The sequence below is a fragment of the Deinococcus sp. Leaf326 genome, from assembly GCF_001424185.1.
Taxonomy (GTDB): domain Bacteria; phylum Deinococcota; class Deinococci; order Deinococcales; family Deinococcaceae; genus Deinococcus.
This window is the reverse complement of record NZ_LMOM01000021.1, coordinates 166,827-221,597: the sequence shown is the minus strand read 5'-3', so window position 1 is coordinate 221,597 and position 54,771 is coordinate 166,827. Positions and strand designations below refer to the sequence as shown.

The window sequence follows — 54,771 nt, the reverse complement described above, 5'->3', positions numbered from 1 at the left end:
CCGATGGCCGCAGCGGCCAGCCGCGCCGCGACCGCCGCGCCGCTGCCCGACGAACTGCCTCCCGTGTCGTGCGCCGGCCCACCGGGCTCATTCCAGGGATTGACCGTCTGACCGCCGTGCGAGGAGTACCCGTTGGGCATCCCCAGCGTCATGAAGTTGGCCCACTCGGTCAGGTTGGCCTTGCCCAGGATGACGGCCCCCGCCGCGCGCAGCCGGGCGACCAGCGGCGCGTCCTGGGCCGGCACGTGGGCGCGCAGCAGCGCGCTGCCGGCCGTGGTCGGCAGCCCCGCCACGTCGATGTTGTCCTTGATGAGCATGGGCACGCCGTGCAGCGCGCCGCGCTGTTCGGCCGCCAGGGCGTCGAGCGCCCCGGCATCGGCAGCAGCCTGTGGGTTGACTGCTAGGGCGGCGCGCAGCCGGGGATTGATGGCCTCCAGGCGGGCGAGGTAGGTCAGCGTCACCTCCAGGCAGGTCAGGTCTCCCCGGCGGGTGGCCGCCGAGAGCGCGCAGGCGTCGAGGTCCAGAATCGGGTCGGGCACGGGCAACGGCATGGGCCCACTCTAGAGCCCTCTTCCCGCAGGGGCGCGGCCCCGGCATTGGGGCAAGGTCCATGCTTGTCCCCGCTTCCCAGCCGGCGCGGCGCCCTGGCCCCTGCCCAGCGCACGTCTACCTCGGGGCCGCCCCGGCGCGCGGCCCGTGCGCTAGCCTGCGCCGCATGAGCGTTCCGGCCACGACCCCGCAGGCCATCCCCGACCCCGACTCGGCCGGGCAGGCCGCCCGCACACCAGCCGGCCCCACCGTGGCCTTTCAGGGCAACCCCGGCAGCTACGGCGAGATCGCCGCCCTGAACGCCCTGCCGGGCGTAGGCCAGACGCGCGGCTACCCCACCTTCCACGAGGTCGCCCGCGCGGTCGAGTCCGGCGAGGCCGACTACGGGGTGCTGCCGGTCGAGAACAGCCTGATGGGCGCGATTCTCCAGGCCATCGACCTCCTGAGCGACACCGAGCTGCACGTCACCGGCGAGGTGGTCGTGCGCGTCTCGCACTGCCTGATGGCGCTGCCGGGCGTGGAACTCGGCGACCTGCGCCGGGTCTACAGCCAGCAGCCCGCGCTCGACCAGTGCACGGGCCTCATCCGTAGGCACGGTTGGCAGGCGGTTGCCGCGCACGACACTGCCGGGAGTGCGCGCGACCTCGCCGAGCGGGGCGCCCGCGACGAGGCCGCCATCGCCAGCCGCCGCGCCGCCGAGCTGTACGGCCTGAACGTCTTGCAGAGCGAGGTCGAGGACGAGCCCTTCAACTTCACCCGGTTCATGACCCTGGCCCGCCACGAGCCCGCGCCGTCGGACGCGCCGCACAAGACCAGCCTGGTTTTCGCGGTGCGGCACACGCCGGGCTTTTTGCTTGAGGCCCTGAACGAACTGCGCGGCCTCAACCTCTCGCGCATCGAGAGCCGGCCCCGGCGCGACCGCGCGTGGAGCTACCTCATCTATGTGGACATTGAGGGCCGCGCCGACGATCCCCAGGTGGCCCTGGCCCTGGCCGGCGTGCTGCGCAAGGCCAGCTACGCCAAAATTCTGGGTAGCTACCCAGCGGCGATGGGAACGGTAGGCTGAGGCGCGGAGCCTCGCCCGCGCCCCTTCTTCAGCGCCGCACCTGCGCCTTCATCCAGGCGGCCATGTCGTTCATGGGCTGGGCGGCCATCGGCGCGAACACGTCGCGGGTGAGGTCGGCGGCCGGGCCGAGCGAGTGCCCCAGGCCCGGGTAGAGCTTCAGGGTCGGGGACACGTGGCCGGCCGCCCGCAGCGCCGAATCCAGCTGCCGGGCGTACTGCGCACTGACGTTGCCGTCGTTCTCTCCCTGGAGGATCAGGACCGGCATCCGCAGTTCGGGGGCCAGTCGGCCCAGCGTCGGCAGTGAGGTGGCCGGAGCGTAGAGCGGCGACGCCGCGGTCAGGAGTTCGTAGAACCCCTGGATTCTGGGTTCGACCTCGGCCCGCAGGTCGAGCTGCCCGTCGCCGTCGGTGTCCAGAATGGTCGCGAGTTTGGGCTGCTGCGGCGTGCTCTCGCGGTCGAGCAGCAGCGCGGCCTGCGACTTCGCCAGGGGGCTGCCCGGTCCCCCCAGGGCCGAGAGCACGCCCTCCAGGCCGATCTTGCCGCCCTGGGCATAGGGCGTGAGGTAGGCCAGCCCGGTGGTGGCGAACTGCCGGGCAAAGGTCTCGGCGAAGCCGGCCACGACCGGCCCCTGCACGATCAGCCCGCGCGCGCCGGCTTCCTGGGCCAGCGAGGCGGCCACGACGCTGCCCTCGCTCCAGCCGTACACGAAGACCTGCCGCGCCTCCACTCCGGGCTGGCGGCGAGCCGTGTCCAGGGCCGTGCGGGCGTCGGCCAGGAGGTCGCGCATCGTCAGGGCGGCGTAGCCCGTCTGGGCCGCCTGGGCGGTGGCCGGCACGAAGGTCTGGGCGGCGTAGCGCTTGTCGTAGCGCATAACCGCGAAGCCCTGCGCGGCGAGGCGGCGGGCCAGGGCGCCCAGCGACCCCTGTACCACGCCGCCGGGCACCGCGTAGCTGCCGTCGCGGTCCTCGGGGCCGGTGCCCTGGATGAGCAGCACGAGGGGCGCCGGCGCCGCGCCGCCCGGCAGCAGCAGCTCGGCGCGGCTGGGCACCCCACCCAGGTTCAGGGTCAGGGTGCGTGAATGCACGCCGGCCGCGCCTCCTTCGGCGCCGCCAGCCTGCGCGGCGCCGAGCGTCAACGAGAGCATCAGGGAAACGAGTCGCTTCATGCTCAGACCCTAGACCGTACCCTGCTTCCCATGAAAGGCCCCGAGGGAAGCAGCTTTCCGCCCGGCACGCTCACGGTCGTGGACCCGGCCCAGGCCGCCGTGGTGACCGACCGGACCGAGTTGCGCCGCCTGGCCCCGTTCATGCGCGGCGAGTGCACCGTGACCGAGGCGGCCACCGCGCTGGGTCTGGGCCTGACTCCGGCCTACAAACTGGTGCAGCGGTATCTGCGCCTGGGCCTGCTGAGCGAGAGCCGCCGCGAGGCGCGCGCCGGGCGGGCTCTGCGGCACTACCGCGCGCCGGGCGCCTTCTATGTGCCCTTCCACGTGCGGCCCTTCGAGCAGATGGGCGAAGCCAACCGGGGTGCGGGCCTACAGGCGTTCGAGCGCAATCTGGAACAGGCGATGCACACCCGCACCTGGGAAGGCTGGGGCAGCCTGAGCTGTTTTACGCCGGCCGGGGACGTGTACTACGAATTCGTCTCCGAGGCGGGTGAGGTCTGGGAGCCGCTGGCGCGCGGCGCGCCGCTCATCCTGGCCGGCTGGAACCGCGTCACCCTGAGCCCTGAGGAGGCCCGCACCTTGCAGCGCCAGCTGGCCGGCCTGCTCATTCCCTACCTGAACCGCCAGGGCACGGGTGAGCCGTACCAGGTGGGCATGTTTCTCGCCCCGGACAGGCCGTAGGCTGAGGCCATGCGCCACTTTCTGCTGCTGTACCGCTTCCGCTACGCCGACCACGCCGAGCGCCGGGTCCCGTACCGCGGAGCGCACCTCGCCCACGCCCAGGCCGCTGCCGAACGCGGCGAACTGCTCCTGGGCGGCGCGCTGGAAGACCCGATGGACGGCGCCGTACTGCTGTTCCGCGCCGAGGGGCCGGAAGGGGCGCGGGCTTTTGCCGAGGCCGATCCCTACGTGCAGGCCGGGCTGGTCGAGTCGTGGGAGGTGCGCGGGTGGACGACGGTCGTGGGCGAGGGGGCAGCCCAGCGGGTCTAGGGGTGGCCCCACAGCCAGCGCGCCCCCTGCTCGTCCTCGACCTGGACGAGACGCTGTGGCACGGGGACGACACCGCGCAGGGGCTGTCATTCGCCCTGCGCCCGTTTCTCGGCGAGTTCCTGCGGCAGGTAGCCGAGCACTACGACCTCGCCGTGTGGACCTCGGCCAGCGGGGAGTGGATGCAGGCCGGGCTGGCTGCCGTACAGGCCGAGACCGGATTTGACCTCGCCGGGCAGGCCTTCTTTCTCTGGGACCGCTCGCGCTGCTCGCTCCGGCGGCTGGAGGACGGCGAGTACGGCTGGCACAAACCTGCTCGCAAGTTCCGCGCGGGCTGGATCCGGGCGCGTTACCCCAGAGAACGCATCCTCGCGCTGGATGACGTGGCCGAAAATTACACCACCGGGTACGGGCATCTGGTCAGGATCAGCGTCTGGACAGGCCAGCCGGACGACCGGGCCCTAGAAGACGCGGCACGCTATCTGGTGTCCATCGCCGATGAACCCGACCTGCGCGCCCTCGAAAAGCGGGGATGGTCCGGCCGGACCCGGCCAGAGGGCTAAACCACCCCCACTTTTCCCCCACATCACCCGCGCTATCCTGGCCCCATCGCGCCCCCAAAGCGCGGTCATCCAGAGGCGTCCGAGGGAATTTTCTGGCCCGCCGACGACGCGGCAACCGGCCTTCATCTCGGCAGCGGTGCCCCCAGAAAAGTTCCCGTGTGGGTGCGCCGACGATGGCGCGAGCGGCAACGATGGCCCAGCCCGATGACGCCGCCGAGGTGCTCATACAGACGCGCAAGACGCTTCCAGGCCGCCCAGCGCGGCTGTTTTTATAGGGGTAGACGTGACGACGCAGACCATCCGCCCGGATATCCGGACCGAGGCGCACAAACGAATCCTGATCCTCGACGGGGCCTGGGGCACGCAGCTTCAGCGCGCGGGCCTCACCGAAGCCGACTTCCGCTGGCCGGAGGCCGACCCCCTGCGGATGTACCGGGGCAACTTCGACCTGCTGCAACTGACCCGGCCCGACGTGATCCGCCAGGTGCACCGCGACTACTTTGCGGCGGGCGCCGACATCGCCAGCACGAACACCTTCAACTCGACGACCATCTCACAGGCCGACTACGGCACCGAAGCCCTGGCCTACGCCATGAACGAGGCCGGCGCACGGCTGGCGCGCGAGGTGGCCGACGAGTTCACGGCCCAGGACGGCAAACCGCGCTGGGTGGCGGGCAGCGTGGGCCCGACCAACCGCACCGCAACCCTCTCGCCGGATGTCGAGCGTCCCGAGTTCCGCAACGTGACCTACGACGGACTGGTCGAGGCCTATACCGACGCCGTGCGCGGCCTGATGGCGGGCGGGGCGGACCTCATCCTGCTGGAGACGGTGTTCGACACGTTGAATGCCAAGGCGGCCCTGTTCGCCTGCGACGAAGCCTTCGCCGCCGAGGGCCGCCGCCTGCCGGTCATGCTCTCGGGGACCATCACCGACGCCTCCGGGCGCACGCTGAGTGGGCAGACGCCCGAGGCCTTCGCGGTGAGCACCGAGCACGCCCGCCTGTTCTCGCTCGGCCTGAACTGCGCTCTGGGGGCTGACCTGCTGCGTCCCCACCTGCGCGCCATCGCGGCGAACACGGGCGCGCTGGTGTCGGTCCACCCCAACGCGGGGTTACCCAATGCGTTCGGCGAGTACGACGAGACGCCCGAGCACACGGCCTCGGTGCTGGCCGACTTCGCGCGCGAGGGGCTGGTGAACATCGTGGGGGGCTGCTGCGGCACCACGCCCGAGCACATCCGCGCGATCGCCGACGCCATGAGCGCCCTGCCGCCGCGCACCGCCCCCGAGCGCACGCCGTACCTGCGCCTCAGCGGCCTGGAAGCCTTTACCCTCACGCCCGAGACCAACTTTGTGAACGTGGGCGAGCGCACCAACGTGACCGGCAGCCCCAAATTCGCGCAGGCGATCTTGGCCGGGGACTACGACGCGGGTCTCAAGATCGCGCGCCAGCAGGTCACGAACGGCGCGCAGGTCGTGGACATCAACTTCGACGAGGGAATGCTCGACGGCGAGGCCGCCATGGTCAAGTTCCTGAACCTCCTGGCCGGAGAGCCGGACATCAGCCGCGTGCCGCTGATGCTCGACTCCTCGAAGTGGGAGATTCTGGAAGCGGGCCTCAAGCGCGTGCAGGGCAAGGCCATCGTCAACTCGATCAGTCTCAAGGACGGCGAGGAGACGTTCCTGGCGCGCGCGCGGCTGCTGCGGCGCTATGGAGCGGCCGCCGTGGTCATGGCCTTCGACGAACGTGGGCAGGCCGACAACCTGCAGAGGCGCCAAGAGATCACGGCGCGGGCGTACAAGTTGCTGACCGAACAGGCCGGCTTTCCGCCGCAGGACATCATCTTCGATCCCAACGTGCTGACGGTGGCGACGGGCATCGAGGAACACGACCGCTACGCCCTGGACTTCATCGAGGCGACGCGCTGGATCAAGGCGAACCTGCCGGGCGCGCTCGTGTCGGGCGGGATCTCCAATGTGTCCTTCAGCTTCCGGGGCAACAACCACGTGCGCGAGGCGATGCACGCCGTGTTCCTGTACCATGCCATCCGCGCGGGGCTGGACATGGGCATCGTAAACGCGGGAATGCTGGCCGTGTACGCCGACATCGAACCCGAGCTGCGCGACGCCGTGGAGGACGTGATTCTGGCCCGCAGGCCCAGTACGGGTGAACACAGCGCGACCGAGCGGCTGCTGACGCTGGCCGACCGCTACAAGGGCGTGAAGCGCGAGGCCGCCGCCCAGAGCGCGTGGCGCGAACAGCCGGTCGCCCAGCGGCTGACACACGCGCTCGTGCAGGGCATCACCGACCATGTCGAGGCCGACGCCGAGGAGGCGTACCGCGAACTCGGCTCGCCCCTGAAGGTCATCGAGGGGCCGCTGATGGACGGCATGAACGTGGTCGGTGACCTGTTCGGCGCGGGGCAGATGTTCCTGCCGCAGGTCGTCAAGTCGGCGCGCGTAATGAAGCGGGCGGTGGCGTATCTCACGCCCTACATGGAGGCCGACCAGCAGGAGAGCGGCGGCAAGGGCAAGGTGCTGCTGGCGACCGTCAAGGGCGACGTGCACGACATCGGCAAGAACATCGTGGGCGTGGTGCTGGCCTGCAACGGCTATCAGGTGACAGACCTGGGCGTGATGGTCCCGACCGAGAAGGTGCTCGACGAGGCCACGCGCATTGGCGCGGACGTGATCGGTCTCTCGGGCCTTATCACCCCCAGCCTCGACGAGATGGTGGGCGTGGCCCGCGAGATGACGCGCCGGGGCATGAAGCAGCCCCTGCTGATCGGCGGCGCGACCACCAGCCGCGCCCACACGGCCGTCAAGATCGACCCGGCCTACGAGGGCACGGTGGTGCACGTGCTCGACGCCAGCCGCGCCGTGACGACCACCTCCGACCTGCTGGCCGACGAACTGGGTTACCGCGAGCGCATCCGGGGCGAGTACGACGCCCTGCGCGAGCGCCACGGCGGGCGGCAGGTGCGCCTGATCTCTATTGGGCAGGCGCGCGAACGTGCGCCGAAACTGGCGGCCCCCACGCCGCCTGCGCCGCGCCAGCCAGGCCGCCAGATCATCGAGCAGCCGATTTCGGGGCTGCTGGACTTCATCGACTGGACGCCGTTTTTCATCGCCTGGGAGATGAAGGGTATCTACCCCAACATCCTGACCGACCCCCTGCGCGGCGAGGAGGCCCGCAAGCTGTTCGCGGACGCCCAGGCGCTGCTGCGGCGCGTGGTGGACGAGGGACTGCTCCAGGCACGCGGCGTGATCGGGCTGTGGCCCGCGCACCGGGAAGGCGACGACATCGTCCTCGAACCTCTGGAGCACGAGGGGACGCTGGACCACCGCACCCATGAGGCCGCCGCCGGGCGCGGGAGCCTGCCCGACCGCCCACGCCTGCATACCCTCCGCCAGCAGCGCGAGCAGAGCACGCCGAACGTGGCGCTGGCCGACTATGTGGCCGGGGGAGCCGACCACATCGGCGCGTTTGCCGTCGCCATCCACGGGGCAGAGGAACTCGCCCGAGCGTTCGAGGCTGCGCACGACGACTACAACTCCATTCTGGTCAAGGCGGTGGCCGACCGACTGGCGGAAGCTTTCGCCGAGAAGCTGCACCGCGACGTGCGCCGGGAGCACTGGGGTTACGCGCCGGACGAGCAGCTGGGCAACACCGACCTCATCCGCGAGCGCTACAACGGCATCCGCCCCGCGCCGGGCTACCCCGCGCAGCCCGACCACACCGAAAAGCGTACCCTGTTCGCGCTGCTGGGCGCGGAGGAGGTCGGCCTGAGTCTCACCGACTCGTGCGCCATGTTGCCGGCCGCCGCCGTGTCGGGGCTGTACTTCGCGCACCCCGAGGCCCGCTACTTCGCCGTGGGGCGAATCGGCAGGGATCAGGTCGAGGACTACGCCGCGCGCAAGGGCTGGCCGCTGGAGGAAGCCGAGCGCTGGCTGGGGCCGCTGCTGGCCTACGACCCGGCCGCCGCGCCGCTGCCTGCCGAGGTGGCGGCTTCGGGGTCGGCCCTCGGCGCCGGGGGAACGGCGTGACCCGCATCTCCCTGGAACTCGTGCCGCGCAGCCGCTCGGGCCTGCGCGCCGAGCTCGCCACCGTGCGCGAGCATTTTCCGGGCGTGGACACGGTCAACGTGCCCGACCTGACGCGCTTTTCCACCCGTTCGTGGGAGGGGTGCGCCTTCGCGCGGCCGCACCTGCGCGCCATTCCGCACATCCGTGCCATCGACCTCAACCCCAAGGAGCCGCTGCCCATGTCGGGCCTGCTGCTCGCGCACGAGATCGACGAGGTGCTGATCGTCACTGGCGACGCCCCCAGCGACATGACGCGGCGGGTCTACAACGTGGACGCCGAGGCCGCCATCCGCCGGTTCCGGCGCGAACTGCCGCACGTGCGGGTGTACGCGGGTCTGGACCCGTACCGCCAGTCCTTCGCCCGCGAGCGCGACTACCTGGAGCGCAAGCTCGAGGCGGGCGCGGTGGGCTTCTTCTCACAGCCCTTTTTCGACCTGCGGCTGATGGACACCTACGCCGACCTGCTGCCCGACGGCGCCGAGATGTGGTGGGGCGTCACCAACGTGACCACCGAGGGCTCGGCCAACTACTGGAGCTCGCGCAACAACGCGGTGTTCCCCCGTTCCTTCGACCTGTCGCTGGAGTGGAACCGTACACTCGCCGCCGCCGCCCTGCAATTTGCCCGCGACCGGGGCCAGCACGTGTATTTCCAGCCGATCCGGACGGATTTGCGGGAGTACCTGGAAGGGATCTTGTAGCAGAAAACCCCTCTCCCCAGCTGGGAGAGGGTCTCGCGCAGCGAGGGGCCTCAGCTGTTGTCGACCACGACCGTGAAGCTCTTGCTGACCTTGCCCTTTGCGGGCACGTCTACCTTGAGGGTCGCGGTGCCCTGGTTCTGCGTGGGCGCAGCGTTGTCGATGATGATGCGGCGCCCACCCACGCGCTCGGTCACCTCGGCGCGCACGGCGCGGGTCTTGCTGCTCTCGAAGGCGTAGGTGACCTTGTAGGTCGTCTTGGTCACGCTGCCCTTGGCGTCCTTGACCTGGGTGACGGTCTGGACCGTGCGGGTGTACTCGACGTCGGGGTCGTTGCCCAGGGCGAACTCGACCTGTCCACCCTGACGCGTCTCACCAATGTTCGTCTGCCCGACGATGCGGCCGTCCTCGCGCACCGTCATCTGACCGCCGGGCAGGCGCTGGTCGGCCTTGAAGCGGTAGAAGCGGTTGAGGGTGCCTTCCTGGGTGCCGGTGCCGAAGTAGGTGTTCAGGCCCACGAAGCGCTCGAAGGTGCTGAGCTTGGGGGTCAGGAAGGGCAGCGTGATGACGCTGTTGGCCGGCAGCGTGAAGGGCGTGGTCAGGGCGTAGCGGTACAGCCCGCGCAGGTCGCCCTGGCTCTCGATCTTGGGCGCGGCCATCGGCGCGGCGACCGCCCGGCTGAGGGCGCCGTCGAACATGGCTTCCTGCGCCAGCGGCGTACCCTGCACCTCCACGTCCCCGGCGTACAGCTCGGTGGCCTTCACGTCGTAGGGCTGCTCGGTCGTGTTGCGGATGTCGGCCAGGGCCGACAGGGCCGCGCCGCCGTCGCCGGCCTGCAAGGTGTAGCGCGGCGCCCAGCTCACGGCGCGGGTCAGGTAGCTCAGGGTGCCGCTGCCCGCCGCCGGCAGACTGAACACCAGGGTCTGGGTGGGGGCCTGGGCATTGACGGGCGGCGCCTCGGTGAACTGGAGCTGCTCGAAACGCACCGTAAAGAACCGGCCCGCCGCGTCCCTGACCAGCAGGTCGCGGGCCCGAACGAGCGTCACGGCCTCGGGCGCCTGGCCCTCGCGCACGAGGTACACCGTCTTGCCTTCCAGACCCGCGAGCCAGTTGGCCTGCTGGCTCTGCACCGCCTGCGTGAAGGGCAGGCCCTCCAGCGACAGGCTGCCCGACAGGATGCTGCCCCAGGTGTCCTGCGGCAACGTGACGGTCAGGGCCGTCCCCGTACTCTGCACCGGCTGACGAACTTCGGTGAAGCTGGGGTAGATGCGGAGGTCGGCAGCCTGGGCCATGCCCGCGCCCAACACCAGGGCGCTCATCACGATTCGGTTCATGCCCTCATGCTGAGGGGCGGGGGTTTATGAGACGTGAGAGCGTGCGTCAGACGGCGAACAGCTCTGACCCGTCCGTCAGAAATGCACCGTATCTCCTGGTCAGGTCAGGCCGTCCCCACAAAACAGAAGGGGCCCCGACACCTGCCTAGGCCCCTCTGACGCAAGGAAAGATTACTTCCTGGCTGCCTCGATCAGTGCGGGCACGATCTGGTTGATGTCGCCCACGATGCCGTAGTCGGCCACCTTGAAGATGGGCGCCTCGGCGTCCTTGTTGATCGCCACGATGTACTTGCTCTTGCCCATGCCCGAGAGGTGCTGCACCGCGCCCGACACGCCCAGGGCAATGTAGGCGCCGGGCTGCACGGTCTTGCCGGTCTGGCCCACCTGCTCGGCGTAGGGGCGCCAGCCCGCGTCCACGACCGCGCGGGTCGCGCCCACGCCCGCCCCGATGCGGTCGGCGAGGCCCTCGACATAGGCCGCGAAGTTCTCGGGGCTGCCCACGCCGCGCCCGCCGGTCACGATCACGTCGGCTTCCGAAAGGGCTACGCGGCTCGTCTTCTCGACGTTGCGGCCGGTGACCTCCACACGGGAGGCCGGCAGGTCGAGTTCCACATCGTACTGCTCGCCCGCGCTCGCGGCGGCCGGCGCCGGGGCGAACGACCCGGGCTTGGCCGTCACGACGACCACGCTGTCCTCGGCCTCGACCGTCTCGGTCACGCGGGCGAGGTAGGTGTAGCGCTGGGCCTGCACCGCCGCGCCGTTCATGCCGAGCCGGGTCGCGTCTTCGAGGTACGGCGCGTCAAGCTTCACGGCGACGCGCGGGGCGTACTCGCGGCCCGAACGGCTGCCACCGATGATGACCAGATTCGCCTCACCCTCCTGCGCGATCTGCGCGGCAGCGGCAGCCCAGAGTTCGGGGTTGTAGGCAGCCAGTCCCGGCAGGTCGGCCACGAGGACCTGCTCGGCATAGCCTGCGGCCTCGGTGGCGACGCCCGCCACGTTCTGCCCCAGCACGAGCAGGGTGACCGGGCCTTCGCGGCCCGCAGCAGCCACGTCGCGCGCGGCGGTGACCATTTCCAGGGTGGACTTGGCGAGCTTGCCACCCGCGTGTTCAGCGACGATCAGAATCATGTCCTCTTCTCCTTTACGCCAGAACCTTGGCTTCGCTGCGCAGCAGTTCGAGCAGCTGCTCGGCGGCGGCCTGGGGATCCTTGCCGTCGATGATGCGGTTGAGGCGCGCGCGGGTCTGGATCTCGGCGTTCACCGTGCGCACGCGCGGCTGCACGCCGTAGGTGTCCAGCGTATCCTTGCGCAGTTCCTTCTTCTTGGCCTTCATGATGTTGGGCAACGTGGGGTAGCGCGGCTCGTTCAGGCCCTGCTGCGTGGTCACGACCGCGGGCAGCGGCGCGCGGAAGCTCTCGTTGCCCTCGTCCACGTCGTGACGGCCGGTGATCGTCTCACCGTCGATCTTCAGTTCGTTGGTCCAGGTGAGCTGCGGCCAGCCCAGGCGTTCGGCGGTCGCCGCGCCCAGCGCCTGCGAATCCCAGTCGGCTTCCTGTCCGCCGACGAGAATCAGCGTGGCGTTCTCGGCCTGCGCGACCTGCGCCACCACGCGGCTCAGGCTCACGGCGTCTACCTTCTCGGTCGTCTCGACGTGAATGGCGCGGTCCACGCCCATCGCCAGGGCGGTACGCAGGGCGTCCTCGCTGCGCTGGGGGCCCACGGCCAGTGCGATGATCTGTTCGATGCCCGCGCCGCCTTCACGCAGGCGCAGGGCTTCTTCGACGCCGTATTCGTCCATGCCGTCGATGACCAGAGTGGTGCCGTCGAGATCGACGGCCTGCCCGGCCACCTTGACGCGCGCTTCGGCGTCCGGAACCTGCCGGACGAGGGTCAGAATGTTCATTCATCCTCCATGCGGCTGCCGGAGCAGCCAGGGTGTACCGTATTGGACTCGGTGCAATTTAGCGCCCCGTCCCCTCTTTTTCCAGTCGCCTCAGCATAGGGCGTGCTCCACCCGCCGACTGTCTGATGCGGGGCTGTCGGCTTTCTCAAGGGGTCATGTGGACCTTCATGAGCCGTTCTCATGTGTAGGGCCGAGGGTAGAAGACATGAAGAAGGCCCTGATCGCCGCCGCCATCGCCGCCGCCAGCTGTTCCGCCGGCGCACAGTTCGTTTCCGGATCGTCCCTCAACGGCGTCGAGCTCGGCCTGAGCGCCGGGTACGCCTCGGGCCTGTCGTTCGGCAGCTTCGTGCATGTTCCCAACGTGGCCGGTCCGGTCGGCGTGCGGGCCAGCGTGGACTATGTCCGCCCCTCCGACGCCCTGCGCGACGATGTGGACGTGGGGGCCGGCACCGGCCTGACGCTGGGGACCTTCGGCAGCTACAAGAGCGGTGGCGTAGCGACCGAGAGCGGCAGCCAGACCCTGCTGGGTCTGGACGGCACCTACAGCCTGGGCGAAATCGCGCCGGGTGTGGACGCCACCGCCTACGCTGGGGGCCGCTACGGCCGTTTCAGTGCGACCGAGACCTACGCGGACAGCAAACGCAACAGCCAGACCACCACGACCAACGCCTTCGGGATCGGCGCGGGCGCGATGGTGAGCTACGCGCTGGCGGGCAATATCAGTCTGTTCGGTGACGTGGGCCTCGACCACTACTTCCCCTCGACCTTGAGCAACGGCACCGACGCGGGCACCTACGCCCCCGGCGAGCCCGGGTACAACGACCTACGCAGCCGATTCGCCTTCCCCGGTACGGTGGTCAAGGCCAAGATCGGCGTGAAGCTGAGCTACTGAGCTCCGCCCTCCCCAGCCCCCTGCCCTTCCGGGTGGGGGGCCTTCTCTTTACCCTCCAGCAGGCCGCGCAACTGCTCGAAAGCCCCCACCACACGCGGAAACCCCAGATAAGGCACGCACAGCAGCAAGGTCTCCCGGACCTCCTGCTCGGTTGCGCCAGCCCGCAGCGCCCCGCGCAGGTGGGTCCGCAGTTCGGGGGGGCTGCCCAGTGAGGTCAGCAGCGCGCAGGCGACCAGCTCCTTGGTCTTCAGGTCGAGCCCGGGGCGCTCGTACACCGTGTCGTAGGCGAAGTCGCGCACATAGGTCATGAGTCCGGGGTCCAGCGCCGCGAGCCGCGCCAGGATGCGCTCCTCCTGCGCGCCGAAAATGGTCTGGCGCGCGCTGGGCTCGGGCGACCCGGAAACCGGTGCAGGGGTCGGATCGGGAGAATCGTTCACGGGGCCAAGGCTAGAGCAGCGCCGGGGCGGCCGCGCGCCATTGCCCGGAAACCCGGCCCGGAAACAGGCATACTCGGAACCGACCCACAACCCACACTTCACCCCACCGGGGACCCACAGCACAGGGAGGACGGATGACGAACGGTTCAGCGCGCGAATCCATGTTCACGATAGAGGCCACGCCCGTGAAGTTCGGAGCGGGCGCGGCACACGACGCCGGCTGGGAGATGCGGCGGCTGGGCGGCCAGCGCGTGTTCGTGGTGGTGGACCCGGAGGTGCTCGCGCGGGGCGTGGCCCAGCCGGTCCTCGACTCGCTGACGGCGGCGGGGCTAGACCTCGTGCTCTACAGCGAGGTCGAAACTGAGCCCTCGCTCGCGGCGCTGGAGCGGGCTGTAGCGGCGGCGCGGGCGGCGCGTCCCGACTCGTTCGTCGCCGTGGGGGGCGGCAGCGCCATAGACACGGCGAAGGTGGCGAACCTGCTGTGTACCCACGGCGGCGAGATCATGGACTATGTCAATCCGCCGGTCGGCCTGGGGCGCCGGCCCCCCTCGGCGCTGCGGCCACTGCTGGCGGTGCCCACCACGGCCGGCAGCGGGTCGGAGGCGACCACCGTGGCCATCCTCGACCTGCCGGAACTGAAGATCAAGACCGGCATCAGCCACCGTTCCCTGCGTCCCGCGCAGGCGCTCGTGGACCCGGAACTGTCGCGCACCGCCCCCAGTGCGGTCATCGCCGCCGCCGGGCTGGACGTGGTGTGCCACGCTGCCGAGAGCTTCCTGAGCCGCCCCTATACGACCCGTCCCCTGCCGGCCACGCCCGACGAGCGCCCCCCGTATCAGGGCAGCAACCCGGTCGCGGACCTGTGGTCGGCGCAGGCCCTGCGCTACGGCGGCCAGTACCTGCGCCGCGCGGTGGCCAGCGGCGACGACACGGAGGCGCGCGGGTTCATGATGCTCAGCGCGACGATGGCGGGCGTGGGCTTCGGGTCGGCGGGGGTGCACATTCCCCACGCCTGCGCCTACCCCCTCGCGGGCCTGCGGCACGAGTACCGCGACCCCGGTTATCCGGGCGACAAGATGTTCGTGCCCCACGGCTTCAGCGTCATCGTGACCGCGCCGGCCGCCTTCCGGTTCACCTTCGCGGCCGACCCGGCCCGGCACCTTCAGGCCGCGACCTGCCTGACCGGCCAGAGCTACGCCCCGGACGACCGCGACGCGCTGCCGCGGGCCCTGATCGCCCTGATGCGTGATGTCGGCGCGCCCAGCGGCGTGTCGGCCCTGGGCTACGACGAGTCGGACATTCCGGCCCTGATAGACGGCGCCCTCAAGCAGCAGCGGCTGCTGGCGGTGGCCCCCGAGATGCCTACCCGCGACGACCTGGAGCGCATCTTCCGCGAATCGCTGCACAACTGGTAAGAACTGACAAGAAGCCGGGCCCCCGGACTCGGCGTCCTGGGAGCCCGGCGGGGCATCCGTTACGTTATTTCTTGAGCGCCTTCATGACGGCCGGAGTGAGGTCGGTGGCCGAGCTGTTGGCATACACCACGAGCTTGCTGCGGGCGGCGACCTGCTGGTCGAACACCACGCCGAAGCCGCTGCTCTTGGCGACGCTGGCGATGGTGCCGTCGAGCTTGCTGCTCAGCGGCTTGAAGGCGGCCGAGAGCCGCGAGGCGTAGCCCTTCTGCACCGAAGCGAAATCCTGCTGCGCCTTTTGCAGTGCGGCGCGGTCGGCGGCCGTCCGGCTGCGGGTGGCCTTGGCGGCCAGTGTCTGAATGTTCTGCTCGCGTTTGCCCAGGTCGGCGTCCACGTTCTTGCGCAGCGCGAGGTAGGCGCTGCTGCCGGACATGCCCGACACGAGCTGCTGCACATTGACGAAGCCCACGCGGCTGCGCGACTGCTGGGCGTGCGGGACGGTCAACAGCAGGGCCAGGGGAAGAAGGGTCAGAAAGCGTTTCATGGATGGTCCTTTCGCGCCCCGGCGGCATGAACAGGCCCCCGTGAGGACACCGGGGGCCGGGGGGCGGCGGCCGCGCTTACTTGACGTTTTTCTTGACGGCTTCGGTCACGTCGGTGACGGTGTCGGCGTAGACCACCAGACCGCTCTGCTGGGCGATCGAGCGGTCCATGATCACGCTGTAGCCGTTGGACTTGGCGTAGCTCGACAGGGCGGCGTCGACCGAGGTCTCGATGGGGCCGGCCTTGGCCTTCATCTGGTCGTCGTAGCTCTTGAGCTGCGCGTTGTAGGTGGTCACGAGCTGCGCGCGCTTGTCCTTGTCGGCGGCGGTGGCGGCCGTTCCCTTGGCGTCAATGTCCTTGATCTGCTTGTCGAGGCCAGCGAGGTCGCCCTGGAACTTGGTCTGGATCGCCTTGACGTCCTTGTCGTTGGGGTGCGCGGCGAACAGTTGGTCCACGTTCACGAACCCGACCTTCTGGGGGGTGGTCTGCGCGTGGGGGGCCAGGGTGCCCAGGCCAAACGCGGCAGCGATGGCGAGCGGGGCGAGCGCCTTGGGGGTCATCTTCATGGCAGGCACCGTAGCACACGCTTTTCTGAGCCGAATGAAGGCTTTTTCGCGCCGTTCACATCTCCCATCATCTCCCGATCAGACCGGCGGTGGGTGATGTGCTGGGAGCCCCGAAGCGCCGGCGGGACAGAGGAACAGGGCCGCAGGCCCTAGACTGACGCCATGCTCGTAAGCGACTGGATGACCCCCGAGCCGGTCAACATTACCCCGGATACACCCGTCATGGACGCCCTGAAGATCATCAAGGAACACCACTTCCGGCGGCTGCCGGTGGTCGAGGGGGGCGAACTCGTCGGCATCACGACGCGCAAGGACCTCAAGGACGCCATGCCCAGCCGCGCCACCACCCTGAGCGTCTGGGAACTGAACTATCTGCTGAGCAAACTGACCGTCTCCGAGGTGATGGCCCGGCCGGTGATCACCGCGCAGGAAGACGAGTACATGGAAGACGCCGCGCTGCGGATGCAGGACCACCACATCGGCGGACTGCCGGTGCTGGACGCCTCGGGGCGCCTGAGCGGCATCATCACGACGATGGACATCCTGCGGGCCTTCACGGGCATCCTGGGCATGAAGGAGGGCGGCCACCGCCTGACCCTGGACATGCCCGACGTGCCCGGCAGCCTGGAGCGCGCCACCCGGGCCGTGCTGCCCAGCAACATCATCAGTGTGGCGAGCTACGACCCCGGCGAACCCAACGGCAACCGCCGCTTCGTGCTGCGCGTAAACGGCGCCGGCGTGCGCGACGTACGGCGCCGGGTGCGCGACTCGGGAATCACGGTGCTGGACTGACCGACAGGGCGGCAGTGGTGGGTAGGAAGTAGAGAGAGGGAAGCCGGCGCCTCCCCCCTCTCCACTGGCTCTGGCCCCGCCCCGCTGCGAGTCACAGGTCCAGCCCCCCACTCTCCCCTACTTCAGTGCCTGCCAGGCCGCCTGCACCGCGACGCCCCGCTCGACGCGGTGGCCCAGGGCCGCGAAGGCGTCTTCCAGGATGCCGGCAATCGCCAGGGCGTCGTAGCGGTCGGCGTAGCCCATCGTCGAGACGCGGAACACGGTGTCCTCGTGGGGGGCCTGACCCGGCAGGGCGCGCTGACCCATCGCGGCGAGCTGCGCGGCCACCTGCCGGCCCGTGAGGGGCGCGGGCGGGGTCAGCACGGCGACGGCGGGGCTGGTGCGCGCGGCCCACGACCCGGCGCCCAGGGCGGTGCCGGCGGCGATCAGAGCGTCGGTCTTGCGGCGCTGCTCGGCCCATAGGACTTCCAGCGGCACGGCGTTCAGGCGCTCCAGAGCAGTGCTCAACGCATAGATGAGGTTGATGGCGGGCGTCTGCGGGGTGTTGCCCGCCTTCTGCCCAGCGAGTTCGCGCGTCATGTCAAGGTAGAAGCCGTGCGGCGTGTCCCTGATCATGCGGGCCTGCACCTCGGGCGAGAACAGCACGAAGCCCAGGCCCGGCGGGGTCGCGGTACCCTTCTGGCTGCCCGAGACGATCACGTCCACGCCCCAGGCGGCGGGGCGCAGTTCGGCCACGCCGTAGCTCGTGATGCAGTCGGCGATGACGATCAGGTCGGGGTTCCGGGCCCTGGCCGCCTTGGCGATGGCCTCCAGGTCGTGCAGCGCGCCGGTGCTGGTTTCACTGTGGGTGATGAGCAGCGTGTGGGCATCCGCGGCCGCCTCGGCGACCTCGTCCGGGTCCAGCACCTCGCCCCAGGGCCGGGCCACGATCCGGGTGTCGTAGCCGAAGCGCCGCGCCATCTCGCCCCAGCGCTCGCTGAACTTGCCCGCCTGGGCGTTGACCACCTTTGCGCCGGTGGGGGTGGTGCTCACGAGCGCGCCCTCGAAGGCCCCGGTGCCGCTCGTCGTGGTGATCACGGCGTCGTAGGGGTCGCCCAGCAGCCGGGCGAGCTGCGCGCGGGCCTCCATCAGCTTCTCGACTCCCTCGGGCGCGCGGTGGTGCATCTGCGGCCGGGCCAGCTGGGCCAGCACATCAGGCGCGACCTCGACCGGCCCCGGCGCGATCAGGCGGTGGCGGTTCAGGGGGGTGAAGTCGGGCACGGTGGGCGCGGCGGGCCGGGCGGGGGCAACGTCGGTCATGCCCCAGGGTAGCGGAGGCGACGGCGCAGTGGAGCGGCCGGTCTGAACCTCTGTGCCCGGTTCTCTGGCAGGCCCGTCCATCCGGCGTATTGCCCCCACCTCCCCCGCCGCGCTCTGCTGGGCGACGTGACCGACCCCGCTGCCCTGCCCGCCGGAGGCTTCAATACCCTGGTACCCGAATTTGACGTGTTCGACCTGAGCGCCAGCCTGGACTTCTGGTGCGGTGCGCTGGGCTTTGGCGTGGCCTACGCCCGCCCCGGTTTCGCTTATCTGGAACGGGAAGGCGCGCAGGTCATGCTTCAGGCGATGTCCGGCGAGTGGGGCACCGGGCCGCTGGAGTACCCGCTGGGGCGCGGCCTGAACGTCGAGATCGGCGTGTCCAGCCTGACGCCCATTCTGGAGGCGCTGGCCGGGCGCGGCTGGCCGCTGTTCCGGCCCGTGCGCGAGCGCTGGCGGGTCACGGGTGACCGCCAGACCGGCAACCGCGAGATGTTGGTGCAGGACCCCAACGGATATCTCCTGCGCTTTTCCGAGGCGCTGGGCGAGCGGCCCGTCAGCCTGCGCTGAGGCGTGCAGGCCGCTCCAGTTGCCCACCGCCCTACCGGGGAGCGATGGGCAGAATCCGCACGCCGCCCTGCCCGTCTCCGCCCAGCAGCGAGGTGCCGTCGGGGCTGAGGAATTCGGGATAGCCGTCGGCGATCCGGGTCAGGGTGCCCACCGTGCGCCCCGTGGCGGCGTCACGCAGCTCCAGCCAGTCGCGGCCCTGGCCGTCGGTCGCCAGCCCGCGCACCAGGACCCGGCGCCCGTCCATGCTGAAGCCCAGCGCGCCCGCCGAGCCCGCCAGGTACGCGGGCGGCGTGACCTCGCGTCCGGTGGCGAGGCTCAGCAGTCGCCCCCGCGAGCCTAAAAACCCCTGGCTGTCGGGCGAGAAGGTGCCCACCCCCACCCCGCTCAGGGTGGTCCTGAGGTCGCCGGTCCGGGCGTCAAAGATCCGCGTGCGGACCTGCCCCCGGAACATCGGCGCGAAGAGGCGGCTGTCGGGGCTGAACAGCAGGGCGGCCGGCTCGCTGCGGTTCTCGCTCTGAACGGTGGCGATCCGCTTGCCCGCCTGCCAGTCCCACAGCTGCGCGTAGCCGTTGCGGTTGCCGGCGGCCAACCGCATGCCGTCGCGGCTCAGGGCGAGGCTCTGCGTGCCGTCCAGGCCCCCGGAGCGCACGGTCCAGCCGCCCGGCGGCAGGGGCTGCGGCCCACGGGTGGCTCCCCCCTGCACCGTCGAGACGATGGCGACCCGTCCCTCACGGGTCTGGGGGTCCGGAATCAGGGCGGCGGCCAGCCAGCGGCCGTCGCCGCTCAGGGCCGGGGGCACGCGCAGGTCGGTCTCGCTGGGCAGCCAGACCTCGCGCCGCAGCTCGCCGGTCGAGGCGTCGAGCAGCCGCACGTGCAGCGAGTACTGCCCCCGCACGGCGACCAGCCCGGTCAGGGGCGGGACGGCAGGAACGGGCGGGGCAGGGGCGGGACTGGCCAGGGAACCCGGCGTGGCCGCACTGCCGGGGGCCGTCGGCGCCGCGTCCTGCGCCACTCCGAGAATGAGCAGGGGATCGGGCGCGATACGGATTTCGACCTGGGCGGACGCGACCGTGAGCAGGGCGGCCAGAACGGTACTGAGGGCGGCTTTCATTGGCGCTCAAGGTAGCGGCCCCGGGGGGGCGGCAGATGTGACCACCCCGCCGCGCCCCCAGCACTGCACTCAGACCCTGCTCCAGGACCGGGCTGGGGAGGCGTAGGCTACAGGCATGTCACCCCTCGCCTACCACGCTGGCCCCCCCCGATCCCGCCCAGCCGCCGGGGGGGTCAGGTGAATGTCCTCGCCGGGCTGCTGGTGGCGGGGATTGCGCTGCTCCACGTCTATATCCTGGTGCTGGAGATGTTCCTGTGGACCACGCCACGGGCCATGAAGGCTTTCGGGACCACGCCGGAGTTCGCGCAGGCGACCCGCTCGCTGGCGGCCAACCAGGGGCTGTACAACGGCTTTCTGGCGGCCGGGCTGCTGTGGGGACTGCTGACCGGGTCGGCGGCCACCGAGCTGTTCTTCCTGGGCTGCGTGGCGGTCGCCGGGATCTACGGGGCACTGACCTCCAACCGGCGCATCCTGTTCATCCAGACGGTGCCGGCGGTGATCGCTATTCTGACCGTTCTGCTGGCGTCCTGACCTCCCGCCGCGCGGGCGGCCGCGCCGCCGGGAAGCGCCGCATGCTCTAGCCTGCGGGCCATGACCTCTTCCCCGCCGCGAATCCTGATCGCCGGAGGTGTGGCTGCCGGCATGAGCGCGGCGAGCCGTGCCCAGCGCCTGAACCCGGACGCCAGCATCACCGTGTTCGACCGGGGCGACTATGTCAGCTACGGCGCCTGCGGCCTTCCCTACGTGCTCGCCGGCGACGTTCCCGGATTCGGGGAAGAGGGCTGGGACGTCTTGGTGGCCCGCACGCCGGCGCAGATGCGCGCGCGCGGCGTCAGTGTGCGGCTGCGCCACGAGGTGACGGGAATCGACCCGGTGGCCGGCACCCTGACCGTGCTGGACCGCGGCGCCGGGCGCACCGTCACCGAACCCTACGACCGGCTGCTGCTCGCCACGGGCGTCTCGGCGCTGCGGCCCGACTGGGCGCAGACCAGCCTGGGCGGCGTGCATGTCCTGCGCGAGATTCCCGACGGTCAGGCCATCGAGGCGAGTCTCAAGGAGGCCAGGCGGGCCGTGGTGGTCGGCGGCGGCTACATCGGCATCGAGCTGACCGAGGCGCTGCGGTCACGCGGCCTGAGCGTGGTGATGCTGGAAAAGTCACCCGAGATCGCCGGACGGGGCCTGGACACCGGGTACCAGCGCCGCGTGCGCGAGGAGCTGGAGCGCAACGGTGTGGACGTGCGCTGCGGCGTGAGCGTCGAGGGCCTGACCGGCAAGGCGGGCCGCGTGACCGGCGTGCACACGAGCGCGGGCCTGGTGCGGGCCGACCTCGTGATCGTGGCGGTGGGTGTCCGGCCCAACGTGGACCTGGCGAAGGCGGCGGGCGTGCGCCTGGGCAAGACCGGCGCCGTCGCCGTGAATACCCGCCAGGAAACGAACGTCGAGGGCATCTACGCGGCGGGCGACAACACCGAGAGCGTGCACCGGGTCACGCGGCGCAAGGTCCATATTCCGCTGGGCCTGACCGCCAACCGCATGGGCCGCATCGCGGGCGTGAACATGGCGGGCGGCGACGCGACCTTTCCCGGCATCGTGGGCACGTCCATCTTCAAATTCTTTGGTCTAGGCGCGGCCCGCACCGGCTTGACCCAGGCCGAGGCCGACGCCCTGGGCCTGAAGGCGAAGAGTGTGGATGTCAGGAGTACCGACCACGCCGGCTACTACAAGGACGCCCGGCCCATCCACGTGCGCCTGACCGGCGAAGTGGGCACGGGGCGGCTGCTGGGCGCGCAGCTCGTGGGCTGCCGCGAAAGCATCAAACGGGTGGACGTGGTCGCGGCCCTGCTGGGCCAGCGCGCGGACGTGCAGGCGCTGTTCGACGCGGACCTCGCCTACGCTCCGCCCTTTTCCGGGGTGTGGGACGTGCTGCTGGTGGCGGCCGACAAGCTCAAGCGCGAGCTGTAAACTTTGGGAACTCTGTGATGACCAGCGCTCATACTGTCAGGGTGAACCGCTGGCTGACCCTTTTCCTGTGTTCCCTCGGTGTGGCTTCGGCCCAGAGCGATGAGGCCGCGACCCGGTTTGCGCAGTCGCTGCGGCTGCCGGGTGCCACCTACGCCCCGGCCCCCGTCTCGCCCATGCTCGACCTCGACCTGCCGAGCGGCAGTATCCGGCTGCTTTCCTTTCAGAGCGTGCAGGCCCAGAAGCTCAAACAGGTCTTCGCCGACCTTCCGGCCACCTACGGCTCGCGCTGCGGCGAGCAGGAGGTAGTTCTCTTTCCCGGTACGAAGCAGACCGTCCGCCAGCTCAGCGCCACCCTGCTGGCCCGGCCGCAGACTCTAGGTCTGCTCGACACCTGGCGCGAATTTGTCAGTCGGCAGGGCAACGTGTTCAGTGTGCTGACGGAAACCTCCAACGGCTATCTGCTGGCCTCGTGCCGTCTGGTGTCCGAGAAAACGGTCCCCGCCGTGATCCCGACACCTCTGAACGTGTATACCGGCCCAGTGCCCTACATCGTCCTGGCCGAGACGACCGGCAACGTCAGCTGGTGTATGGGGAGCGGAGCAGTCCAGACGCTTCAGGCCTTCGGGGGCAGCGTCTCGGCCACTGCCCTGAGCAACGACGGCGCGCTGCTCGCCGTCGCCGGCTGGGAGGCTTCCCCCGCCGTCAAGATCTACGACGCCCTCACGCGCACCCTGCTCGGAGAGATTCCGCTGTGACGGGGTGCGGCGGCATTGGCCTTCACCGGTGACCGGACAGGGCTGCTGGTACAGCCGGCAGAAGGCGACTACACGCTCTACGATGTAGCGACCCGGCAGGTCCGCAAGGCCTTCGACAACAGATCGGGCGCCGGAACGACCCTTCAGGGAGCGGGCGCGACCCTGTTTTCCGACTTCTTCAGGTCATACCCACCCATCCGGCTGTTCGATACGGCGACCGGCCTCGCCTTCCGCAATATCCGGTCAACCGGCATCGTCGATCATGCCCTAGCCCCTGGCGGTGAATGGGCGGCGCTCGTCACAAACACGGGCCAGCTGGAAGCCTACCGGACCACGTCCCGCACCCCAGGCCGCGTTCCCGAACCCGAGGTCGTCAATACGCTGGGCGTCCGGTCGGGAGCCTGGCTGTACCCCGGCGCCGCGCCGCAGGAGGTGCTGGTCATGCTGGCCGGTCGCCAGGCCGACCGGTCCATCCGGGCCGAACTGATGGCCTGGGACATCGGGCGCAACGAGCTGCGGGAGGTCCACCGCCTCGATCTGCCCGCCACCCACATTCCCATCGTCAATCCGCAGACCCGGCAGATCGGCGCGGTTCGGCACTGTCTGGACGGCGAAGTGCTTCAGCACAACTGAGCCGGCCGGGCTGGACGGTGCTGCGCCCGACCCCCGGCGCGCTCTACGCCCGGACCAGGTACGCCGACTCGATCACGTCGAGGTCGCGGATGGCCTGGAGCTGCTCGGGGGTCAGGCCATCATCAAGGGTCAGGGTGAACAGTGCCTGCCCGCCCTTCTCGGCGCGGCCCAGGGCCATTCCGGCGATGTTTACGCCCCAAGTGCCCAGCAGGTTGCTGAGCTTGGCGACCGCGCCCGGCTTGTCCTTGTTGCTGGCGATCAGGATGTAGCCCTCGGGTTCGAGCTCCACGCGGAAGTCGCGCAGCCGCGTCAGGCGCGGGCTGCGGCCGAAGACCGTGCCGCCCACCGTCCGGGTACGGTCCTTGTCGGCGCCGTGGGCCGTGACCTTGACGATCACCTCGGTCTGGTAGTCGGGGCTGTCTCCCTCCTCACGCACCGCGATGTTCAGGCCGCGTTCCTTGGCCAGCGCGCGGGCGTTGATAAGGTTGGGCTTCTCGTCGGTGCTGCCCGACAGGTAGCCCACGAGGGCCGCCGTGACCACCGGGGCGGGCTCGGCCGGGAACTCGCCGCGGAAGGTCAGCTCGATGTCGTGCGCGCCGGGCAGCAGTTGCGCCAGAATCCGCCCGAGCTTCTCGCCCAGCGTGAGGTAACCGCCCAGCGCCTCCATCGTCTTGGCGTCGAGGGCCGGAGCGTTCACCGCGCCCTTGCTCACGTCGCCGTGCAGGGCGTCGAGGACGCGCGAGACGATCTCGGCGCCCACCCGCTCCTGCGCCTCGAAGGTGTTGGCCCCCAGGTGCGCCGTGATGCCCAGGTTGGGGGCCTGGAGAAAGTGGTGATCCGGGGTGGGCGGCTCGTCCACGAACACGTCCACCCCGGCGGCGAACAGGTGCCCCGATTCCAGCGCCGCGACCAGGGCGCGTTCCTCGACGATGCCGCCGCGCGCCGCATTGACCACGATGGCGCCCGGACGCAGCAGCGCCAGTTCGCGCTCGCCGACCATGCCCTGCGTCTCCTCGGTCAGGGGGGTATGGACCGTCAGACAGTCCACCCGCGCGAGCAGGTCGGCCAGCGTATCGGCGCGCTCGACGCCCTGGCGCTCGAATTTGCTGGCCGGCACATAGGGATCGAAGGCCACCACCTTCATGCGCAGGCCCTGCGCGCGGTCGGCCACGATGCTCCCGATGCGGCCCAGCCCCACGATGCCCAGCGTCTTGTCCTTGAGTTCGATGCCCAGGAACTTGCGATTCCACACGCCCGCGCGCGTCTGGCTGTCGCTGCGGGTCAGGCCGCGCGCGGCGGCCATCAGGTGCATGATCGCCAGCTCGGCGGCCGAGACGTTGTTGCTCTCGGGAGCGTTCAGGACGAGCAGGCCGCGCAGGCTCGCGTAGTCGAGGTCGATGTTGTCCACGCCCACCCCGCCGCGCCCGATTACCTTGAGGCGCGGCCCGGCGGCGTCGATGAGCTCGCGGTCCACCTTGGTGCGGCTGCGGGTGATCAGGGCGTCGTACTCGGGCAGGCGCCGCAGCGTCTCGGCGCGCTCCATGTTGCCCTCGTAATCGATCTCGAAGCCCTCATGCGTCAGGTTGCCAGGGTTCATCTCGTCGCAGATCAGCACGCGCAGCGGCGCGGCGAGGGTCTGCTGCGGCGTGGCGGACAGGGCGGCAGTCATCCCCAGAGGGTAGGCCTCCCCTGCCCGGCGCGCTGCTTTCGGGCTAGACCGATTCCCTCCCATCCCCCCCGGCTTTAGGAGGACTAGCTTTTCTTTTTAGGCAAGCCTAAACTTCGGGACATGTCAGAGATACCGCCTCCCACCAGCCTGCCGCCCGACTCGCTCGACGCCCGCATGACGCAGCGGGCCGCCGACGTGCTGTCACGCCAGGGTGGGCGCCGGGGCCTGGGACGCGTGCTGCCCTTCATCGGGCCGGCCGTGATCGCCTCGATCGCGTACATGGACCCCGGCAACTTCGCCACCAACATCCAGGGGGGCGCCGAATACGGGTACGCCCTGCTGTGGGTGATCCTGGCCGCCAACCTCATGGCCATGCTCATCCAGAACCTGAGCGCCAAACTGGGCATCGCCACCGGGCAGAACCTCCCGCAGGTCATCGGCAAGCGCTGGCCCCGCCCGGTCGTGTGGTTCTACTGGGTGCAGGCCGAGATCGTGGCGATGGCGACCGACCTCGCGGAGTTCATCGGGGCGGCCATCGCCATTCACCTGCTCACCGGGCTGCCTCTCATCTGGGGCGCGGCGATCACCGGGGTCATCACCTTCTGGCTGCTGACCCTGCAGGGGCGGGGATTCCGGCCACTGGAACTCGTCATCGGCGGCTTCGTCCTCGTGATCGGGGTGGCGTACCTGACCCAGTTCGTGCTCGCGCGGCCCGATCTCGCCTCGCTGGGCGCCGGGTTCATTCCCAGCTTCCAGGGCACCGGCAGCGTGTACCTGGCGGTGGGCATCATCGGGGCGACCGTCATGCCGCACGTCATCTACCTTCACTCGGCGCTGACGCAGGGCCGGGTACCCACCCGCAGCGACGAGGAAAAGCGGAGATTGTCGCGCCTGAACCGCGTGGACGTGATCGTCGCGATGGGCTTCGCCGGACTGATCAACATGAGCATGCTGGCCGTGGCCGCCGCGACCTTCTACGGCAAGAACATCGAGAACGCCGGCGACCTGGAAACCGCCTACCAGACGCTGACCCCGCTGCTGGGGCCGGCCGCCGCCGTGGCCTTCGCCGTCGCCCTGCTCGCCAGTGGCCTGAGCAGCAGTGCCGTGGGCACCATGGCCGGGCAGGTCATCATGCAGGGCTTCGTGGGCTTCAGCATTCCGCTGTGGATTCGCCGGACGCTGACCATGCTGCCCGCCTTCATCGTGATCCTGCTGGGCCTGGACCCCACCGCGACGCTCATCCTCTCGCAGGTGATCCTGAGCTTCGGGGTGCCGTTCGCCCTCGTGCCGCTGCTGCTGTTCACCGCCCGGCGCGACGTGATGGGCGCGCTCGTCAGCCGCCCAATCATCACCGCTCTGGGCTGGCTGTTCGCTTCGGTCATCATCGGCCTGAACCTCTACCTGCTGTGGGGCACGTTCACCGGAAGCTGAACCGGACCAGACGAGAGCGGGAGGCCACCACGCCTCCCGCTCTCCTTGTCCGTTTAGTTCCGGGTGCGCAGAGGCGGAGCCAGCGCGTGCCGGGTCAGGCGCGGCAGCACGAAGCGGTCCAGGCCCCACCAGCCGGCCACCCGCCACGCGGCGACCAAGAGCGCCGCCGCCACGAGCAGCAGCGGATTGCTCGACAGCGTGCCGGCCAGCAGGTAGGCGAGGTTCATGACGCCGCCGAAGAAGGCGGCCGCGCCCGTCAGCAGGCCCAGGATCAGGGCAATGCCCACCGCCAGTTCGCCGTAGGCCACCAGATAAGAGAACAGCCCGGCGTTGGGCAGCGCCACGTTCTCCAGAAAACGGGCGTACCAGCCCGACACGTCCGGGGACTCGCCGCCGGCCTTCTGGATGGCCCCGTTCAGGAACCCGCGCACCCCCTCGCCGGCCTGCGCGCCGGTCCACTCGGGACTGCCGACCTTGGCCAGCCCGGCTTCGAGCCACAGCCAGCCCACGTACAGCCGCGCGATCAGCCAGACCACGGCCATGCGGGCGTCGGCGAACAGGAAGCGGGTGACGGGCGAGTCGGGCAGGGCGCTGTAGGAAGGTGGGGCGGCGGTCGGGGTCCGGGTCATGAGGCTCCTTGCCGGCCCACTGCCGGGACCGGGTGCCCCTATGGTGGCAGCCGCACATGACCGGCTCTTCAGAAAGATTGACCCAGGCTTGGGAAACTGGTCTAGTCGAGTGAGACGTCGGCCCGCAGTGCCCCGGCGAGCAGCGGGCGGTACGCGGCCGCCCCGATCTCGTACACGCCCAGGGTGGCGATGTGGCTGTTCTGGATCTGGGCGTCGAGCAGCGTGAAGCCGCGCGCGTGCAGGTGCCCGGCCAGCAGCACGAGCGCCGCCTTGCTCGCGTTGGTCACGCGGTGAAATTTGCTCTCGGCGATGAAGGCCCCGCCCAATGCCAGCCCCAGCACGCCGCCCGCCAGCTCGCCGTCCCTCCAGACCTCGAAGGAGTGGGCCAGTCCGGTAGCGTGCAGGTGCAGGTAGATGTCGGCCAGTTCGTCGCTGATCCACTCGCCTTCGCGCTCGGGGGCGCCGGGCAGGTGGCCCCGACAGCCCTCGATGACCGCCGCGAAGGCCGTATCCACCTGGACCTCGAACCGGGGCAGCTCGCGCCGCAGCCGGCGCGCGACATGCAACCCGGCGGCCTCGGTCAGGGGCACCAGGGCGCGGTCCTCCACGCTGTAGAACTGTGGACCGTCGCCGTTGTCCATCAGGAAGGCGCCCTGCGCGTAGGCGCGCGCGACCTGGCGGGTCAGGCGGTCGGGGTGGTGCAAGAAGGCGTCGGCGCTGGGCATGGCCAGCCCAGGGTAACGCCCTGCTCTAGACTCCGGGCCATGCAGGAACTTCTCGACGTGATGCGGCGCCTGCGCGCGCCCGGCGGCTGCCCCTGGGATCAGGAACAGACCCACGAGTCGCTGCGCCCCTACCTGCTCGAAGAAGCGGCCGAGGCCGCCGACGCTGTGGGAACCCCCGAACTGCCCGGCGAGCTGGGCGACGTGCTGCTCCAGGTGGCCTTCCACACCGTGATCGCCGAGGAGGAAGGCACTTTCGACTATGTGGCGATCGAGCGCGGCATCGTCGAGAAGCTGGTGCGGCGGCACCCGCATGTGTTTGCCGACACGGTGGTCGCCGGCAGCGACGAGGTCACGCGCAACTGGCAGGCCATCAAGGCCGCCGAGCGCGGTGGCCGTCCCCGGCGCGCCACCGACCGGGTGCCGGCCGGTCTGGGGGCGCTGGCCCGCGAGGCCAGGGCCCAGGGGCTCGCGGGCACGCCGCAAGGCAGCCGGGACGCCCTCGCCGCGCAGCTCGCCGCCGCCCCCGACACGGCGCAGGGCGTGGCCGAGGTGCTGGCCGGGGCCGTCACCTGGGCGCGGTCGCTGGGCGTGGACCCCGAGCTGGCCCTGCGAGATCATGTGCAGGCCACGCTGGCCGGGCTGCCCGACGAGGTGGCCTGAGATGCGCACGGCCCAGGCATGACCCGGAACACGCAGGGCGGCCCGCCCGACCCCGGCACGCCGGCTCCCGACCCCTTGGATGAGGTCCAGGCCGATCCCTGGGCGCTGTGGCTGGGCGGGCGGCAGCGCGCGCCTCTGGACCTGCCCCACTACCGCCGCGCCGCCGTACTCGTCGCCCTAACCCGCGAACCCAGTCCCCGCGTCATCCTGACGGTACGGTCCTCGGAGCTACCCACCCACAAGGGCCAGATCGCCTTTCCGGGAGGCAGCCTGGAACCGGGCGAGACGCCGACGCAGGCGGCACTACGCGAGGCCTGGGAGGAGGTCGGTCTGCCCCCCGGCGCCGCGCAGGTCCTAGGCGAGCTCGACGACGTATTCACCCCGGTCGGCTTCCACGTGACGCCGGTCCTGGCGCGCATCCCAGCGGGGCTGCCGCTGATCCGCACCCCGGAGGTCGCCGAAATCATCTGTCCGTCTCTGGCCGAGTTGCGCGCCCTGACAGTGGTGCGCGAGACGCGGCGGCTGCCCGACGGCACGCCCGTGCCGCTGTACCGTTATCCCTGGCAGGGCCACGACATTTGGGGCATGACGGCGCGTGTGCTCCACGACCTGCTGACCCAGGGCCCGACCTGAGCGCCGGGGAAGGCCGGCCCTTGCACCGCCAATGAAAAACCCCCGCCGAAGCGGGGGCCTGTGTATCCGGGCCCAGGGCTCAGCGGGTGGGGTTGATGGTGATCTGACCGTTCTGCGTAACGTTGTAGTTGTTCACGAAGGTGCGGTAGCCGGGGGCGATGACCACGATCTCGCGGGTACCGCGCGCCACGCTCAGGTTCAGGCCGCCGTTCTGGATGGTGCCGGCTTCCACGCCGTCCACGAACACGCGGGCGCCGTTCACGCTACTGCGCAGGGCGACCGTGTAGCCGGCGGTGTTGGTCGGGGTGGTCGTCACGGGGGTCGTGGCACGCGAGAACTCGACGTTCAGGTTGGTCGTCGTGTTGGCGCGGATGGCGACAGTGGTCGTGTAGTCGGCGTAGCCAGGAGCGCGCACACGCACGGGGTAGCTGCCCGAGGCGAGGCCCGTGTAGGTCGTGTTGGCGCCGCCCAGGGTGCGGCCGTTGAGGATCACGCTGGCGCCGGGCACGTTGGTGCCGACAAACAGGTTGCCGGTGGTCACGGGGTTGGCCGCCACGACGCTGAAGAACGCCGTATCGCTGACCCAGGTATTCTGGGGAATCGGGTTGACCACGATGCTCAGCGCCTGGGCGAGACCGTCCTGGCCCTTGGCGTTCACGGTGGCGAACTGGTCCTGACCGCTGAAGTTGGAGAGCTGGTCGAGGTTCAGTTCGGTGGTGCTGGCGAGGGCCAGAACCTTGTTCAGGCCGACCTGACCGTCAACGCTGTACGTGAAGCCTGCGCCCGCAGCGGGGAACACGGCGGTGGTGTTGGCCTTGACGAAGTTGCCGCCGCCTTGGATGCGGTTGGGCAGAATCTGGCTGACTTCGCCGGTGCTGTCCACGTTGAACAGGTACACGTAGGCGTCACGGTTGACCGTGGTGCTGATGCTGATGTTCTCGCCCACGCGGTAGCCGGGGTTGGCGTTACCGGTGGTGTCCTTGTTCACGCGCACGCTGACGCTGAGGTCGGGCTGGGTGGGGTTCACGATAATGCTCTGGGCGCTGATCTTGGGGGCGGCGAACGCAGTGCTCACGAGCAGCGCAGCCGGAATCATCAGAAACTTTTTCATGGGTGGTTCCTCCGAGAAGTAGCCTACGGGCCGGAACTTGACGGGCCATGAGCCTCCGTGCGGCGAACATTAATAGTGGTTCAGCCCACCGTCAGGAAGGTGACGACGCGGTCAGGCTGGCGCGCAGGCCGGCGAAAGTCCTTGATCCATGGCGTGTTTTGCTCCGTGCCTGGGATATGCCTACCAGCTCAGGCCTCAGCGGATGATGCGGGCCGGCTCCACACTGGCGGCGCGCCGGGCGGGAATCAGGGCGGCAAGCAGCGTGGTTCCCAGCCCCACGGCGTTGACCCACAGGAGGTCGCTGGCCCGGACCTCGACCGGCAGCGCGGTGATGAAGTACAGGTCGCCCGGCAGCGTGAAGGGCCGCACCGTGAAATACGCGCTGATGCCCAGGCCCAGCAGATTGCCCAGCACCAGTCCCGCGAGGCCCAGCGCGAGGCCCTCGATGACGAAGGTCCGCGTGATGACGCCGCGCGTTGCCCCGATGGCGCGCAGGATGGCGATTTCCTGCGTCTTCTCGAAGACGGCCAGGGTAAGCACGTTGGCGATGCCGAACGCCGCCACGATCACGATCAGGAACACCACGAAGGCGATGACCCGCTTTTGCAGCGCGAGCTGTTCGAGCAGCGTGCCGTACAGGTCCTGCCAGGGCAGCGGCGCGTAGGCGACCGTGCGTGTGAGGGCGTCCCCCACGGCGCGGGCGTCGTCCGGGTTGTGCAGGCGCAGCTGGTAGCCGGTGATGTTCGTGGTGCCCTGAAGCCGCTGCAACGTCGCGGTGTTGGTGAAGGCGTAGCCGCTGTCGATGAGGTAGTTGCCGGTGCTGAACAGCCCCCGGACCTTCAGGGCGGTGCGGCGTTGCGTGCTGTTCAGCAGCCGAACCTCGTCTCCACTGAAGGCCCCCACGCTGCGGGCCAGAGCCGAACCCAGCAGCACCTCACCGTCTTTCAGGTCGGCGAGCTGGGCGTTCGCCAGTTCGGGAAGTTGCAGGACCTGGGCCGCCGACGGCCCCACCCCGAACAGGGTCGTGAAGTCCACTCCGGCCGCGCGGCCTTCGCTGGCTGGCCGGGTCAGCAGCCCCTTGTCGGCCACGAATGGAGTGAAGGCCTCGACCCGCGGGTCGGCGCGGATGGCCCGCTCGAGCGCCGGGTCGGCCCCCGCCGGCGCGAAAGAAGTCAGGCTCAGGTGAGGACTGGCGCGCAGTGTGGCGTCCACCAAGGCGCGGGTAAAGCCGTTCGTGAGGCTCAGGGCGGCGATGAGGACCATCACGCCGACGGCGATACCCAGCACGGTCAGCAGGTTCTGGGTCCGGCGGCGGGTGAGGTGTGCGCGCGCCAGGGTCCAGGCGAGGTCGGGGGTCGCCGCGCCGGACGAACGGCCAGGCACGCGGAGGGGAAGGCGGAAGCCGGGCATGTGGGCCGAAGCTTAGAGCATGGGAACGCGCCCCCTGCCCCCCGAACCACGAAACCGGCCGGACCACGGAGGTGGCCGGCCGGCTGGGACGTGAGGTGCAGGGTCAGCGGACGGCGGTGATCCGGACCTGCCGGGCGCCGAAGGTCATGGCGTCGCGGTAGCTGCCCATCCAGATGTCGATGCTGCCGGTCTTGCGCGCGGCCATGGTGTCCTCGACGATGAACACGCGGTTGCCGAAGTTGTAGCGGCCCGAGAGGTCCTGCAGGGTCACGCGGGAACCGTAGGGAAAGCTGCGCAGCAGGTCGCGGCTGAGGGCGACCACGCCGGGACGGGTGCGGGTGCCGGTCGCGGTGATGTGAGGGGTGCTGTCGGTCTGGCCCGCGAGGCTGTTGTACGCGGTGGCCCGGGCCACGGCGCTGCGGCCGGTGCGCGGGGCCGCTGCCAGCGTCTCCTGGATGTATTCCTGGGCCGCCGCCTGCTGGGCGCTCTGAGGAGCCGGCGCCGCACTCTGCGCGGGGCTGGGCTGACTCAGGGCCGTCTGGACCGCGTCCGAGATGAGCTTGTCGGCAGGCAGGGCAGGGAGCGCACCGGCGAAGGCAAACAGGGCGAGGAGCAGGGGGGCGGCGAGGTACTTGTGGGACATGAAATCTCCTGAACAGTCAAAGGCACGTGAACGGACGTGGCCGGCTAGCCACACTTCCGGTTCTGCGATGGGTCTCGGATACAAAAAAAAGCGTCGGTGTCGCTCAGGCTGGGAACGTGGCCGACCAAGGCGGCCGCACGTTGAAGCCCCAGTGGCGTCTGCCCGTACGTCACAAAGCTTAGTGGCGTGAACTGGCAGTCCCGTGAGAATCTGCGCTCTTTGCTCTCACCCTTGACCTGTTCAGAAACGTTTCAATTCACTTTTTTGGACGTTTTCAGCGTCCGAAACACGATTTTTTAGATGAGATAAATAGCAATACCAAGCCTCATACTCTCATGATGAGGATGAGAATCAGAGGCCGCTGAAGCCTTTTCAAGGACAAAAAAGCTGCCGTGCTTACGTTGTAGCAGCTGGAGAAGTGATCCTGATCACAAACAGCTGAGGCGACTTCTGGTCAGTCGCCGTGTGACCCGCCTCAGGTGCACCTTTCGCTCATTTCTTACTCATTTTAAGAAAGCCAGGCTTGATAGGCGTACTTCGGTTCGGGGAGGACAGCCTTACCTCCGGCTGTCCCTTTCCCCGTACGTTCAGTTCCGGCGCCTCTCAGGGCGTGGTGGCCTCCGCCTTCTCGGGCTCGATCCGGGGCGCGGTGCCCCACTCGGAGATCAGGCCAGAGGCGATCCGCTTGTAGATAGGCGCGGCGAGCATGGAGCCGTGGTAGTTCAGCTTGGCCCCGTGAACCATCACGGCCACCGTGACGCGCGGCGCGTCGGCAGGAAAGAAGCCCGCGAAGGTGCTGTCGTAGATCGTCGAGCTGTACTTGCCGTCCACGACGACCTGCGCCGTGCCGGTCTTGCCCGCGAGCGCGTAGCCCTCGATGCCGGCCTGGGTCTTGATACCCTCGGACACCACCGCTTCGAGCAGCCCCCGGATCTCCCGGGCCGTGCCGGGCCGGATGACCTCGCGGCGCTCGCCCACCCCCGCGCCCTCGACCAGTCGGGGCGAGAGGTACATGCCGTCGTTGGCGAGCGTGTTGTAGGCGGCGGCGAGTTGCAGCGTGGTGCTGCTCATGCCCTGCCCGAAGGCGTTGGTCACGCGCACGAGATCATCCCACTTGCGCAGCGGTTGCAGGCGGCCGGTAGCGGCCGAGACGGTCGGCAGCTGCACGTCCTGCCCAAAGCCGTAGCTCGTGAGGTAGTTGCGCAGCTTCTCGGACGGGAAGTGCTCGACGACGTGGCTCATGCCCACGTTGCTGCTGAAGCGCAGCACCTGCTTGGTGGTCAGGGTGCTGGGGTGCTGCACGGCGTCGTTGATGACGCTGCCCCAGCGGCCCCCGACGTGACGGCGCATGGGGGTGTCGTAGACGGTCGCGGCGGTGGTGAGGTTCTCGTTGAGCGCGGCGGCCACCACCAGCCCCTTGACGGTCGACCCCGGCTCGAACACGTCGAGGAAGGGCCGGTTGCGGCGCGTCTCGGCGCTGTAGTCGCGCCAGGAGTTGGGGTCGAAGGCCGGGTAGCTCGCGGCGGCCAGCACGCGGCCGGTGCGCGTCTCAATGACGACCACCGAGCCGTACTCGCCCTCGTGGGTCTTGACGCCTTCGGCCAGCGCGGCCTCGGCGCTTGCCTGCGTCCGTGGGTCAATGGTCAGCTTGAGCGACTGCCCACTTTCCAGGTCGCGGTTGTAGGCGGCTTCCAGACCTTCCAGACCGCTGCTCTCCCCCATCATCCCGATGATCTGCCCGGCCAGCGTGCCCTGGGGATACACGCGCTTTTTATTCACCGTGCGCGCGAGCACCGAGCCGTCGGCCGCCAGGATCGCGCCGCGCGCCGTGGGCGAGGGCCGTCCGGCGCCCTGAGGCATCCCCCACTCGAGCTGGGCATAGGCCCAGACCAGAGAGGCGAACATGAGCAGGGCGAGCATCTGCATCATGCGGGAGCGGTTGCGGATCTTCACTTCCATTGTGTCTTCACCTCGAGAACAGGGGTGGAATCGGCCAGGGGTGGGACCGCGGCAGCGGCGCCCAGATCACGGACGGCCTTGCGGCTCTCGGCAAAACGCTGCATGCCGTTGTCGAGCGCCCAGCTCTGGACCTTCTGGGGCGTGGTCGCCGCCTGCACACGCACGGTGAGGTCGTCGCGCTCCTTGATGAGCTCTTCTTCGCGCAGCTGGGCGGCACGCAGGTCCGGGCGCACGTCCTGGCTGAGATACCGCGCCCCGACAAGGAGCAGCGCCAGCGCCAGGTAGATCGCCAGGTAGCGCAGCGTGCGCCGCTGCCAGGTGACGGGCGTGGTGTCGAAGGCCCAGCGCAGGGCGGTCACCCATCCACTTCCGGGACGGCGGCCCGCTTCTCGGCCGAGCGCAGCTTGGCGCTGCGGGCGCGGGGGTTGCCGGCCTGTTCCTCCTCGGAGGCCACCAGCGGGCGCTTGGTCAGCGGCGTGAGGGTCTCGCTGCCCAGCAGGTACCGCTTGACGATGCGGTCTTCGAGCGAGTGGAAGCTGATGACCGCCAGCCGCCCGCCGGGCCGCAGCAGGCCCTCGGCGGCTTCGAGGCCGCCCCGCAGGGCGCCGAGTTCGTCGTTGACATGAATCCGCAGGGCCTGGAAGGTGCGCCGCGCGGGGTGGATGCCCTTGGAAAAGCCCGGGTAGGCCCGCTTGACGATGTCGGCCAGGGCCACGGTCGTCTCGATGGGGGCCTTTTCGCGCGCGTACACGACCGCGCGGGCGATGCGGCGCGATAGCCGGTCCTCGCCGTACTCGTAGATGATGGCGGCGAGGTCGGCCTCGTCGTAGGTGTTGACCACATCGGCGGCCGTCTCGCCCGACTGGCTCATGCGCATGTCCAGCGGCGCCTCGGTGTGGTACGAAAAGCCCCGGTCGCCGTCGTCGAGCTGAAAGCTGCTCACGCCGATGTCGAGCAACACGCCGTCCACCTGCGTGACGCCCTCGGCGCCGAGCAGCGCGGCCATGTCGCGGTAGTTGCCTTCCAGAACGTGCAGGCCGGGAATCTGGGCCGCGCGGGCACGTTCCAGGGCGTAGGGATCCTGGTCGATGCCGTACACGGTCGCTCCGGCGTCCAGCAGCAGCCGGGTGTGGCCCGCGCCGCCGAGGGTGCCGTCCACGAAGACTTTGCCGGGGGCAGGTTCGAGCGCGCCGAGCACTTGCTGGGCCAGCACGGGAATATGGGAGAGGTCGGAAAGGGGTGCGGAGTTGGTGGGGGGAGTCGTCATAGTTACGCCACGAAGTTGGCGAGAAGGTCAGGTTGGGGCGGATGGTCCTGCACGGCCGTGATGGCGGCTTCCCAGCGCGCCGGTGCCCAGAGTTCCAGGCGTCCGGGCGCACCGGCCACGATCACGTCGCCCTCCAGGCCCGCGAAGGCCCGCAGGGTCTGGGGCACCGAGACGCGGCTCTGGTTGTCGAGCCGCGCCTTGCTGGCCCCGGAGTAGAAGAAGCGGACGAAGGCGCGCGAAGCGGCGTCGGTGAGGGGCAGGCCCTCGAGCTGTTCCTCGACCCGCCGCCAACTGGAGAGCGGAAAAACATAGAGGCAGCCTTCCATGCCGCGCGTGAGGATCATGCCGTCCTCGACGAATTCCCGGAAGGCCGGCGGCATGACCACGCGCCCCTTGTCGTCGATGGTGTACGGGTACTCTCCAAACGGCACCTTCGCTCCTTCTTCCCCACTGTTCTCCCACTGACCCCGAAGGGCCGGTGAGGGCGAGGTACAGCCCGGACTTACGCTGAGCACAACTCCGAACTGTTAAGGAAAGTGTAACAAGCGTCCCCCCTGTTTACCACCGCGCCCCACTGCACAGAGCGAATTGGCCCCCAGTCCGGCCCCTTTTCCCACTCTGGCCACCCTGGCGGGACATGCGCGCCCCTGCCCGGTGGCTAGCGTGGGGATATGCGTGCCCAAGTCGCCCTGCAAACCGGAGCCGTTCTCGCCGCCCTGGGGGTGGCCTTCGGGGCCTTCGGGGCCCACGCCCTGCGCGAGCGCCTGGACCCACAGATGCTCGCCAACTTCGAGACCGGCGTGCGCTACCAGATGTACGCGGCCCTCGCCCTGATGGTGCTGGGCACCCAAATGAACCAGACCCGCGCGCCCCTGCTGCTGCTGGCCGGAGCCATCGTGTTCAGCGGGACCCTGTATGTGCTGTCGCTGAGCGGCCTGCGCTGGCTGGGGGCCATCACGCCCATTGGGGGCCTGCTCCTCATCGCGGGCCTGGTCGTAGCGGCGATAGACGCGGGGAAGTGAGCCGCTGGGGCGCGGGCCGAAGGAAGCTGGGCCACCTCGCGACCTCGGCCCCCCTGTTCAAATGACTGCGCCCCTACCCGAAATCGAGTGGGGGCGCCTGTCTGGTGCGGGGGAACTGTAAGCCGGGTTCTGTCCACCACTCGCGTGGCTGCGCGGTCATCTCTCTGGGACGGGTGTCGCCACCCGCCTCAAGCGACCATCCTGGCGGTCAACGGGCGGGCCGCCCTCGCGCACTGTCGGGTCTTGCACCGGATGGGGTTTACCAGCGCTCCCCGTCTCCGGGGGGCCTGGTGCGCTCTTACCGCACCGTTTCACCCTGACCGCGCCTCCGCCCGCGCCGGGGCGTTGCGCTCACGCGCATAGCGCGGCGGTCTGGTTTCTGTGGCACTGTCCTTCGGCTTCGCCGCTGCCCACCCTTACGGTGCCGGTGTGGGTGCTCGACTCGCCGACCAGCCGTTAGCTGGCATCCTTGCCCTGCGGTGCCCGGACTTTCCTCACCCAGTTGCCTGGGCGCGACCGTGCATTCCCCCGCGCCCACGAGCATAGCAGAGTCGCGCCGGCGCTCAGCCCCAGCGCCGCCGGATGCGTTCCCACTGCCGGTCACGGACCTGCGGGGGCGTGCTGGCAGGTTCCAGCAGGTCCTGCAATTCGCGGCGACTCAGTTCGCGGTACTCGCCCACATCGAGGTCGGCCAGCCACACCCCGCCCACGCGGTAGCGCAGCAGCCGGGTCACGGGGTGACCCACCGCCTCGAGCATCCGGCGCACCTGCCGCTTGCGGCCCTCGGCCAGCACCACATGGGCCCCGCCTATAGCGGCCGAGGCGTGGGTGGCCTGAGCGACGCCGTCTTCGAGTTTCACACCCGTGACCAGCGCGTCCAGGGCCACCTCGTCGGGTTCGCCCTCGGTCCAGGCGCGGTAGGCCTTCTCGTGGCCGAAACTCGGGTGGGTCAGCGTCTGGGTGAGGTCGCCGTCGGTCGTGAGGAGCAGCAGGCCCTCCGAGTCGCGGTCCAGCCGCCCGACCGGGTGCAGGCCCGGCACGTCGGGCATGGCGTCGAGGACGTTCTTGCGGCCGTACTCGTCGCGGGCGGTCGTGACGTAGCCGCGCGGCTTGTAGAGCGCGAAGGTCACGGCCTCTACGCGCTGCGTCTCGATGAGTTGCCCGTCGAGACGGATGTCGTCGGCCTCGGTGACACTCTGACCCAGGGTCGCGGGGACGCCGTTGACGCTCACGCGCCCCGCCTTGATGAGTTCCTCGGCGGCGCGGCGCGAGGCGACCCCGGCGCGTGCCAGGTGCTTGTGGAGTCGCTCGCTCATGCGCGGCCGCCCGGGAAGGCGCGGGGGGGCGCGGCGAGGGTGGCGGCCACCGCCAGGGCGGTCAGGACGGCGCACAGTCCGAGAAGTGCGCTGCGCAGTGACGGAGCGAGCAGCGACCCTTCGCGCAGGGTGGGCGGCAGCAGGGCGGCGACACTCAACAGGTTGCCGCCGACGAGGCCACCGACCTTGACGGGGTCGGGCGCAAAGCTGGCGGCGAGCTGATAAGCCCCCCAGGCCAGCAGCAGACCGCCCGAAAAGCGCGCGAGCCACAGCGGCGAGACGCCGACCAGGCCAGCGACGGACGGAGGCAGAAAATAGAGAAAGAGGCCTATGGGAATGAACAGGAGGGCCGTAAGCCAGAAGGCAGCGCGTAGCACGCCCGCAGTGTAGAGACTGGGGGCGGCCGGCAGTGTGGCGCCGCCGGGCCGGGCTGCTAGCATCGGCCCGGTATGCCGGTCATCGCCGTGGACAAGCCCCTGAACCTCACCTCGCACGACGTGGTCGCCCGCGCGCGGCGCCTGCGCGGCACGAAGCGGGTGGGCCACACCGGCACCCTCGACCCGCTGGCGACCGGCGTCCTGGTGCTGTGCGTGGACGAGAGCACCAAGGTCGTGCAGTTCATGGAACGCGACCGCAAGGCCTACCTCGCCTGGATTTCGCTGGGCGCGGGCACCCCTACCCTGGACGCCGAGGGACCGGTGGAGGACACGGCCGACGTGGTCCTGCCTGCCGAGGACCGGGTGCGTGAAGTCCTGGCGGGCTTTCTGGGACCGCAGGAGCAGGTGCCGCCGCAGTACAGCGCCCTTCAGGTCGGTGGACAGCGGGCCTACACCGTGGCGCGGGCCGGGGGCGCACTTGACCTGCCCGCCCGCAGCGTCGAGATTCATACGCTCGACCTGCTGGGCGTGTACCCCAGCGCACAGGCGTCGCCGCAGCACTTCTCCCCCACCCCCGCCGGCTGGGCGCCCGATCCTGGCGGCCGCGCCTTCACGCTGCCCCCGGCACTCGGTGAGTTCCCAACGCTGCTCGTGCGGGCAGAGGTCGGCAGCGGCACCTACCTGCGCTCGCTTGCACGCGACGTGGGGGCGGCGCTGGGTGTGCCCGCGCACCTGGGCGGGCTGGTACGCACCCGCGCGGGCCGCTACGACCTCGCGGATACGGTGCCGCTGGAGGGCGTCGCGGAGGCGGTGGGCGTAGGCGACCTCGCCGCGCTGGACTTTCCGGTCATCGAGGCCGACGAGCGGATGGCGCGCGAGCTGCGGCAAGGCAAACGGCCCGCGTACCCGGTCGCTGGGCGGCAGGTCGTGACCCTGCGCGGCGACCTCGTGGCGGTGGTGGACGGCGACGGCGAGCGGCTCAAGGTGGTCCGGGTCTGGGCCGGGCCAGAACAGGGCTGACCGGCCCTCTCACCTTGCGGTCTGAGGTCCTCTCCCGGCCTGCACCTCCAGTCCACCCAGCCGCCGGCTCAGTTGCGGGTCATCTCGCGCAGCAGCTGGCGCTCGATGAGCTGGGCCGCGATGGGACCGCGGATGCGCCGGAACAGGTGATAGTCGAGGAAATACACCTGCCCCGCGCGGGTGGCGCGCAGGCGGCTGGTCAGGGCGCCGGCGTTCCAGTCGGCTCGGGCCCGCGCAGGCGTGTTGCTACCCGAAGCGAGCACGATTACGGCGTCAGGATCAAGTGCCACCAGGCCCTCGACACTGACCACGGCGTCGCGTTTCTCGCCGTCGACGACCCCCAGACCCAAGTCGCTCAGCAGGCCGCCCGTCCAGTCGTTGTGGTCGCTGATGGTGAAGGTATTCTTGCCCTCACCGCCGCCGGTCCAGACCACGAGCACCTTCTGCCCCCGGAACCGGGGCGCCAGCACCGCGCGCGTGGTCTGCATGCCCTTGGTGTAGGTCGCCAGCACGTTCGCGGCAGCCGATTCGCGGTTCAGGGCGCGGGCCAGCAGCGGCAGGGTCTTCTGCCACTCGTTGTGGTCAATGCCCTTGAACAGCAGGGTCGGGGCGACGCGGCTCAGCTGCGGATATACCTGCGCGGCGTAGTCCTCTCCCACGATCAGGTCAGGCTTGAGAGACGCCAGGATTTCCAGGTTGGGGTTGAAACGGTCGCCGACGTTCACCGGGCTGGAGGTCACGCGGCTGCCCAGGTTGCGGATGTCGCGGATGGGCGAGCCGAAGGCCGGCGTCTTGATGAAGGTGGACGCCTCGCCGTAGCCCACCGGCTGCACGCCGAGCGACAGCAGCAGGTCGAGCGCGTGCGGCCCGAGCGCCACCACGCGCAGGGGCTTTTTGGAGATGGTCGTGGTGCCGGCGCTGTGGATCACGGTGACGGGGTAGGTCGTGGCGGCCGTGGCCGTGCCCAGGGCAGTGCCGACCAGCAGGCTGAACAGACGGGTACGCATCAGAAGTCTCCTTGGCTCGTTCCGGCCCGGTCACAGGGGCCAGGGCGGCCGGAAGTCTGACACGTCCTAATCCGACCGGTCAACTCGGATTAGTAGACCGGTCACAGAACTGCGGTGTGGGTCACGCCCCCCTGCGTCCCCCGCCAAGAAGGTCAGGCCGCGCCGAAACCGCCGGGAAGCTCCAGAGCCACGGCGCCGGTTCCTTCCAGCCCGCCTGCCAGGGCGACCAGACGCTCGTCATGCAGCGCAGGCGCGATGAACTGTACGCCGACCGGCAGGCGCACGCCGTCCACCGTCTCGAAGCCGGCCGGCACGCTCAGGGCGGGCAGCCCCGCGAGATTGACCGCGACCGTGTCCACGTCGGCGGCGTACATCGCCAGAGGATCGCTCGTCTTCTCGCCGCGCCGGAAGGCCGGGAAGGGACTGGTGGGCGTCACGAGCACGTCGTAGTTTCCGAACGCGGCGGTGAATTCGTCCGAGATCAGCTGGCGCACCCGCATCGCCTTGCTGTAGTAGGCGTCGTAGTAGCCGCTACTCAGGGCGTAGGTGCCGATCATGATGCGGCGCTGCACCTCGCGGCCGAAGCCCTGCTCGCGGGTCAGGGTCATGCTGCCGGTCACGTCGGGGGCCGCCGCCCGCGCGCCGTAGACCATGCCGTCAAAGCGCGCGAGGTTGCTGCTCGCCTCGGGCATGGCGATGAGGTAATACGCCGCGACGGCGTGCCGCAGCGAGGGCAGCGAGACTTCCCCCACCACGGCCCCCGCGCCGCGCAGGGCGTCCAGGGTGGCGCTCAGGGCCGCCTCGACTCCCGGCGTATTGCCGCTCAGGCTCTCGCGGATCACGCCGACCCGTAGGCCGCGGAGGTTCTCGGGTGTGCCCACCAGGAAGGCAGGCGGAGCGTTCAGACTGGTCGCGTCGCGCGGGTCATGCCCGGTGATCACGTTCATCAGCAGGGCAAGGTCCTCGGCGCTGCGGGCGAAGGGACCGATCTGATCGAGACTGCTCGCGTAGGCCACCAGCCCGTAGCGCGACACCCGGCCGTAGGTGGGCTTGAGGCCGTACACGCCGGTCAGGGCCGCCGGCTGGCGCACCGAGCCGCCCGTGTCGCTGCCCAGGCTGACCGGGGTCAGGCCCGCCGCGACCGCGACCGCGCTGCCGCCGCTGCTGCCCCCCGGCACGCGCGCACGGTCCCACGGATTGAGGGTCGGCCCCGAGGCGCTGCTCTCGGTACTCGACCCCATGGCGAACTCGTCCATGTTGGCCTTGCCGACGATGACGGCCCCGGCGTCGAGCAGGCGCTGGGCGGCGGTCGCCGTATAGGGGCTGACATAGTTCGCCAGGATGCGGCTGCCGCAGGTCGTGGCCGTGCCGGTCACGTTGATGTTGTCCTTGACGATCACCGGGACGCCTGCCAGCGGCAGCGTCTCGCCCGCCTCCACGCGGCGGCGCGCGGTCTCGGCCTGCTCGGCGGCGCGCGGGTTGAGGCTGACCAGGGCGTTGAGGTCGCGCGCCGCCTCGGCGCGCGACTGCGCCTGCTCGAGGAGGTGGTGGGGGGTCGTCTCGCCGCGCGTGACGGCGCGGGCCAGGGCGGAGGCAGAGGGCAACGCGGGCATACCGCCCCAGTCTAGCGGCGCGGACCAGGGAGGCGGCGCGGCTCCTCCAGACCGCCGGCCGCACCTACAGCGGCTTGACGAGTACGCTCATGCCCGCGCGCAGCCCGGTGCGCATGAGCAGTTCGGTGGGAACCTGCAACTGGTTACCCAGATCGGGGGCCATACGCAGCGCGAAGGTGTAGGTCTGGCCCGCGTCGTCGCGCACGGCGAGCTGTGCGGGGGGCCGGCCCAGGTCTCCCGACCAGCGCCGCACGATGGAGCTGTCGACGACCACCACGCCGCGCACCCCCTGCGCCAGCGTGACCGTCAGGCGGGCGGTGCGCGACTTGCGGGGCTTAAGTAACCCCAGGCGGTCGAGCCGCGAGATGAGGCGCCGGGCTTCCGGGTCACGCGCCACCTCGGCCAGCGGCTGCTGGGCCTCGATGCGGTCGAGCACGCGCCGCTCAGTCACCGTCCAGGTCATCTGGTCGAGGCGTTCGGTCGCCAGCTTGCCGGGGCCGTCGAAGGGCAGCGGCTGCTCGGGCAACGCGGCGAGCGCCTCCAGCGCCACCTCGTCCATGCTGGCGTCCAGACTGGGGGCAGCGGCGCGGCGGCCCTCGTCGAAGTGGAACTGCCCGCGCGGGTCCGAGAGCAGCGCCACCAGGGCGAGGTTGCCCCGGCGCGCCCCCATCTTCAGCTCCCGCACACGCCCGGCCTCCAACGCACACTCGAAGGTCTCGGCGTCGCGCGTCACCGACAGCACCCCGGTCTTGCCGCCGGCCGCGAGAAGCTGCATCAGCTCCAGAAAGTTGAAATGGTCGAGGTTCAGGGTGGTGTTGGGCATGGGGTTCTCCGGAGGGGGGCCAGTGTGACTGCCCGGCGCTGCACAGTCTGCTCACAGACGGGGACGGGGCGCAAGACCCTGAGAAGGACTGGGGGAGCCCGAGAAGCAAGAAGGTCAGCCGCGCAGCAGATGGGCGAAGTCGGCTCCCTCAAGGGGGGGCAATTCTGCCAGATCGGTCAGGCCGAATTCCATCAGGAAGCGGTCGGTCGTGCCGTAGAGCAGGGGCTGGCCCACCGCCGCGCTGCGCCCCATGACCTTGACGAGTTCGCGCTCCTGCAACGTGATCACCGTGCCCGCGCTCGCGCCGCGCATCGCCTCGATCTCGGCGCGGGTGACCGGCTGCCGGTAGGCGATGACCGCCAGCACCTCCAGGGCGGCGGTGCTCAGGGCAGGCAGCGCCGGGGGCGCGAGGACGGGGGACAGATGCGGCGCGAGGGTCGGGGGCACCACCAGCCGGTAGCCGCCCGCGACCGCTTCGATCACGAACCCCAGGGCGGCCTTCTCCAGAGTCGCCGCGAAGGTGGTCATGGCCCGTGCGGCGGCGTCCTCACCCAGCCCCAGCACCCGCGAGAGCTCGGGGAGCGTCACGGGCCGCCCAGCCGCCAGCAGCGTCGCCCCGATCAGGGCCTGCGCGGCCGGAGCACCCCGATCAGGGGTACTCACGGCGCGGCCTCCAGCGCCAGTCCTACGACGGCCAGCACGGCCCGCACCTGCTCCGTGGGGAGTGCCCCAGCCCGCAGCACCCGCGCAGGGTCGCCCGGCCGGGTGGGCAGAGCGACGACCGTACTGGCAAGTCCCCCCGGCGCCGGTGGGGTCTCGGGGGCGCCGGCCTCACCCAGCAGCAGATCGGCGAGAGCGTAGCCGGCAGCCTCACTCCGGCTGAGCGCGGCCGGACGGCCCGCCGGGTTGAGACTGGTGGTCGCTAGCGGGCCGGCCGCGAGCAGCAGCGCGCGGGCGAGGGGGTGGTCGGGCACGCGCAGACCCACCTGGCCCTCCGGCGCGAGATCGGGCGGGCAGGCGGGCAGCGCTGCCGTCACCACGGTCAGCGGACCGGGCCACAGCGCCGCGAGCGCCTCCAGGGCCGCCGAGGGCCAGGCCCACGCCAGCGCGGAAGGCGCGTCCGGGCACGAGACCTGGACCGGCTTGCCCAGCTCACGGCCCTTGCGGCGGTGCAGCTCGGCCGCGTATTCGGGGCGCGCCGCCAGACCCCAGACGGCCTCGGTGGGATACCCCACCACGCCCCCCGCCGCGAGAATCTCCGCCGCCCGTGCCATCTGCGCCTGCTGTGCCGTCACATCCGCCTGCCTTTCCCTTCACGTGACCTGTAAGAAGCGCGTGAACGTGGCGAAACTATACTCGCCCCATGCCGGTCTTCGAATATCGCGTCCGGGACACGAGTGGCAAGGTCCTGAAATCCCAGATGGAGGCCGAGACCATAGGTCAGGTGCGCGACGCCCTGCGCGCCAAGAATCTGATGATCGTCGAGGTCAAGGCCCCACGCACCGGCGTAAACGCCGACGTCAAGATTCCGGGCCTGACTGACCGCCCCCCCGGGCTCAAGCAGGTCGCTGTGTTCAGCAAGCAGCTCGCCACCCTCATCAACGCCGGGGTCCCCCTAGTGCAGTCGCTGAGCATCCTGCAAAAGCAGATCGAGCACAAAGGCTTTCAGGACATCATGCGCAAGGTCCGGGGCGAGGTCGAGGCCGGCACACCCTTCAGCGAGGCCATCGCCCAGCACCCCAGGGTATTCAACCGGCTGTTCGTCAATCTCGTGCGCGCGGGCGAGACGAGCGGCACGCTGGACGCCGTGTTGGAGCGCATCGCGGCCTTTCAGGAAAAGCAGCTTGCGCTGAACGGCAAGCTCAAGAGCGCCCTGACCTACCCGGTGGTGGTGCTCGTCTTCGCGCTAGGCATCACCTACTTTCTGCTCACGACCATTGTGCCGCAGTTCGCCGGCATCCTCACGCAGCTCAATGCACCCCTCCCATTCATCACACGAATGTTGATGGCAATTTCGGATTTTTTGCAACATTCAACCCTCTTTATGGTGATTGGAATCGCTGCTCTAGTCTTCGCCTATCGCTGGTATTACAGTCGTCCTCAGGGACGCAAAGTAATTGATACCATCAAACTCCGTCTCCCCGTATTTGGGACACTTATTCAAAAGAGCGCGATTAGCTCCTTCGCGCGCACTTTCGGCCTGCTGATCGGCAGCGGCGTGAATATCATTGAGAGTCTGGAGATCACGCGCGGCACGGCCAACAACGCGGTGGTCGAAGAGTCCATCGAGAACGCCAAAAACGTGGTGACGGTCGGCGAGCAGATGAGTTCGAGCCTGGCAACCAGTTCGGTCTTCCCGCCTATGGTCGTCTCGATGATCGCCATCGGCGAGGAGACAGGCGCGCTCGACACCATGCTGGGCAAGATCGGCGACTTCTACGACCGCGAGGTGGACGAGGCGGTCGACAGCCTAACAGCCGCGCTGGAACCCGTCATGATCGTATTCCTGGGGGGCATCGTGGGCACTATCGTGGCCGGCATGTTCCTGCCGATGTTTAGCATCATAGGCACACTCAGCAAATAAACCTCTTTCCAGGCCACGCGCCCTTAGGGGCGCTTTTTTAGTTCGCCGCCGCAGCAGGCTCGGCACCGTAGTACCCCGTCATATACTCTCCGGCGTGTCCTGGATGTTGCTGAGCGCCGCCCTCTTCTCGCTGATCGACCCGGCCGGCGACTCGCGCGGGGACGGCCGGTACATCTTGCCCAGCCGCCCAGCGATCAGTGCCGAGGCCCTCGACCTGCGTCGGTTTCAGGCTGACGCGCAGGGAAGCGGAATGAGATTTACGGTCGATTACGGCGCGGCGCAAAATCCCTGGGACCTGCCCTCGGGCTTCTCGGCGGGCGTGACCGACATCTTCGTCAAGACCGGACGCGGCGGACTGGACACGCTGAGCGGCCTGAATCTGCGTGCCGGCGGAGGCGTCTGGCAGTATCACCTGCGCGTCTCCGGCGCCGGGACGACCCTGGATGAAGTCCCGGAAGGTTCACAGATCCCGGTCCGGCGCACAGCCCCGACCGTGCGGCTCCTGGGCACCAGCTTGATCATCGACGCGGCGGTGCCGCCAGGCGAGTACGCCTACTGGGTCACGAGCAGCGTCTTCTCGCCCCTGACCCCCGACGGTCTGCTGCGGCCCGGCACCGACACGGGCCCCGAACTGCTTCAGGCCCCGCGTGCGGGCGCTCCGGTCCCGGTGGATGTGCTGGCTCCGGCCGGCGACCTTCAGGCCTACGAGACCGGAATCCTGGCTTCCCAGGGGCAGGTCCGTGATCGCCGCCCCCTCATCCTGACCGGTCTGGGCGCCCTGGGCCTGATCCTGACGGCCGCAGCGACCCTGTGGCTGTGGCGACGCGGCGCGTGAGAAGTCTGCCCGCTCCCGCGCTGATCCTATACGCCGCCGTGCTGTGGGGTCTGCTGGGAATCCTGGGCAAGAGTGCGCAGGCCGCGGGCGTGGAGCCGCTGGAGGTCGCCTTCTGGCGGGCGGTGCTGGGGGGCGGGCTGTTCGCGCTGCACGCCGCCCTGACCCGCGCCGCCCTGCCCCGGGGACGCGACCTGTGGATCACCGCCGGCTTCGGGCTTCTCGGGGTCAGCGTGTTCTACGGCACCTATCAGCTCGCGGTGCGCGCGGGCGGCGCGAGCCTCGCCAGTGTGCTGCTGTACACCGCTCCGGCCTTCGTGGCGCTGATGGGCTGGGCCTTCTTGCGTGAGCGTCTGGGCGCGCGGGAAGGTGTGGCGGTCGTCGGCACGCTGCTAGGCGTCGCCCTGATCAGCCTGGGGGGCGGCCAGGGCGTGCGCGCCACGCCGGCCGCGCTGGCGTTCGGCCTGTGCGCCGGCTTCACGTACAGCCTGTACTACCTGTACGGCAAGGCCTTTTTCGGGCGCTACGCCCCAGCCGCCCTGTATGCCGTGGCGCTGCCGGTGGGCGCGCTGGGCCTGCTGCCCCTCACCGATTTTTCCCCCAAGCCGCCCGGCGCGTGGCTGAGCCTGGGAGCCATCGCCGTGTTCTCGACGTATCTGGCCTACCTCGCCTACAGCGCGGGGCTGCGGCGCCTGGAAGCCACCCGCGCCAGCGTGATCGCCAGCCTGGAGCCGGTGGTGGCGGCTCTGCTCGCCGCCCTGCTCTTCGCCGAACGCCTCTCGCCGCTGGCGCTCGTGGGCGCGGCGCTGGTGGTCGGCGCGGCCCTGCTCCTCAGCGGCGCGTGGCCCGCGCGGCGCCGGGAAGCGGCGGGCGCTGCCTAGTTCGGCCTTCCTTCCTGATCAGCCACAGGAACTGGCTCCCCCAGTACCCTGGCTCGACTCCCCCCAGCCTGACCCCCACCGAACAGGGCAAAGAAACAAGCTGACCCTTTCTGGCCGGCCTGTCCTGTCTGTAGGCTGGGGTCAGATGGACGGCAGCACACAAGCTACCCTGCTGCGCTACCGGATCCTGGTTGACCTGACCCTGACCCTGGCGCGGACCGCCCGCCGGCGCGACCTGCTCGACGCCGTGCATCAGCATATGGGGCAGCTGTTCGTCGCGCCGGTGACCGTTCTGGCCCTGCGGAGTCAGGCAGGCCAATGGGACTGCCTGACCCGTGAGGGCGACCACCTGCACCACAAGACCCTGCCCCCCCAGGACGACGGCCTGCTTGAACGGGTCTGGACAGGTCGGCTGCGCTACACCAACGACCTCGCCAACTACGCGGCGCGCGAAGGTCTGGTCCTGCGCCGGCTCGACCGGGCCTCGCTGCTGCCGCCGACCGCCTCGTGGATGGGCGTGCCCCTGGGCCATCCCGGCGACGACATGGCCGGCGTCCTCTCGGTTCAGAGCTACCGTCCGGGCGCCTTCACACCGCAGGACCTCGAACTGCTGGAGGTCTTCGCTGCCCACCTGGGCGTGGCGCTCGACAACGCCGCGCTGCGCGAACGCCTGGAACGTGAGGCGATGACCGATGAGCTGACCGGTCTGGGCAACCGCCGGCGCTTTCTTCCGGAGGGGCACCGGGCCTTGAATCGTGGGCCGCTGAGCGTGGCCCTGCTCGACCTTCAGGACTTCAAGCGCGTCAACGACGAGCGTGGGCACCTCACGGGTGACGCCGTACTCCGTCAGGTGGCCGAGCTGCTGCGCGACTGTGCCCAGCCCGGCGGCGAGGCGTTCCGGCTGGGCGGCGACGAATTCGCCCTCCTGCTGCCTGGTCCGGTCCGCGAACAGTGGCAGCGCCTCCATACCCTGCGCGCGGCGCTGGCAGCGCTGCCCCCGGATCTGGCGACCGAGGTCAACCTGGGCCTGGTCGGCAGCCGGCCCGGCGAGGGCCTCGACGAACTGCTGCGCCGCGCCGACGAGCGCATGTACCGGGCCAAGGCGCAGGGGGTCTTTCTGGACCTGTCGCCTTCATAGCCCCCGACCGAGCACTGACTGGACTGAGCCGCCCAGCTCAGCGGGGTTGAAGGTCGAAGTCCCACTCGAAGGAGCGGCCCCAGGGCAGCCGGGCGTCTTCGAGGGAGTACGTGCCGCCCAGACGCAGCGGAAAATAGTCGCGCGCGAGACTCAGCAGCTTGTCCTGGGCCTGGGGAGTATTTAGGGCTGCTTCGGGCACGGCCTTACGCAGCGCGGCGCGCAGTTCGGCGCTGTAGATCACGTCGTTGGCATACTCGCGGGCCAGCAGGGCGTCCTGACGCACGGGGTTGGCCGCCACGCCGGCGGCGGGCAGGGCCACCTTGGCGTGGGCCAGCGCCGTACCCAGGTTGTTGCCGGGGGTGCCCCAGGCCGCCAGCGCGCGCAGATTGGCGTTCTGGCGCAGGGTCGAGAGGTCGCTCCACAGCCGAACGTTGCCCAGGTTAACCTGATTCACGTCGGCCACCGCCACCGCCCCGGCGCGCAGCAGGGCGCTGACCCGCAGCGCGGCCCGCCGGGGGTCGCCGCCGTTGTAGACGTATAGCGTCAGGTCGGCGACCCCCGTCGGCGCGACGGTGTACCCGCTCGCCTCGGCATGGTTGACGGCGCTCTGGATCAGGGGGATGCCCTCGTAGCGCACCACGGTCTTCGCCTTCTCGGGGTCGCTGTACTCGATGCGGACCGTGGCGGGCTGGGGCGCGCGGGCGCGGGCCACCAGCATCGAGAGCACCTCGTCGGCGCCGGGGTACACCCGCACATTGGCAGGGGCGTCCGCAGCCAGCGCCGCGCCCTCCTGCGGAGCCGGGTTGCCGGGCAGAGCGTCGTCCCAGGTCACGTGCAGCTCGCGGAACACGCCCTCGCGCGCCCAGCCCACCAGCGCGCGGGCCACGGCCAGGTTACGGGCGCGGTCCGTGGCGTCGGGCTCGCGCGGCAGGGTTACGAAGGCGTACACCGGCTGTCCGGTACGCGCCGCCCACTCGCGGATGGGCGCGAGCCGGGCCAGGGCCTGCTCGGCGCTCAGGGTGCTCGTGCGCGACTGCACCAGCCCTCCGTAAGCCAGTGCGTCGAGGGCCGCGACCAGCGGCCGGTCCGTGGGCTGCGCGGCGAGCCACCCCGCGAGCGCCGCCGGGTCCGCGCCGCGCGTGGCGTCGCCCAGCAGCGCGGCGGGAACCACAGCCGCCTGGGCACCTATGCCGTCTGGGCCGCGCAGATTGGCGATCAGGGCCGGCAGCACGCGGGTCGCGGGCCGTGAGTCGAGGGGCAGCAGCAGGGGGGCCGGCGGGAGGAGCTGGGCCGGCGCGGTCTGGGCCTGGGCAGCCCCGAGGCTCAGGGCGGCGAGGGCGAGGATGGCGGGGACGTTCATGCCCGGCAGGCTAGCGGGCGCGCGTGAAGCGGGCTTGAGGAGAAAGGGGCGGCGTACCCCCGGAACATGGAGGCCCCCGCTACCCTCACGGAGGACGGGCGCGGCGTAGCCTGGGCGGATGAGGCCGTTTGAGACGAGAGGCAGAATGCATGAAGACCGCTGACCTGTGGCTGCTGGCCTGGCGGGGGCTGACCCGCCGCCCGGTGCGGACCCTGCTCACCGCACTGGGCATCACGGTGGCGGTGGCGAGCATGGTGGTGTTCCTGTCGCTGGGCGAGGGCATACGCAAGGTGTTCACGGCCGAACTCGGCGGCATCGGCCCCGACATCCAGGTCAGCCTCAACGGGCTGTCGCAGGGCTTCGCGCCGCAGGCCAACCTGGACGAGGCGGTCGTATCGCGTATCCAGGGCCTCTCGGGCGAACTGGGCCTGAGCGCCGTGACCCCGGTGGTCATGTCGCTGCGCGGCAGCCTGGACGTGGCGCAGAGCACCGTGCTGTACGGCCTGCCGGCAGCGGGCGGACTGGACGCCATCTTTCCGAAGGCGCAGGTGGCGACGGGGCGCAGCCTCACGGCCGCCGACGAGACCGGGGCCGTAGCGGTCGTGGGGGCCAAGAGCGCCGAGAACCTGCGCCTCTCGGTCGGCTCGACCCTGAACCTCAACCGCCAGAACCGTGTACGCGTGATTGGCGTGCTGGCGCCCGAATCCGGCTTGGTGGACAACTTCATCTTTCTGCCCATCCGCACGCTGCAACGCGCCGAGGGAGCGACCGGGCGCGTGTCGCTGGTGGCCGTCAAGCTGCAAAATCCCCGTGACGCCACGGCGGTCGCCAAGACCCTCTCGGAGCAGCTCAAGCTCGAGGCCCAGACCCAGTCGGATTTCCTGAGCTTCGTGGACCGCGCCCTGAAGATCAGCGACGCGGTGCGCTTCGGCATTTCGCTCATCGCCCTGATCGTGGGCGGGCTGGCCGTAGCGAACACGGTCATGATGGGCGTCTTCGAGCGCACCCGCGAGTTCGGCACCCTGCGGGCGATGGGCGCCCGCCCCGCCTTCGTGCGCGCCCTGGTCCTGAGCGAGTCACTGCTGCTCTCTCTCGTGGGCGGCGTGGGCGGACTGCTGCTGGGGCTGGCGGGCATCTGGGCTGTGAACCTCTACACCCAGGACCTCGCGGGCATCGACGCGGCGGCGCTCACTCCCCTCCTGACCGCGCTGGCGATAGGTATCAGTCTGCTGCTGGGGCTGCTCTCGGGGCTGCTGCCTGCGCGCAGCGCCGCACGTATGCCCATCACCGAAGCCCTGGGGCGCGTATGACGGGCCTGCACGCCGCGTCCGCCCTGGCGACCGAGGGGCTCTCGCGCGTCTATCCCAGCGGCGAGGGCGAGATCACGGCGCTGGCTCCCTTCACGCACACCTTCGCGCCGGGGCTCACAGCGGTCGTGGGGCCGTCAGGCAGCGGCAAAAGCACCCTGCTCAACCTGCTGGCCGGCTTCGACACTCCCAGCGGCGGGCGTGTGCGGGTGGGCGGGACCGATCTGCACGTGCTCTCGGAGACGGGGCGCGCCGACTTCCGGCTGGCGAACTACGGCTTCGTTTTCCAGAACCACAACCTCGTGAGCATCCTGAGCGCGCAGGAAAACGTCGAATTTCCTCTGACGCTCGCCGGCCTGTCTCCCCGCGAGCGCCGCGACCGGGCGCGCGAGCTGCTCTCGCAGGTGGGATTGCTGAGCCGCGCCGGGCACCTGCCACACCAGCTTTCGGGCGGCGAGGCCCAGCGCGTCGCCATCGCCCGCGCCCTGGCCCGCGACCCGGCGGTGCTGCTGGCCGACGAACCGACTGGCAACCTCGACACCCGCACGGGCGAGAAGGTGCTGGAACTGCTGACCGGCCCGGCGCGGCAGGGCCGCACAGTCGTCTTGATCACCCACGACCGCGACGTGGCCGCCCTGGCCGACCACCGCCTGGAGGTCCGCGACGGCGTGGTGAGTGGGGGCGACGTTTCCTAGGACCTGAGAACAGCGTGAAAGAGGGAGAGGCGGAAAGATCCGCCTCTCCCTCTTTCACGCCGTAGATCTTCTTCAACAAGTCAGGCGGAGCCGAGTGGGTCCGCCTGACTTCTCCTCTACGGCAGGGGCGTGCGGCCGGCTACTTCACCCGCACCTGATCGTCACGCAGCAGGAAGCTGCGTCCCTGGGAGTCAACGAGGCGGGCGACCACCTGCACGCCCTCGCCCGCCGCCACACCGTCGGCCACGCCGCGTCCCACCGCGACCGTACAGCCGGCGCCGCAGCGGCGCTGGTCGGCGGCGCCCACCCCCGCACTCCAGACTCCGCTGCTCGTGACCACGTAGACGTCGGTGACGCGCAGGCCGCCCGACAGGGCGCGGGGGGTCTGGACGCGCACCTGCACGTTGAACAGGCTACCGCTGATGACCGGCGCAGCCTTGGCGCGCACGACCTGACCAGTGACGTTCAGAGAGGTGGGGGCGTCAAGCAGTTGCCCGGTCGTCGGCGACGCGTCGAGCGAGCCGCAGCCGGCCAGCAGGGCGAGCAGCACAGCGAAGAGGCGCTTCATATACCTCCAGTCTAAGAGAAAAGCCGCCCCCTGGGGACGGCTCTCTTCACAAAACGCACACCGGACGGTGCCAGACCCTTGTGCGGCCTGGGCTCACCAGGTCAGGTCGGGGGCCGTCACCACGCGGTCGGCGGGCTGGTCGGTGACCAGGGTGTATGTCAGGACGTAGGTGCCGGGAATGACGCGCTGAAGCAGCAGCGTGTCGCCGCTGACCTGCGGCACGGCGCTCGCGAGGCTGGGCCCCTGCACCGTGACCGGGCCGCGCGTGGCTCCGCCCGGCAGCGGATCGAGAAGGCGGACGTTGTCCAGCGTGCGGTCCACGGTGAGGGTCAGGGTGACGACGTAGCCCTGGGCGGCGGGTTCGACGTTCTTGCTCAGGCTGCCGCGCGCGCCGTTCTCGACCGTGCGGGTCACGTTGGCTCCGCCCGGCGCGCGGACCCGTGCCTGCCCGGTCGTGCGCAGGCCGACCGGGTCCAGCACGGCCTCGGCGGTATCGGTGCGGCACACCCGCACGGGAACCTTGAGGCGCAGCGCCTGCCCCGCGCCGAAGTCGCCCGGCAGTTCGAGCGGGTAGTCGCTCGTCCAGCCGCCCGGCAGGTTGAGCTTGAGGCGCGCGGGGAGCTTGTACGGAAAGTCGGTCTTGGCGACGGCCACGAGCTGCGTCACGTCGCAGGCGTTCAGGAGGTCGGGGGCCGTGACGAGCGATACCTCGGTCTGCACGTTGTACTCGATGGTCACGCGGCCGGTCGTGCCGTCACTGACCCGGCCCGGCGCGGGCGAGGCGAAGGTGCTGCCCGGTACCTGGGTGGGCGTGACCGGGTAGTCGCCGGGCGCGAGCGGCACCGTCGCCGGGGTGTTCAGGGTGCGCCCGCCGACCTGAAAGGGCACACCGGTCAGCGGGATGCGGGTGTCGCCGTAGATCGCCACGGCGTCCACCGCGAGCTGCCCCGAGGGCGGCCGGGCCACGAAGCGCAGCTTGTTGTAGCCGGGCTGGTAGCGGATCTCGCTGGGCGACACCACGTTGCCCTTGCCCTCGATGATGCTGCTGCTCACCGGCACGTAGCCGCCGGGCAGCACCGGCCGCACGGTCGTCTCGCCGATCAGGGCGTAGCTGGCCCCCGGAATGGGGCGGCCCTGCGGGTCCACCACGTCCACCAGAAGCTGGTTGGCCACCTTGGCGCCGGGCGGCGGCGTGAAGCCCCCGACCACGGCCGTCACCGGCTGGTCCCCGAGGCGGAACGAGTAGCGGATGGCGTTGCTGTACTGCTTGGTGGTCGGCAGCACCCGGATGTAGACCTGCCACTCGCCCACGAGGTCGGGCGTGATGGCGAAGCGGTCGGTGGCCGACTTGCCGTTGTCGCTGGTGGTGAGATTCACGCGCTTGCCGCCCGGCTGCACCACCCAGGTCTCGGCCTCCTGCACGCCGTCCACGTCGTAGTTGATGAGGCTGACCGTCTGGCCCACCCACTCGCGCGGCACGCTCAGGCGCGCGGCGAGCAGGGCGCTGGCACCGGTGTCGCGGGCATTCACACTGAAGTCGCTCGTCTCGAGCACGAAGGGCGAGGCCACCCGCAGCGCGAAAGAGTTCTTGCCGTCGCCGCTGCTGTCCACCTTGAGGGTGTAGGTGCCCGCACTCAGGCCCCCGGCAAACAGGCTTTCCCAGGTGTGCTCGCGGCCGGTGCCGTAGCGGCGCTCGGCGACCACACCGCCGGGGCCGGTCAGGGTGAAGGTCGTGGTGAAGGGCTCGTTCTTCTTGTACAGTTCGTCGCCGAAGTACCCGGCGCCCCGGCGGCCGTCCACATAGTCCGCGAGGTTGAAACTCGGCGAGTACAGTTCCAGGCCCAGGGGCTTGCCCGCGTCCTGCGGCGAGACGCGGATGACGTAGGACTCGACCTCCTGCGGCCACTTCTCGCCCACCGACACCAGGGGCAGGATGCCGCCCGTGGGCGAGTCGGCACTGACCGGCACCTGGGCCGGAGCAGCCTGAGCCGGCGCCGTTTGGGCCAGGGCGGTTCCCGGCGCGAGCAGGGCGGCGAAAAGGAACAGAAAGCGGGCAGACGGCGTCTTCACTGAGGAAAAGCATACCGTGGGGCGCGGCGGCGCGCGGCGGGGGTATGCTCGCCCCATGAGCGACGCGACCGGCCCCCGCCTGACCCATCTGCCCGCCTGGACCGCCCTGGAGACCCACTACGGCGAGATCAAGGACCAGCACCTGCGCGACCTGTTCGCCGCCGACCCTGCGCGCGGCGAGCGCCTGAATGCCGAGGGCGCGGGGCTGTACCTCGACTATTCCAAGCACCGCGTCACCGACGAGACGCTGCGGCTGCTGCTGCAACTCGCCGATGAGGCGGGTGTGGCCGCCAAGCGCGACGCCATGTTCGCCGGCGAGAAGATCAACGTGACCGAGGGGCGCGCCGTGCTGCACACCGCCCTGCGCCAGCCGCGCGGCGCGCAGGTGCTGGTGGACGGCCACGACGTGGTCCCCGACGTGCACGGGGTCCTGGACCGCATGGCCGCTTTTGCCGACGCTGTGCGCGCGGGCGAGTGGCTGGGGTACACGGGCCAGCCCATCCGGAACATCGTGAACATCGGCATCGGGGGCTCGGACCTCGGCCCGGTGATGGCCTACGAGGCCCTGAAGCACTACGCCCAGCGGGACCTCACGCTGCGCTTCGTGTCGAACGTGGACGGCACCGACCTCGTCGAGAAGACCCGCGACCTCGACCCGGCCGTGACCCTGTTCATCGTGTCGAGCAAGACCTTCACCACCCAG

56 protein-coding genes and 1 other RNA gene (2 of these 57 running past the window's edge) are annotated in these 54,771 nt (G+C 70.1%); 26 read left to right on the top strand and 31 right to left on the bottom strand.

Translation table 11 applies throughout. The annotated features are described in order from the left end of the window. Nucleotides 1–551, bottom strand: the 5' end (the start) of a protein-coding gene (locus tag ASF71_RS08045; RefSeq protein ID WP_056297731.1) for an amidase family protein. The gene continues 919 nt to the left of window position 1, outside the view; 551 of the gene's 1,470 nt are visible here — the first part of the coding sequence; the start codon lies at nt 549–551; its stop codon lies off the left edge, out of view. Nucleotides 552–715: 164 nt separating this feature from the next. Here ASF71_RS08045 and ASF71_RS08040 point away from each other — a divergent pair, with 164 nt between their 5' ends. After that, the gene (locus tag ASF71_RS08040) at nt 716–1,615 is read left to right on the top strand and encodes a prephenate dehydratase (protein WP_156372672.1); all 900 of its coding nucleotides are present in this window, start codon (nt 716–718) and stop codon (nt 1,613–1,615) included. 28 nt (nt 1,616–1,643) lie between these two features. On the opposite strand, the gene ASF71_RS08035 is transcribed toward ASF71_RS08040, so the two are convergent. Beyond that, complete coding sequence (locus ASF71_RS08035; protein ID WP_156372671.1) at nt 1,644–2,780, bottom strand: S9 family peptidase; 1,137 nt, start codon at nt 2,778–2,780, stop codon at nt 1,644–1,646. A 30-nt stretch (nt 2,781–2,810) separates the two neighbouring features. On the opposite strand from ASF71_RS08035, the gene ASF71_RS08030 reads away from it, so the two are divergent. The 5 genes from ASF71_RS08030 (at nt 2,811) to ASF71_RS08010 (ending at nt 9,112) form a co-directional block, all read left to right on the top strand. Next, complete coding sequence (locus ASF71_RS08030) at nt 2,811–3,461, top strand: hypothetical protein (protein WP_235514233.1); 651 nt, start codon at nt 2,811–2,813, stop codon at nt 3,459–3,461. 9 nt (nt 3,462–3,470) lie between these two features. Next, complete coding sequence (locus ASF71_RS08025) at nt 3,471–3,770, top strand: YciI-like protein (protein ID WP_056297722.1); 300 nt, start codon at nt 3,471–3,473, stop codon at nt 3,768–3,770. A 2-nt stretch (nt 3,771–3,772) separates the two neighbouring features. Then, entirely contained in the window at nt 3,773–4,330 is a 558-nt protein-coding gene (locus ASF71_RS08020) for an HAD family hydrolase (RefSeq protein WP_235514232.1), read from the top strand. 283 nt (nt 4,331–4,613) lie between these two features. After that, nucleotides 4,614–8,375, top strand: a complete 3,762-nt coding sequence (gene metH, locus ASF71_RS08015) for a methionine synthase (protein ID WP_235514231.1) — start codon at nt 4,614–4,616, stop codon at nt 8,373–8,375. Then, a complete protein-coding gene (locus ASF71_RS08010) occupies nt 8,372–9,112 on the top strand; it encodes a methylenetetrahydrofolate reductase (RefSeq protein ID WP_056297716.1) in 741 nt (246 codons plus the stop codon). The genes metH and ASF71_RS08010 overlap by 4 nt, the downstream gene beginning before the upstream one ends. 50 nt (nt 9,113–9,162) lie before the next feature. Here ASF71_RS08010 and ASF71_RS08005 read toward each other — a convergent pair whose 3' ends face one another. The 3 genes from ASF71_RS08005 to ASF71_RS07995 all read right to left on the bottom strand — a co-directional run bounded on the left by ASF71_RS08005 (nt 9,163) and on the right by ASF71_RS07995 (nt 12,349). Next, nucleotides 9,163–10,443, bottom strand: a complete 1,281-nt coding sequence (locus ASF71_RS08005) for a DUF4139 domain-containing protein (protein ID WP_056297714.1) — start codon at nt 10,441–10,443, stop codon at nt 9,163–9,165. 171 nt (nt 10,444–10,614) lie between these two features. Further along, on the bottom strand, nt 10,615–11,574 hold the full coding sequence (locus ASF71_RS08000) for an electron transfer flavoprotein subunit alpha/FixB family protein (protein ID WP_056297711.1): 960 nt from the start codon (nt 11,572–11,574) through the stop codon (nt 10,615–10,617). A gap of 13 nt (nt 11,575–11,587) precedes the next feature. After that, on the bottom strand, nt 11,588–12,349 hold the full coding sequence (locus ASF71_RS07995; RefSeq protein ID WP_056297708.1) for an electron transfer flavoprotein subunit beta/FixA family protein: 762 nt from the start codon (nt 12,347–12,349) through the stop codon (nt 11,588–11,590). Nucleotides 12,350–12,554: 205 nt separating this feature from the next. Here ASF71_RS07995 and ASF71_RS07990 point away from each other — a divergent pair, with 205 nt between their 5' ends. Further along, entirely contained in the window at nt 12,555–13,241 is a 687-nt protein-coding gene (locus tag ASF71_RS07990) for a hypothetical protein (RefSeq protein ID WP_056297705.1), read from the top strand. Here ASF71_RS07990 and ASF71_RS07985 read toward each other — a convergent pair. Further along, a complete protein-coding gene (locus ASF71_RS07985) occupies nt 13,235–13,678 on the bottom strand; it encodes a carboxymuconolactone decarboxylase family protein (RefSeq protein ID WP_056297702.1) in 444 nt (147 codons plus the stop codon). The genes ASF71_RS07990 and ASF71_RS07985 overlap by 7 nt on opposite strands. Nucleotides 13,679–13,812: 134 nt before the next feature. Between ASF71_RS07985 and ASF71_RS07980 the strand changes: the two genes are divergently transcribed. Beyond that, entirely contained in the window at nt 13,813–15,093 is a 1,281-nt protein-coding gene (locus ASF71_RS07980; RefSeq protein WP_056297699.1) for a hydroxyacid-oxoacid transhydrogenase, read from the top strand. Between the two features lie 64 nt (nt 15,094–15,157). Here ASF71_RS07980 and ASF71_RS07975 read toward each other — a convergent pair whose 3' ends face one another. Continuing rightward, entirely contained in the window at nt 15,158–15,634 is a 477-nt protein-coding gene (locus ASF71_RS07975) for an OmpH family outer membrane protein (RefSeq protein WP_056297696.1), read from the bottom strand. Nucleotides 15,635–15,710: 76 nt separating this feature from the next. Beyond that, nucleotides 15,711–16,199: an OmpH family outer membrane protein gene (locus ASF71_RS07970; protein ID WP_056297693.1), complete on the bottom strand. Its 489-nt coding sequence runs from the start codon at nt 16,197–16,199 to the stop codon at nt 15,711–15,713. Nucleotides 16,200–16,361: 162 nt separating this feature from the next. Here ASF71_RS07970 and ASF71_RS07965 point away from each other — a divergent pair, with 162 nt between their 5' ends. Then, entirely contained in the window at nt 16,362–16,991 is a 630-nt protein-coding gene (locus ASF71_RS07965) for a CBS domain-containing protein (RefSeq protein ID WP_056297690.1), read from the top strand. Between the two features lie 117 nt (nt 16,992–17,108). Here the strand turns inward: ASF71_RS07965 and ASF71_RS07960 are convergent, their stop codons facing one another. Next, a complete protein-coding gene (locus tag ASF71_RS07960) occupies nt 17,109–18,290 on the bottom strand; it encodes an aminotransferase class V-fold PLP-dependent enzyme (protein ID WP_056297687.1) in 1,182 nt (393 codons plus the stop codon). Nucleotides 18,291–18,416: 126 nt separating this feature from the next. Between ASF71_RS07960 and ASF71_RS07955 the strand changes: the two genes are divergently transcribed. Then, entirely contained in the window at nt 18,417–18,857 is a 441-nt protein-coding gene (locus tag ASF71_RS07955) for a VOC family protein (RefSeq protein WP_235514228.1), read from the top strand. A gap of 31 nt (nt 18,858–18,888) precedes the next feature. Here the strand turns inward: ASF71_RS07955 and ASF71_RS07950 are convergent, their stop codons facing one another. After that, nucleotides 18,889–19,968, bottom strand: coding sequence for a WD40 repeat domain-containing protein (locus tag ASF71_RS07950; protein ID WP_056297685.1), 1,080 nt, complete (start codon nt 19,966–19,968; stop codon nt 18,889–18,891). Nucleotides 19,969–20,145: 177 nt separating this feature from the next. On the opposite strand from ASF71_RS07950, the gene ASF71_RS07945 reads away from it, so the two are divergent. Genes ASF71_RS07945 through ASF71_RS07930 form a run of 4 tightly spaced genes read left to right on the top strand, consistent with a single transcriptional unit; the run spans nt 20,146 to nt 23,318 of the window. Beyond that, nucleotides 20,146–20,499, top strand: a complete 354-nt coding sequence (locus ASF71_RS07945; protein WP_056297683.1) for a DUF1304 domain-containing protein — start codon at nt 20,146–20,148, stop codon at nt 20,497–20,499. 60 nt (nt 20,500–20,559) lie between these two features. Further along, nucleotides 20,560–21,930, top strand: a complete 1,371-nt coding sequence (locus ASF71_RS07940) for an FAD-dependent oxidoreductase (protein ID WP_056297679.1) — start codon at nt 20,560–20,562, stop codon at nt 21,928–21,930. A 41-nt stretch (nt 21,931–21,971) separates the two neighbouring features. After that, complete coding sequence (locus tag ASF71_RS07935) at nt 21,972–22,685, top strand: hypothetical protein (protein ID WP_056297675.1); 714 nt, start codon at nt 21,972–21,974, stop codon at nt 22,683–22,685. Between the two features lie 15 nt (nt 22,686–22,700). After that, nucleotides 22,701–23,318 carry a hypothetical protein gene (locus ASF71_RS07930; RefSeq protein WP_056297671.1) on the top strand — a complete coding sequence of 206 codons (618 nt, stop codon included), beginning with the start codon at nt 22,701–22,703 and terminating at the stop codon, nt 23,316–23,318. A 43-nt stretch (nt 23,319–23,361) separates the two neighbouring features. Here the strand turns inward: ASF71_RS07930 and serA are convergent, their stop codons facing one another. Further along, on the bottom strand, nt 23,362–24,987 hold the full coding sequence (gene serA / locus ASF71_RS07925; protein ID WP_056297668.1) for a phosphoglycerate dehydrogenase: 1,626 nt from the start codon (nt 24,985–24,987) through the stop codon (nt 23,362–23,364). A gap of 120 nt (nt 24,988–25,107) precedes the next feature. On the opposite strand from serA, the gene ASF71_RS07920 reads away from it, so the two are divergent. After that, entirely contained in the window at nt 25,108–26,418 is a 1,311-nt protein-coding gene (locus ASF71_RS07920) for an Nramp family divalent metal transporter (protein WP_056297666.1), read from the top strand. Between the two features lie 53 nt (nt 26,419–26,471). On the opposite strand, the gene ASF71_RS07915 is transcribed toward ASF71_RS07920, so the two are convergent. Then, nucleotides 26,472–27,047: a DoxX family protein gene (locus tag ASF71_RS07915; protein WP_056297662.1), complete on the bottom strand. Its 576-nt coding sequence runs from the start codon at nt 27,045–27,047 to the stop codon at nt 26,472–26,474. A gap of 101 nt (nt 27,048–27,148) precedes the next feature. Then, a complete protein-coding gene (aat, locus tag ASF71_RS07910) occupies nt 27,149–27,772 on the bottom strand; it encodes a leucyl/phenylalanyl-tRNA--protein transferase (protein ID WP_056297658.1) in 624 nt (207 codons plus the stop codon). Between the two features lie 39 nt (nt 27,773–27,811). Between aat and ASF71_RS07905 the strand changes: the two genes are divergently transcribed. Both ASF71_RS07905 and ASF71_RS07900 read left to right on the top strand, forming a co-directional pair. Further along, nucleotides 27,812–28,432 (top strand): MazG nucleotide pyrophosphohydrolase domain-containing protein, encoded by a 621-nt coding sequence (locus ASF71_RS07905; protein WP_056297655.1) that lies wholly within the window; start codon nt 27,812–27,814, stop codon nt 28,430–28,432. A gap of 18 nt (nt 28,433–28,450) precedes the next feature. Further along, the gene (locus ASF71_RS07900; protein WP_056297651.1) at nt 28,451–29,065 is read left to right on the top strand and encodes a CoA pyrophosphatase; all 615 of its coding nucleotides are present in this window, start codon (nt 28,451–28,453) and stop codon (nt 29,063–29,065) included. A 79-nt stretch (nt 29,066–29,144) separates the two neighbouring features. Here the strand turns inward: ASF71_RS07900 and ASF71_RS07895 are convergent, their stop codons facing one another. The 7 genes from ASF71_RS07895 to mraZ all read right to left on the bottom strand — a co-directional run bounded on the left by ASF71_RS07895 (nt 29,145) and on the right by mraZ (nt 35,886). Then, the gene (locus tag ASF71_RS07895; protein WP_056297650.1) at nt 29,145–30,176 is read right to left on the bottom strand and encodes a DUF4384 domain-containing protein; all 1,032 of its coding nucleotides are present in this window, start codon (nt 30,174–30,176) and stop codon (nt 29,145–29,147) included. A 195-nt stretch (nt 30,177–30,371) separates the two neighbouring features. After that, nucleotides 30,372–31,586, bottom strand: a complete 1,215-nt coding sequence (locus tag ASF71_RS07890) for an ABC transporter permease (protein WP_056297647.1) — start codon at nt 31,584–31,586, stop codon at nt 30,372–30,374. A gap of 103 nt (nt 31,587–31,689) precedes the next feature. Next, nucleotides 31,690–32,229: a 3D domain-containing protein gene (locus ASF71_RS07885; RefSeq protein ID WP_056297644.1), complete on the bottom strand. Its 540-nt coding sequence runs from the start codon at nt 32,227–32,229 to the stop codon at nt 31,690–31,692. 603 nt (nt 32,230–32,832) lie between these two features. Further along, nucleotides 32,833–34,188 (bottom strand): penicillin-binding protein 2, encoded by a 1,356-nt coding sequence (locus tag ASF71_RS07880; protein ID WP_056297641.1) that lies wholly within the window; start codon nt 34,186–34,188, stop codon nt 32,833–32,835. Beyond that, nucleotides 34,179–34,547 (bottom strand): hypothetical protein, encoded by a 369-nt coding sequence (locus ASF71_RS07875; RefSeq protein WP_235514226.1) that lies wholly within the window; start codon nt 34,545–34,547, stop codon nt 34,179–34,181. Before ASF71_RS07875 ends, ASF71_RS07880 begins: the two co-directional genes overlap by 10 nt. Next, nucleotides 34,544–35,455: a 16S rRNA (cytosine(1402)-N(4))-methyltransferase RsmH gene (rsmH, locus tag ASF71_RS07870; RefSeq protein ID WP_056297638.1), complete on the bottom strand. Its 912-nt coding sequence runs from the start codon at nt 35,453–35,455 to the stop codon at nt 34,544–34,546. Before rsmH ends, ASF71_RS07875 begins: the two co-directional genes overlap by 4 nt. A gap of 2 nt (nt 35,456–35,457) precedes the next feature. Beyond that, nucleotides 35,458–35,886: a division/cell wall cluster transcriptional repressor MraZ gene (gene mraZ / locus ASF71_RS07865; protein WP_056297635.1), complete on the bottom strand. Its 429-nt coding sequence runs from the start codon at nt 35,884–35,886 to the stop codon at nt 35,458–35,460. Between the two features lie 240 nt (nt 35,887–36,126). Here mraZ and ASF71_RS07860 point away from each other — a divergent pair, with 240 nt between their 5' ends. After that, a complete protein-coding gene (locus ASF71_RS07860) occupies nt 36,127–36,477 on the top strand; it encodes a DUF423 domain-containing protein (RefSeq protein ID WP_056297632.1) in 351 nt (116 codons plus the stop codon). Nucleotides 36,478–36,579: 102 nt separating this feature from the next. Here ASF71_RS07860 and rnpB read toward each other — a convergent pair. The 3 genes from rnpB to ASF71_RS07850 form a co-directional block, all read right to left on the bottom strand. Beyond that, an RNA gene (gene rnpB, locus ASF71_RS09045) (RNase P RNA component class A) lies at nt 36,580–37,009 on the bottom strand. Nucleotides 37,010–37,040: 31 nt separating this feature from the next. Then, nucleotides 37,041–37,793 (bottom strand): pseudouridine synthase, encoded by a 753-nt coding sequence (locus ASF71_RS07855; RefSeq protein ID WP_056297629.1) that lies wholly within the window; start codon nt 37,791–37,793, stop codon nt 37,041–37,043. Beyond that, a complete protein-coding gene (locus tag ASF71_RS07850; RefSeq protein WP_056298348.1) occupies nt 37,790–38,170 on the bottom strand; it encodes a hypothetical protein in 381 nt (126 codons plus the stop codon). The genes ASF71_RS07855 and ASF71_RS07850 overlap by 4 nt, the downstream gene beginning before the upstream one ends. A 72-nt stretch (nt 38,171–38,242) precedes the next feature. Between ASF71_RS07850 and truB the strand changes: the two genes are divergently transcribed. Then, entirely contained in the window at nt 38,243–39,190 is a 948-nt protein-coding gene (gene truB / locus ASF71_RS07845) for a tRNA pseudouridine(55) synthase TruB (protein WP_056297624.1), read from the top strand. A 68-nt stretch (nt 39,191–39,258) separates the two neighbouring features. Here the strand turns inward: truB and ASF71_RS07840 are convergent, their stop codons facing one another. The 5 genes from ASF71_RS07840 to ASF71_RS07820 all read right to left on the bottom strand — a co-directional run bounded on the left by ASF71_RS07840 (nt 39,259) and on the right by ASF71_RS07820 (nt 43,928). Continuing rightward, nucleotides 39,259–40,197 carry an iron-siderophore ABC transporter substrate-binding protein gene (locus ASF71_RS07840; protein ID WP_056297622.1) on the bottom strand — a complete coding sequence of 313 codons (939 nt, stop codon included), beginning with the start codon at nt 40,195–40,197 and terminating at the stop codon, nt 39,259–39,261. 152 nt (nt 40,198–40,349) lie between these two features. Continuing rightward, nucleotides 40,350–41,810, bottom strand: coding sequence for an Asp-tRNA(Asn)/Glu-tRNA(Gln) amidotransferase subunit GatA (gene gatA / locus ASF71_RS07835; RefSeq protein WP_056297619.1), 1,461 nt, complete (start codon nt 41,808–41,810; stop codon nt 40,350–40,352). A gap of 64 nt (nt 41,811–41,874) precedes the next feature. Next, nucleotides 41,875–42,633 carry a DUF4388 domain-containing protein gene (locus ASF71_RS07830; RefSeq protein ID WP_056297616.1) on the bottom strand — a complete coding sequence of 253 codons (759 nt, stop codon included), beginning with the start codon at nt 42,631–42,633 and terminating at the stop codon, nt 41,875–41,877. A gap of 114 nt (nt 42,634–42,747) precedes the next feature. Next, the gene (gene scpB, locus ASF71_RS07825) at nt 42,748–43,296 is read right to left on the bottom strand and encodes an SMC-Scp complex subunit ScpB (RefSeq protein WP_056297613.1); all 549 of its coding nucleotides are present in this window, start codon (nt 43,294–43,296) and stop codon (nt 42,748–42,750) included. Beyond that, nucleotides 43,293–43,928: an L-threonylcarbamoyladenylate synthase gene (locus ASF71_RS07820; protein ID WP_235514225.1), complete on the bottom strand. Its 636-nt coding sequence runs from the start codon at nt 43,926–43,928 to the stop codon at nt 43,293–43,295. The genes scpB and ASF71_RS07820 overlap by 4 nt, the downstream gene beginning before the upstream one ends. A 68-nt stretch (nt 43,929–43,996) precedes the next feature. On the opposite strand from ASF71_RS07820, the gene ASF71_RS07815 reads away from it, so the two are divergent. The 4 genes from ASF71_RS07815 (at nt 43,997) to ASF71_RS07800 (ending at nt 48,068) form a co-directional block, all read left to right on the top strand. Continuing rightward, complete coding sequence (locus ASF71_RS07815; protein WP_056297609.1) at nt 43,997–45,217, top strand: type II secretion system F family protein; 1,221 nt, start codon at nt 43,997–43,999, stop codon at nt 45,215–45,217. A 103-nt stretch (nt 45,218–45,320) separates the two neighbouring features. Continuing rightward, a complete protein-coding gene (locus ASF71_RS07810) occupies nt 45,321–46,052 on the top strand; it encodes a glucodextranase DOMON-like domain-containing protein (RefSeq protein ID WP_056297607.1) in 732 nt (243 codons plus the stop codon). Then, nucleotides 46,034–46,930 carry a DMT family transporter gene (locus tag ASF71_RS07805; RefSeq protein WP_235514222.1) on the top strand — a complete coding sequence of 299 codons (897 nt, stop codon included), beginning with the start codon at nt 46,034–46,036 and terminating at the stop codon, nt 46,928–46,930. The genes ASF71_RS07810 and ASF71_RS07805 overlap by 19 nt, the downstream gene beginning before the upstream one ends. Before the next feature lie 145 nt (nt 46,931–47,075). Then, nucleotides 47,076–48,068, top strand: a complete 993-nt coding sequence (locus ASF71_RS07800; protein ID WP_056297605.1) for a diguanylate cyclase — start codon at nt 47,076–47,078, stop codon at nt 48,066–48,068. Between the two features lie 37 nt (nt 48,069–48,105). On the opposite strand, the gene ASF71_RS07795 is transcribed toward ASF71_RS07800, so the two are convergent. Continuing rightward, nucleotides 48,106–49,428, bottom strand: a complete 1,323-nt coding sequence (locus ASF71_RS07795; RefSeq protein WP_056297600.1) for a DUF4127 family protein — start codon at nt 49,426–49,428, stop codon at nt 48,106–48,108. Between the two features lie 149 nt (nt 49,429–49,577). Between ASF71_RS07795 and ASF71_RS07790 the strand changes: the two genes are divergently transcribed. Continuing rightward, nucleotides 49,578–50,738 (top strand): ABC transporter permease, encoded by a 1,161-nt coding sequence (locus ASF71_RS07790; protein WP_056297595.1) that lies wholly within the window; start codon nt 49,578–49,580, stop codon nt 50,736–50,738. Beyond that, on the top strand, nt 50,735–51,430 hold the full coding sequence (locus ASF71_RS07785) for an ABC transporter ATP-binding protein (RefSeq protein ID WP_056297590.1): 696 nt from the start codon (nt 50,735–50,737) through the stop codon (nt 51,428–51,430). Before ASF71_RS07790 ends, ASF71_RS07785 begins: the two co-directional genes overlap by 4 nt. Nucleotides 51,431–51,569: 139 nt before the next feature. On the opposite strand, the gene ASF71_RS07780 is transcribed toward ASF71_RS07785, so the two are convergent. Both ASF71_RS07780 and ASF71_RS07775 read right to left on the bottom strand, forming a co-directional pair. Then, nucleotides 51,570–51,998, bottom strand: a complete 429-nt coding sequence (locus ASF71_RS07780; protein WP_056297586.1) for a hypothetical protein — start codon at nt 51,996–51,998, stop codon at nt 51,570–51,572. Nucleotides 51,999–52,091: 93 nt separating this feature from the next. Next, nucleotides 52,092–54,068 carry a hypothetical protein gene (locus tag ASF71_RS07775; RefSeq protein ID WP_082505726.1) on the bottom strand — a complete coding sequence of 659 codons (1,977 nt, stop codon included), beginning with the start codon at nt 54,066–54,068 and terminating at the stop codon, nt 52,092–52,094. A gap of 55 nt (nt 54,069–54,123) precedes the next feature. On the opposite strand from ASF71_RS07775, the gene pgi reads away from it, so the two are divergent. Further along, nucleotides 54,124–54,771: the start of a glucose-6-phosphate isomerase gene (pgi, locus tag ASF71_RS07770; RefSeq protein WP_056298334.1), read on the top strand. The gene runs 1,011 nt beyond the window's last position; the window shows 648 of its 1,659 coding nt (coding positions 1–648); it begins with the start codon at nt 54,124–54,126; the stop codon falls past the right edge of the window.

Coding starts and splice junctions, on each gene's coding strand:
- ASF71_RS08040 (WP_156372672.1), top strand. CDS start 716: ATGAGCGTTCCGGCCACGACCCCGCAGGCCATCCCCGACCCCGACTCG.
- ASF71_RS08035 (WP_156372671.1), bottom strand. CDS start 2,780: ATGAAGCGACTCGTTTCCCTGATGCTCTCGTTGACGCTCGGCGCCGCG.
- ASF71_RS08030 (WP_235514233.1), top strand. CDS start 2,811: ATGAAAGGCCCCGAGGGAAGCAGCTTTCCGCCCGGCACGCTCACGGTC.
- ASF71_RS08025 (WP_056297722.1), top strand. CDS start 3,471: ATGCGCCACTTTCTGCTGCTGTACCGCTTCCGCTACGCCGACCACGCC.
- ASF71_RS08005 (WP_056297714.1), bottom strand. CDS start 10,443: ATGAACCGAATCGTGATGAGCGCCCTGGTGTTGGGCGCGGGCATGGCC.
- ASF71_RS08000 (WP_056297711.1), bottom strand. CDS start 11,574: ATGATTCTGATCGTCGCTGAACACGCGGGTGGCAAGCTCGCCAAGTCC.
- ASF71_RS07995 (WP_056297708.1), bottom strand. CDS start 12,349: ATGAACATTCTGACCCTCGTCCGGCAGGTTCCGGACGCCGAAGCGCGC.
- ASF71_RS07990 (WP_056297705.1), top strand. CDS start 12,555: ATGAAGAAGGCCCTGATCGCCGCCGCCATCGCCGCCGCCAGCTGTTCC.
- ASF71_RS07980 (WP_056297699.1), top strand. CDS start 13,813: ATGACGAACGGTTCAGCGCGCGAATCCATGTTCACGATAGAGGCCACG.
- ASF71_RS07975 (WP_056297696.1), bottom strand. CDS start 15,634: ATGAAACGCTTTCTGACCCTTCTTCCCCTGGCCCTGCTGTTGACCGTC.
- ASF71_RS07970 (WP_056297693.1), bottom strand. CDS start 16,199: ATGAAGATGACCCCCAAGGCGCTCGCCCCGCTCGCCATCGCTGCCGCG.
- ASF71_RS07965 (WP_056297690.1), top strand. CDS start 16,362: ATGCTCGTAAGCGACTGGATGACCCCCGAGCCGGTCAACATTACCCCG.
- ASF71_RS07960 (WP_056297687.1), bottom strand. CDS start 18,290: ATGACCGACGTTGCCCCCGCCCGGCCCGCCGCGCCCACCGTGCCCGAC.
- ASF71_RS07950 (WP_056297685.1), bottom strand. CDS start 19,968: ATGAAAGCCGCCCTCAGTACCGTTCTGGCCGCCCTGCTCACGGTCGCG.
- ASF71_RS07940 (WP_056297679.1), top strand. CDS start 20,560: ATGACCTCTTCCCCGCCGCGAATCCTGATCGCCGGAGGTGTGGCTGCC.
- serA (WP_056297668.1), bottom strand. CDS start 24,987: ATGACTGCCGCCCTGTCCGCCACGCCGCAGCAGACCCTCGCCGCGCCG.
- ASF71_RS07920 (WP_056297666.1), top strand. CDS start 25,108: ATGTCAGAGATACCGCCTCCCACCAGCCTGCCGCCCGACTCGCTCGAC.
- ASF71_RS07915 (WP_056297662.1), bottom strand. CDS start 27,047: ATGACCCGGACCCCGACCGCCGCCCCACCTTCCTACAGCGCCCTGCCC.
- aat (WP_056297658.1), bottom strand. CDS start 27,772: ATGCCCAGCGCCGACGCCTTCTTGCACCACCCCGACCGCCTGACCCGC.
- ASF71_RS07905 (WP_056297655.1), top strand. CDS start 27,812: ATGCAGGAACTTCTCGACGTGATGCGGCGCCTGCGCGCGCCCGGCGGC.
- ASF71_RS07900 (WP_056297651.1), top strand. CDS start 28,451: ATGACCCGGAACACGCAGGGCGGCCCGCCCGACCCCGGCACGCCGGCT.
- ASF71_RS07895 (WP_056297650.1), bottom strand. CDS start 30,176: ATGAAAAAGTTTCTGATGATTCCGGCTGCGCTGCTCGTGAGCACTGCG.
- ASF71_RS07890 (WP_056297647.1), bottom strand. CDS start 31,586: ATGCCCGGCTTCCGCCTTCCCCTCCGCGTGCCTGGCCGTTCGTCCGGC.
- ASF71_RS07885 (WP_056297644.1), bottom strand. CDS start 32,229: ATGTCCCACAAGTACCTCGCCGCCCCCCTGCTCCTCGCCCTGTTTGCC.
- ASF71_RS07880 (WP_056297641.1), bottom strand. CDS start 34,188: ATGGAAGTGAAGATCCGCAACCGCTCCCGCATGATGCAGATGCTCGCC.
- rsmH (WP_056297638.1), bottom strand. CDS start 35,455: ATGACGACTCCCCCCACCAACTCCGCACCCCTTTCCGACCTCTCCCAT.
- ASF71_RS07860 (WP_056297632.1), top strand. CDS start 36,127: ATGCGTGCCCAAGTCGCCCTGCAAACCGGAGCCGTTCTCGCCGCCCTG.
- ASF71_RS07855 (WP_056297629.1), bottom strand. CDS start 37,793: ATGAGCGAGCGACTCCACAAGCACCTGGCACGCGCCGGGGTCGCCTCG.
- truB (WP_056297624.1), top strand. CDS start 38,243: ATGCCGGTCATCGCCGTGGACAAGCCCCTGAACCTCACCTCGCACGAC.
- ASF71_RS07840 (WP_056297622.1), bottom strand. CDS start 40,197: ATGCGTACCCGTCTGTTCAGCCTGCTGGTCGGCACTGCCCTGGGCACG.
- gatA (WP_056297619.1), bottom strand. CDS start 41,810: ATGCCCGCGTTGCCCTCTGCCTCCGCCCTGGCCCGCGCCGTCACGCGC.
- ASF71_RS07830 (WP_056297616.1), bottom strand. CDS start 42,633: ATGCCCAACACCACCCTGAACCTCGACCATTTCAACTTTCTGGAGCTG.
- ASF71_RS07815 (WP_056297609.1), top strand. CDS start 43,997: ATGCCGGTCTTCGAATATCGCGTCCGGGACACGAGTGGCAAGGTCCTG.
- ASF71_RS07810 (WP_056297607.1), top strand. CDS start 45,321: ATGTTGCTGAGCGCCGCCCTCTTCTCGCTGATCGACCCGGCCGGCGAC.
- ASF71_RS07800 (WP_056297605.1), top strand. CDS start 47,076: ATGGACGGCAGCACACAAGCTACCCTGCTGCGCTACCGGATCCTGGTT.
- ASF71_RS07795 (WP_056297600.1), bottom strand. CDS start 49,428: ATGAACGTCCCCGCCATCCTCGCCCTCGCCGCCCTGAGCCTCGGGGCT.
- ASF71_RS07790 (WP_056297595.1), top strand. CDS start 49,578: ATGAAGACCGCTGACCTGTGGCTGCTGGCCTGGCGGGGGCTGACCCGC.
- ASF71_RS07785 (WP_056297590.1), top strand. CDS start 50,735: ATGACGGGCCTGCACGCCGCGTCCGCCCTGGCGACCGAGGGGCTCTCG.
- ASF71_RS07780 (WP_056297586.1), bottom strand. CDS start 51,998: ATGAAGCGCCTCTTCGCTGTGCTGCTCGCCCTGCTGGCCGGCTGCGGC.